The organism is Ochrobactrum sp. PL_is501, assembly GCF_055816895.1.
On sequence record NZ_JBVPGR010000040.1, the window covers coordinates 113,237 to 170,060 of the forward strand.

53 protein-coding genes, 1 other RNA gene and 1 riboswitch (2 of these 55 cut by a window edge) are annotated in these 56,824 nt (G+C 56.3%); of the genes, 17 read left to right on the top strand and 37 right to left on the bottom strand.

Annotated elements, in window-relative coordinates; all coding sequences use genetic code 11:
- The 5 genes from AC0TOF_RS20085 to AC0TOF_RS20105 all read right to left on the bottom strand — a co-directional run.
- A protein-coding gene (locus tag AC0TOF_RS20085) for a TonB-dependent receptor domain-containing protein (RefSeq protein ID WP_473769565.1) crosses the window boundary here: on the bottom strand, positions 1-109 show its beginning. It extends 1,757 nt beyond the left edge of the window; 109 of the gene's 1,866 nt are visible here — the first part of the coding sequence; the start codon lies at positions 107-109; its stop codon lies beyond the left edge, outside the window.
- Positions 110-259: 150 nt separating this feature from the next.
- A riboswitch (cobalamin riboswitch) is annotated at positions 260-482 on the bottom strand.
- Between the two features lie 108 nt (positions 483-590).
- Positions 591-1,703 (bottom strand): ABC transporter permease, encoded by a 1,113-nt coding sequence (locus AC0TOF_RS20090; protein ID WP_122000473.1) that lies wholly within the window; start codon positions 1,701-1,703, stop codon positions 591-593.
- A gap of 1 nt (position 1,704) precedes the next feature.
- Positions 1,705-4,485 (bottom strand): ribosome-associated ATPase/putative transporter RbbA, encoded by a 2,781-nt coding sequence (rbbA, locus tag AC0TOF_RS20095; protein WP_473769566.1) that lies wholly within the window; start codon positions 4,483-4,485, stop codon positions 1,705-1,707.
- Complete coding sequence (locus AC0TOF_RS20100; RefSeq protein WP_473769567.1) at positions 4,482-5,549, bottom strand: HlyD family secretion protein; 1,068 nt, start codon at positions 5,547-5,549, stop codon at positions 4,482-4,484. Before AC0TOF_RS20100 ends, rbbA begins: the two co-directional genes overlap by 4 nt.
- 652 nt (positions 5,550-6,201) lie before the next feature.
- Positions 6,202-7,395, bottom strand: coding sequence for a glycoside hydrolase family 10-like protein (locus AC0TOF_RS20105; protein WP_473769568.1), 1,194 nt, complete (start codon positions 7,393-7,395; stop codon positions 6,202-6,204).
- 94 nt (positions 7,396-7,489) lie between these two features.
- On the opposite strand from AC0TOF_RS20105, the gene AC0TOF_RS20110 reads away from it, so the two are divergent.
- Positions 7,490-7,933 carry a universal stress protein gene (locus tag AC0TOF_RS20110; RefSeq protein ID WP_473769569.1) on the top strand — a complete coding sequence of 148 codons (444 nt, stop codon included), beginning with the start codon at positions 7,490-7,492 and terminating at the stop codon, positions 7,931-7,933.
- Between the two features lie 38 nt (positions 7,934-7,971).
- Here the strand turns inward: AC0TOF_RS20110 and AC0TOF_RS20115 are convergent, their stop codons facing one another.
- From AC0TOF_RS20115 to AC0TOF_RS20130, 4 genes are all read right to left on the bottom strand, one after another.
- Positions 7,972-8,406 carry a pyridoxamine 5'-phosphate oxidase family protein gene (locus tag AC0TOF_RS20115; RefSeq protein ID WP_473769570.1) on the bottom strand — a complete coding sequence of 145 codons (435 nt, stop codon included), beginning with the start codon at positions 8,404-8,406 and terminating at the stop codon, positions 7,972-7,974.
- A 95-nt stretch (positions 8,407-8,501) separates the two neighbouring features.
- Positions 8,502-9,428, bottom strand: a complete 927-nt coding sequence (locus tag AC0TOF_RS20120) for a PhzF family phenazine biosynthesis protein (protein WP_473769571.1) — start codon at positions 9,426-9,428, stop codon at positions 8,502-8,504.
- A gap of 131 nt (positions 9,429-9,559) precedes the next feature.
- The gene (locus tag AC0TOF_RS20125) at positions 9,560-10,270 is read right to left on the bottom strand and encodes an NUDIX hydrolase (protein ID WP_473769572.1); all 711 of its coding nucleotides are present in this window, start codon (positions 10,268-10,270) and stop codon (positions 9,560-9,562) included.
- A gap of 3 nt (positions 10,271-10,273) precedes the next feature.
- Positions 10,274-11,380 (bottom strand): endonuclease/exonuclease/phosphatase family protein, encoded by a 1,107-nt coding sequence (locus tag AC0TOF_RS20130; RefSeq protein WP_473769573.1) that lies wholly within the window; start codon positions 11,378-11,380, stop codon positions 10,274-10,276.
- A gap of 135 nt (positions 11,381-11,515) precedes the next feature.
- Here AC0TOF_RS20130 and AC0TOF_RS20135 point away from each other — a divergent pair, with 135 nt between their 5' ends.
- Entirely contained in the window at positions 11,516-11,935 is a 420-nt protein-coding gene (locus tag AC0TOF_RS20135; RefSeq protein ID WP_473769574.1) for a BA14K family protein, read from the top strand.
- A gap of 39 nt (positions 11,936-11,974) precedes the next feature.
- On the opposite strand, the gene AC0TOF_RS20140 is transcribed toward AC0TOF_RS20135, so the two are convergent.
- The 5 genes from AC0TOF_RS20140 to AC0TOF_RS20160 form a co-directional block, all read right to left on the bottom strand.
- The gene (locus tag AC0TOF_RS20140) at positions 11,975-13,207 is read right to left on the bottom strand and encodes an aminotransferase-like domain-containing protein (RefSeq protein ID WP_473769575.1); all 1,233 of its coding nucleotides are present in this window, start codon (positions 13,205-13,207) and stop codon (positions 11,975-11,977) included.
- A gap of 304 nt (positions 13,208-13,511) precedes the next feature.
- Positions 13,512-14,531 carry a ketol-acid reductoisomerase gene (gene ilvC / locus AC0TOF_RS20145; RefSeq protein WP_104755923.1) on the bottom strand — a complete coding sequence of 340 codons (1,020 nt, stop codon included), beginning with the start codon at positions 14,529-14,531 and terminating at the stop codon, positions 13,512-13,514.
- Positions 14,532-14,587: 56 nt separating this feature from the next.
- Entirely contained in the window at positions 14,588-15,229 is a 642-nt protein-coding gene (locus tag AC0TOF_RS20150; protein ID WP_122000463.1) for a TetR/AcrR family transcriptional regulator, read from the bottom strand.
- A gap of 205 nt (positions 15,230-15,434) precedes the next feature.
- Positions 15,435-17,390 carry a potassium transporter Kup gene (locus AC0TOF_RS20155; protein ID WP_122000462.1) on the bottom strand — a complete coding sequence of 652 codons (1,956 nt, stop codon included), beginning with the start codon at positions 17,388-17,390 and terminating at the stop codon, positions 15,435-15,437.
- Positions 17,391-17,759: 369 nt separating this feature from the next.
- Positions 17,760-18,497, bottom strand: a complete 738-nt coding sequence (locus tag AC0TOF_RS20160) for a pyridoxine 5'-phosphate synthase (RefSeq protein WP_473769576.1) — start codon at positions 18,495-18,497, stop codon at positions 17,760-17,762.
- A gap of 313 nt (positions 18,498-18,810) precedes the next feature.
- Between AC0TOF_RS20160 and AC0TOF_RS20165 the strand changes: the two genes are divergently transcribed.
- Positions 18,811-19,209, top strand: coding sequence for a SpoIIAA family protein (locus AC0TOF_RS20165; RefSeq protein ID WP_122000460.1), 399 nt, complete (start codon positions 18,811-18,813; stop codon positions 19,207-19,209).
- Here the strand turns inward: AC0TOF_RS20165 and AC0TOF_RS20170 are convergent, their stop codons facing one another.
- The 5 genes from AC0TOF_RS20170 to AC0TOF_RS20190 all read right to left on the bottom strand — a co-directional run bounded on the left by AC0TOF_RS20170 (position 19,210) and on the right by AC0TOF_RS20190 (position 24,486).
- Positions 19,210-20,331 (bottom strand): ATP-dependent DNA helicase, encoded by a 1,122-nt coding sequence (locus AC0TOF_RS20170; RefSeq protein ID WP_010659776.1) that lies wholly within the window; start codon positions 20,329-20,331, stop codon positions 19,210-19,212. It lies immediately after the preceding gene.
- A gap of 48 nt (positions 20,332-20,379) precedes the next feature.
- Complete coding sequence (locus AC0TOF_RS20175) at positions 20,380-21,348, bottom strand: threo-3-hydroxy-L-aspartate ammonia-lyase (RefSeq protein ID WP_473769837.1); 969 nt, start codon at positions 21,346-21,348, stop codon at positions 20,380-20,382.
- A gap of 18 nt (positions 21,349-21,366) precedes the next feature.
- Positions 21,367-21,966 (bottom strand): LysE family translocator, encoded by a 600-nt coding sequence (locus AC0TOF_RS20180; protein ID WP_473769577.1) that lies wholly within the window; start codon positions 21,964-21,966, stop codon positions 21,367-21,369.
- Between the two features lie 105 nt (positions 21,967-22,071).
- Complete coding sequence (ilvN, locus tag AC0TOF_RS20185; protein ID WP_122000458.1) at positions 22,072-22,644, bottom strand: acetolactate synthase small subunit; 573 nt, start codon at positions 22,642-22,644, stop codon at positions 22,072-22,074.
- Positions 22,645-22,662: 18 nt separating this feature from the next.
- A complete protein-coding gene (locus AC0TOF_RS20190) occupies positions 22,663-24,486 on the bottom strand; it encodes an acetolactate synthase 3 large subunit (protein ID WP_122000457.1) in 1,824 nt (607 codons plus the stop codon).
- A 311-nt stretch (positions 24,487-24,797) separates the two neighbouring features.
- Between AC0TOF_RS20190 and AC0TOF_RS20195 the strand changes: the two genes are divergently transcribed.
- Positions 24,798-26,675 (top strand): ATP-binding protein, encoded by a 1,878-nt coding sequence (locus tag AC0TOF_RS20195; RefSeq protein ID WP_473769578.1) that lies wholly within the window; start codon positions 24,798-24,800, stop codon positions 26,673-26,675.
- Between the two features lie 8 nt (positions 26,676-26,683).
- On the opposite strand, the gene AC0TOF_RS20200 is transcribed toward AC0TOF_RS20195, so the two are convergent.
- Both AC0TOF_RS20200 and miaA read right to left on the bottom strand, forming a co-directional pair.
- The gene (locus tag AC0TOF_RS20200; RefSeq protein ID WP_473769579.1) at positions 26,684-27,475 is read right to left on the bottom strand and encodes a GGDEF domain-containing protein; all 792 of its coding nucleotides are present in this window, start codon (positions 27,473-27,475) and stop codon (positions 26,684-26,686) included.
- A gap of 59 nt (positions 27,476-27,534) precedes the next feature.
- Positions 27,535-28,443: a tRNA (adenosine(37)-N6)-dimethylallyltransferase MiaA gene (gene miaA, locus AC0TOF_RS20205; RefSeq protein WP_473769580.1), complete on the bottom strand. Its 909-nt coding sequence runs from the start codon at positions 28,441-28,443 to the stop codon at positions 27,535-27,537.
- A gap of 17 nt (positions 28,444-28,460) precedes the next feature.
- Here miaA and serB point away from each other — a divergent pair, with 17 nt between their 5' ends.
- The gene (gene serB, locus AC0TOF_RS20210) at positions 28,461-29,360 is read left to right on the top strand and encodes a phosphoserine phosphatase SerB (protein ID WP_473769581.1); all 900 of its coding nucleotides are present in this window, start codon (positions 28,461-28,463) and stop codon (positions 29,358-29,360) included.
- Positions 29,357-29,899 carry a GNAT family N-acetyltransferase gene (locus AC0TOF_RS20215; protein WP_473769582.1) on the top strand — a complete coding sequence of 181 codons (543 nt, stop codon included), beginning with the start codon at positions 29,357-29,359 and terminating at the stop codon, positions 29,897-29,899. The genes serB and AC0TOF_RS20215 overlap by 4 nt, the downstream gene beginning before the upstream one ends.
- Here the strand turns inward: AC0TOF_RS20215 and AC0TOF_RS20220 are convergent.
- The 8 genes from AC0TOF_RS20220 to AC0TOF_RS20255 all read right to left on the bottom strand — a co-directional run bounded on the left by AC0TOF_RS20220 (position 29,887) and on the right by AC0TOF_RS20255 (position 37,071).
- Entirely contained in the window at positions 29,887-31,065 is a 1,179-nt protein-coding gene (locus AC0TOF_RS20220; protein ID WP_473769583.1) for a BaiN/RdsA family NAD(P)/FAD-dependent oxidoreductase, read from the bottom strand. The genes AC0TOF_RS20215 and AC0TOF_RS20220 overlap by 13 nt on opposite strands.
- A gap of 199 nt (positions 31,066-31,264) precedes the next feature.
- Positions 31,265-32,827 carry a Do family serine endopeptidase gene (locus AC0TOF_RS20225; RefSeq protein WP_473769584.1) on the bottom strand — a complete coding sequence of 521 codons (1,563 nt, stop codon included), beginning with the start codon at positions 32,825-32,827 and terminating at the stop codon, positions 31,265-31,267.
- A gap of 135 nt (positions 32,828-32,962) precedes the next feature.
- The gene (locus AC0TOF_RS20230) at positions 32,963-33,148 is read right to left on the bottom strand and encodes a DUF2065 domain-containing protein (RefSeq protein WP_006467185.1); all 186 of its coding nucleotides are present in this window, start codon (positions 33,146-33,148) and stop codon (positions 32,963-32,965) included.
- 18 nt (positions 33,149-33,166) lie between these two features.
- Positions 33,167-34,069 (bottom strand): protease modulator HflC, encoded by a 903-nt coding sequence (gene hflC, locus AC0TOF_RS20235; RefSeq protein WP_122000448.1) that lies wholly within the window; start codon positions 34,067-34,069, stop codon positions 33,167-33,169.
- Positions 34,069-35,211 (bottom strand): FtsH protease activity modulator HflK, encoded by a 1,143-nt coding sequence (gene hflK, locus AC0TOF_RS20240; RefSeq protein WP_122000447.1) that lies wholly within the window; start codon positions 35,209-35,211, stop codon positions 34,069-34,071. Before hflK ends, hflC begins: the two co-directional genes overlap by 1 nt.
- A gap of 126 nt (positions 35,212-35,337) precedes the next feature.
- Positions 35,338-35,862: a dihydrofolate reductase gene (locus AC0TOF_RS20245; protein WP_473769585.1), complete on the bottom strand. Its 525-nt coding sequence runs from the start codon at positions 35,860-35,862 to the stop codon at positions 35,338-35,340.
- Between the two features lie 9 nt (positions 35,863-35,871).
- Positions 35,872-36,666, bottom strand: a complete 795-nt coding sequence (locus AC0TOF_RS20250) for a thymidylate synthase (protein WP_122000445.1) — start codon at positions 36,664-36,666, stop codon at positions 35,872-35,874.
- 93 nt (positions 36,667-36,759) lie between these two features.
- Positions 36,760-37,071: a DUF2853 family protein gene (locus tag AC0TOF_RS20255; protein WP_473769586.1), complete on the bottom strand. Its 312-nt coding sequence runs from the start codon at positions 37,069-37,071 to the stop codon at positions 36,760-36,762.
- A gap of 185 nt (positions 37,072-37,256) precedes the next feature.
- Between AC0TOF_RS20255 and ssrA the strand changes: the two genes are divergently transcribed.
- Positions 37,257-37,624, top strand: a transfer-messenger RNA (tmRNA) gene (gene ssrA, locus AC0TOF_RS20260).
- Positions 37,625-37,640: 16 nt separating this feature from the next.
- Here the strand turns inward: ssrA and AC0TOF_RS20265 are convergent.
- On the bottom strand, positions 37,641-38,852 hold the full coding sequence (locus tag AC0TOF_RS20265; protein WP_122000443.1) for a multidrug effflux MFS transporter: 1,212 nt from the start codon (positions 38,850-38,852) through the stop codon (positions 37,641-37,643).
- A gap of 294 nt (positions 38,853-39,146) precedes the next feature.
- On the opposite strand from AC0TOF_RS20265, the gene AC0TOF_RS20270 reads away from it, so the two are divergent.
- The 5 genes from AC0TOF_RS20270 to AC0TOF_RS20290 all read left to right on the top strand — a co-directional run bounded on the left by AC0TOF_RS20270 (position 39,147) and on the right by AC0TOF_RS20290 (position 41,538).
- Positions 39,147-39,842 (top strand): TetR/AcrR family transcriptional regulator, encoded by a 696-nt coding sequence (locus AC0TOF_RS20270; RefSeq protein WP_473769587.1) that lies wholly within the window; start codon positions 39,147-39,149, stop codon positions 39,840-39,842.
- A gap of 140 nt (positions 39,843-39,982) precedes the next feature.
- Positions 39,983-40,564: an SspB family protein gene (locus AC0TOF_RS20275; protein WP_473769588.1), complete on the top strand. Its 582-nt coding sequence runs from the start codon at positions 39,983-39,985 to the stop codon at positions 40,562-40,564.
- 134 nt (positions 40,565-40,698) lie between these two features.
- Positions 40,699-40,875 carry a hypothetical protein gene (locus tag AC0TOF_RS20280; protein ID WP_473769589.1) on the top strand — a complete coding sequence of 59 codons (177 nt, stop codon included), beginning with the start codon at positions 40,699-40,701 and terminating at the stop codon, positions 40,873-40,875.
- 229 nt (positions 40,876-41,104) lie between these two features.
- Positions 41,105-41,305, top strand: coding sequence for a DUF4169 family protein (locus tag AC0TOF_RS20285; RefSeq protein ID WP_473769590.1), 201 nt, complete (start codon positions 41,105-41,107; stop codon positions 41,303-41,305).
- Positions 41,302-41,538: a ribbon-helix-helix domain-containing protein gene (locus AC0TOF_RS20290; RefSeq protein WP_473769591.1), complete on the top strand. Its 237-nt coding sequence runs from the start codon at positions 41,302-41,304 to the stop codon at positions 41,536-41,538. Before AC0TOF_RS20285 ends, AC0TOF_RS20290 begins: the two co-directional genes overlap by 4 nt.
- Here AC0TOF_RS20290 and AC0TOF_RS20295 read toward each other — a convergent pair.
- The 3 genes from AC0TOF_RS20295 to AC0TOF_RS20305 all read right to left on the bottom strand — a co-directional run bounded on the left by AC0TOF_RS20295 (position 41,529) and on the right by AC0TOF_RS20305 (position 47,490).
- Positions 41,529-45,362, bottom strand: coding sequence for an AsmA family protein (locus AC0TOF_RS20295; protein ID WP_473769592.1), 3,834 nt, complete (start codon positions 45,360-45,362; stop codon positions 41,529-41,531). The genes AC0TOF_RS20290 and AC0TOF_RS20295 overlap by 10 nt on opposite strands.
- Positions 45,363-45,547: 185 nt before the next feature.
- A complete protein-coding gene (locus tag AC0TOF_RS20300; RefSeq protein ID WP_473769593.1) occupies positions 45,548-46,957 on the bottom strand; it encodes an FAD-binding oxidoreductase in 1,410 nt (469 codons plus the stop codon).
- A gap of 23 nt (positions 46,958-46,980) precedes the next feature.
- Positions 46,981-47,490: a heme-degrading domain-containing protein gene (locus AC0TOF_RS20305; protein WP_473769838.1), complete on the bottom strand. Its 510-nt coding sequence runs from the start codon at positions 47,488-47,490 to the stop codon at positions 46,981-46,983.
- 128 nt (positions 47,491-47,618) lie between these two features.
- On the opposite strand from AC0TOF_RS20305, the gene AC0TOF_RS20310 reads away from it, so the two are divergent.
- Positions 47,619-48,695 (top strand): serine/threonine protein kinase, encoded by a 1,077-nt coding sequence (locus tag AC0TOF_RS20310; protein WP_122000435.1) that lies wholly within the window; start codon positions 47,619-47,621, stop codon positions 48,693-48,695.
- 58 nt (positions 48,696-48,753) lie between these two features.
- Positions 48,754-51,336, top strand: a complete 2,583-nt coding sequence (locus AC0TOF_RS20315) for an ATP-dependent helicase (protein ID WP_473769594.1) — start codon at positions 48,754-48,756, stop codon at positions 51,334-51,336.
- Between the two features lie 33 nt (positions 51,337-51,369).
- Here AC0TOF_RS20315 and AC0TOF_RS20320 read toward each other — a convergent pair whose 3' ends face one another.
- Positions 51,370-51,867: a CreA family protein gene (locus tag AC0TOF_RS20320; protein WP_122000542.1), complete on the bottom strand. Its 498-nt coding sequence runs from the start codon at positions 51,865-51,867 to the stop codon at positions 51,370-51,372.
- 68 nt (positions 51,868-51,935) lie between these two features.
- Positions 51,936-52,568 (bottom strand): DapH/DapD/GlmU-related protein, encoded by a 633-nt coding sequence (locus AC0TOF_RS20325; RefSeq protein WP_473769595.1) that lies wholly within the window; start codon positions 52,566-52,568, stop codon positions 51,936-51,938.
- Between the two features lie 322 nt (positions 52,569-52,890).
- On the opposite strand from AC0TOF_RS20325, the gene AC0TOF_RS20330 reads away from it, so the two are divergent.
- The 3 genes from AC0TOF_RS20330 to AC0TOF_RS20340 are packed head-to-tail and all read left to right on the top strand — an operon-like array spanning position 52,891 to position 56,255.
- Complete coding sequence (locus AC0TOF_RS20330; RefSeq protein WP_122000432.1) at positions 52,891-53,481, top strand: SCO family protein; 591 nt, start codon at positions 52,891-52,893, stop codon at positions 53,479-53,481.
- Between the two features lie 42 nt (positions 53,482-53,523).
- Positions 53,524-54,381, top strand: a complete 858-nt coding sequence (locus tag AC0TOF_RS20335; protein WP_473769596.1) for a 50S ribosomal protein L11 methyltransferase — start codon at positions 53,524-53,526, stop codon at positions 54,379-54,381.
- A 47-nt stretch (positions 54,382-54,428) separates the two neighbouring features.
- Positions 54,429-56,255: an aminopeptidase P family protein gene (locus tag AC0TOF_RS20340; RefSeq protein WP_473769597.1), complete on the top strand. Its 1,827-nt coding sequence runs from the start codon at positions 54,429-54,431 to the stop codon at positions 56,253-56,255.
- A gap of 8 nt (positions 56,256-56,263) precedes the next feature.
- Here AC0TOF_RS20340 and AC0TOF_RS20345 read toward each other — a convergent pair whose 3' ends face one another.
- Both AC0TOF_RS20345 and AC0TOF_RS20350 read right to left on the bottom strand, forming a co-directional pair.
- Positions 56,264-56,560 carry an AzlD family protein gene (locus AC0TOF_RS20345; RefSeq protein WP_473769598.1) on the bottom strand — a complete coding sequence of 99 codons (297 nt, stop codon included), beginning with the start codon at positions 56,558-56,560 and terminating at the stop codon, positions 56,264-56,266.
- Positions 56,561-56,824, bottom strand: partial view of an AzlC family ABC transporter permease gene (locus tag AC0TOF_RS20350; protein WP_122000429.1) — the 3' end only. Its footprint extends 459 nt past the window's final position; the window shows 264 of its 723 coding nt (coding positions 460-723); its start codon lies beyond the right edge, outside the window; it ends in the stop codon at positions 56,561-56,563.

A 56,824-nucleotide genomic window follows, 5' to 3' on the forward strand; every position in this document is an offset into this window, starting at 1 on the left:
CGAGAACCACAACGTCATCGCCGTCCGGCAGATTTTGTGCCGATGCCGTGGATGACAGCGCAAGAATACTGGCCGATGCCAGCAGAACTGATGATTTCAAAAGGTGCATTTTTCCTCAACCCGCCGAACCGGAGATCCGGCTTTTCCTCGCACCGCAGGTTGAAGTGATCGTGGCGCAAAACGCCCTTCTTCCCGACGGCAACATTTCAACAATGTCACCGCCACGGACAGCCGCGCCTGGACACACCCCGTATCCATGCATGGGTGACAGGATACGGCAGGTCTCCTGACTTCCGGGTCATCGCCTTACCTCCGCCTTCCCGATCGCACGCTTGCTTTCAGTGGCTTTCACCGCTTGCGCGGCTGTGGAGGATAGCTCTCCGGTTACAGTTGCGGGGGCAGTCGCGGCATCGGCCAGAATGGCTTCACCGTGTTCCCTTTTCATCCGCCTGAACAGCGGAACCGTTTCCTGAGAACTGCGATAGCAACATGGTTAAGGATTCGCAACTCAACTAAAGCGCAATCCGGCACAGAAAACTGAATCACATTCGCAAGGAATGGACTCAGCCTCCTGTTTTCAAAGAATTTTCCTATCGCAGAAATGCGCGAAAACGCTGGAGCGCGAAATAGAACAGCACACAACCAATGACGATGAGAGCCAGAAATTGCGGCCAGACGACGCCCAGTCCCGCTCCGCGAAACAGGATCGATTGCGCCAGAATGACGAAATGCGTGTTCGGCGCGGCCAGCATGATTGTCTGGATGATCTCGGGCATGCTCTCGCGGGGTGTTGTCCCTCCCGAAAGCACCTGCAGCGGCAAAAGCACCAGCATCAGCAGCATACCGAACTGCGGCATGGAACCAGCCGCCGTTGCCAGAAAAATGCCAAGGCTGGTCGTCGCAAAAAGCTGTAGTGCCGCGCCAACGAGAAACAGCGATATCGACCCATAGATCGGAACGGCAAGCAGGCCCTGCACCACAAAGACCAGTGCAAAAGCAGAAGCAACCAGCACGACCAGCCCCATAGACCATATCTTGCTGACCATGATTTCAACGGGCGTCACCGGCATCACCAATAGATGCTCGATGGTTCCGTGTTCGCGTTCTCGGATAAGGGCAGCACCTGTCAGGATGATCGAGAGCATCGTTACGGATGAAATCACGTTGTTGATCGCGCCGAACCAACCCTTGTTCAAATCCTGATTGAATCGCGCCCTAAGATTGAGTTCCACCGGCGCTTGCGCGCTACCGCGATAACGATTGAGAAACTCGCTCACCTCACTCGATACAATCGACTGCACATAGCCGCCACCGGTAAAGGCCTGGCTCATCCGGGTCGCATCGACATTGAGCTGGATTGTCGGCGAACGGCCAGCCAAAAGATCGCGCTGGAAATTCGGCGGTATGTTCAGTGCAAATGTATCAAGCCCTTCATCCATCCGGGCATCCATTTCATAGGACGAAATCAGCTTCGGGGGCACGAAATACGGCGGGTAAAAAGCCGTTGTTATCCGGCTCGACACCGGTGACTGATCTTCATCAACAATCGCTATCGCCGCATTGTTGAGGGTTTCAGGCATCGCCTTGGACGCTGTGTAGATGGCAAGTGTAAAGGCATAAACGATCAGGATCAGCAACATCGGATCGCGCGCAAGACCGCGCAGTTCCTTCACGCCAAGCTGGAATATGTTGGATATCCGCATCTTAGCTCGCCTGTTTCTTGAGGAGAACAATGGCGAGCGCCATAAGTACCGGCACCGCTATCACTAGGGGCAACAACGAACCCGCGAGATCAGCAAACCCCAGTGCCTTGGAGAAAACGCCGCGCGAGATGGTTACAAAATAGGTCGCCGGATAGATTTTGCCGATAAACGCACCCGCGCCTTGCAGCGACGATACGGGATCAATGATACCAGAATACTGTACAGCCGGAATGAGGGTCAGAAGCGCGGTTCCGAAGATCGCGGCTATCTGGCTGTTCATGAAGGTGGACAGAACCAGCCCCATGCCGGTTGCGACCATGACGTAGAGCAGCGCGGCCAACGCATAAGTAGGGAAGCTCCCAGTAAACGGCACCCGAAAAATAAAGACCGCAAAGGCTGTCAGCATCAGGAAATTGAGAAACGCCAATCCGATGTAAGGCAATTGCTTGCCAAACAGAAACTCGAATTTCGTCACCGGCGTCACGTAAAAATTGATGATCGAACCCAATTCCTTTTCGCGAACGACACTCAGCACTGCCAGCATCGCGGGGATCATGAGAAGCAGCAGCGGAATGACCGCCGGGACCATGGCCACGAGGCTTTGCACATCGGGGTTATACCGGTAGCGTATCTCCAGATTGAAACTGCCGCTGCTCGCCGCGCTGCCATAAAGCTCGCGGGCCTTCTGTGCCAGCCAGCTGGCATGCATGCCCTGGACATAACCTTTGACTGTCTCGGCCCGCGTTGGCATCGCGCCATCGATCCAGGCCGCGACTTCGACCGGGCGTCCGCGCATGACATCTGCGCCGAAATTCGGCGGTATCTCGATAGCCAAACTGATCTCGCCATCACGCATCCGCCGGTCCAGATCGTCGTAGTCGGTCAAGGGAGGCTGTTCGGAAAAATAGCGCGAACCGGCGATCTGCTGCGTATAATCGCGGCTGATCGTCGTATCGTCACGGTCCAACACCGCAAACTTCAAATCCTCGACATCCAGATTGATCCCATAGCCGATAACGAACATCAGGATAACGCTGCCGAGGATCGCCAGCGTAGCGCGGATCGGATCACGTTTCAGTTCCAGCGCCTCACGACGCGTGTAGGCCAGCATGCGCCGCAAGTCGGGCAACCAGCTTGAAGCTTTCTTTGGAGGCAGTTCATCTATCTCTGCAGTTTGATCCGGCAGTGCTGCTGGCGCTTGCACGGGCTGCTCTGTCTCGCCAATCGCATCCTGAAGATAGGCTACGAAGGCCTCCTCCAAAGTTTCCGCATGGCGACTTTCCGTAATCGCCTTCGGCGTATCGCTGATCAAAACCCTACCAGCATGCATCAGCGAAATCCGGTCGCAAAGTTCTGCTTCATTCATAAAGTGGGTAGAAACGAAGATCGTCACATTGTCCTTGCGCGACAGATCGCCGAGGATTTGCCAGAAAGCATCACGTGCCACCGGGTCCACACCAGATGTGGGCTCATCAAGAATGAGAATGTCGGGCGAGTGGATCAAGGCCACAGCCAATGACAGGCGCTGGCGGATGCCAAGCGGCATAGCATCCGGCAACGCATCCATGACACTGGTTAGGTCCAGACGCTCGCTCAATTCCTTGATACGCTGTTCGGTCAATACCGGCTCCATACCGAAGAGCTTGGCATGAAGTTCCAGATTTTGACGAACCGTCAGTTCCGAATAGAGTGAGAATGCTTGCGTCATATAGCCGACACGGCGACGTATATCGATATCCTTAGGGTCGACTTCGCGCCCGAACAGTTTCGCTGTCCCTTCACTGGCAGGCAGCAACCCGGTCAGCACCTTCATTGTTGTGGTCTTGCCGCAACCATTGGAGCCCAAAAAACCGAAGATTTCACCGCGCGCGATGCGAAAACTTACATCATTCACCGCAGTGAAATTGCCAAAACGAACAGTGACGTGTTCTGCCTCAATGGCGATTTCAGCATTGGCACCGAAATCACGGTGCGGGATTTCGATCTCCTGATGACCTTTTCGCAATTCTTCCGGCAGAAGCCCGATAAAGGCAGCATCCAGATTCGGCGTGCCGGTGCGCCGCAGTAATTCCTGCGGCGTACCCGCCGCCAGAATCTGCCCGTCATTCATAGCTACAAGCCAGTCGAAGCGCTCGGCCTCTTCCATATAGGCCGTCGCGACGATGACGCTCATTCCCGGACGATCCTTGCGAATATCGTCAATCAGCTCCCAGAACTGGCGTCGGGACAATGGGTCAACGCCGGTTGTCGGTTCATCTAGAATAAGCAGGTCAGGATCGTGGATGAGCGAGCAACAGAGACTTGTCTTCTGTTTCATGCCGCCTGAAAGCTTGCCAGCCGGACGATCTGCGAAGGGCGACATGCCCGTGCGCCCCAGAAGATCGGCGATACGCCGCTCGCGCTCCTTTCGATTATGCCCGAACAACCGTCCAAAAAAATCGATATTCTCGAAGACCGAAAGCGTGGGGTAGAGGTTCTTCCCGAGCCCTTGTGGCATATAGGCGATGCGCGGATAAGCGAACTGAAGATGCCGCTTGTCCGAAATATCCCCGCCAAGGACTTCTATGCGGCCCTGTTGCATCGTTCGCGCCCCGGCGATCAACGATAACAGGCTCGATTTTCCCACCCCGTCAGGCCCGATCAGGCCGACCATGCAGCCGGCAGGAATATCAAGATTGACCTCGCGCAGTGCACGCGTTTTTCCGTAGGACAGTCCTACGCCTTGCGCCCGGACGACAAAGCTGTGGTCATTGGCGCCAGCTTTGACGGGATCATCCTTCATTGCACGGTTTCCGCAAGATTCTTCGGCCAAACGGCATCGGGATCAAGCTTGACATAGGCCATGCCCGGCAAACCCGTTTTCACCTGCTGTATATATTTTTGGAGAAGTTCTTGCGGAATCTTCGCCTTCACGCGGAACATCAGCTTCTGGCGCTCTTCCTCCGTCTCAACGGTCTTCGGCGTAAACTGGGCCACATCGGCGACAAAGCTGATCTTTGCGGGAATGACATATTGTGGTGCGGCATCGAGAACGATCCGGGCATCTGCGCCCATGGCCACCCGCCCTGCCTGCGCCGTCGGCAGGAAGAAAGTCATATAAACGTCGCTCACGTCTACAAGATTAAGCACCCTGCCCCCCGCAGAAAGCACCTCCCCCGGTTGGGCGACGCGGTACTGGACACGTCCCGGCTTCGGCGCTCTCAAAGTGGCGTCGTTGATATCTGCTTCGATGCTTGCGATTGCCGCCTTGGCGGCTTCGACCGATGCCTCGGCATCAACGACCTGTGCCTTTGCAGCACCTATGGCTGCCTCAGTGGCGGCAAGCTGCGCTCTGGCTGCGCCGACAGCCGCTTCTGCGCCCTGCGCGGTCGCGCGGTCATCGTCGAGAACCTGTTGAGATACCGTGCGTGATTGCGTCAACTGCTGAGATCGAACCAGGCGGCGTTGAGCAGCATCCAGTTGCGCTTCGCGCTGTGCCACGGTTGCTTCGGCAGCCGTGTGCTCGGCCTCGCGCTGCGTGACAAGGCTGCGCGCCGTTTCGATACCGATCTCGGCCCGGCGCAACTGTGCTTCCGCCTGCTTGCGCTGGCTTTCCAGCTGATCTGTATCCATGCGTGCAAGAATGTCGTTTTCCTGCACAAAATCACCTTCATCCGCGAGAATTTCGCGAATGCGGCCCGGGCTCTTTGTCGAAATGTCGATTTCAACCGCCTCTATACGCCCATTGCCCTTGGCGATATCGTCCGGCAATCCATCGCCATTAAATGCTTTCCAGGCATAATATCCGCCTGCAGCAAGGACGATAATCGCTCCAGCCAGTATCAATTGCTTGCGGTTGAATGCCATATGAACCACCCTTTACCAACGTCGCGTCACAACACCGTCTTCGAACGAAGCATCGGCGAGCGGTCGCTGTCTGCAAGGGTTCATTGTTCCCACCGCCCCGCCTCCGGCATCCGCCGGAACCTTCTGGGAAAATATGGAACTACCTTTTCATTTAGCAACCGGTGAAATTGGGGGAAGCGATTGTGAATCGCAAACTCCCGGCTGAGCTTGTTCTAACCACGGTTACGGTTGCCAGCCTTGATCAAGATCAAGACTACCAATGCATGTCTCCCAAAAAATGGGAACCGGTTTTGGGAAAAAGACATGCATGAAAACAAAAACTTAAAGCGTGTCATATGACTACGATAAAACGCGACACGCTTTAAAATACTTATTTTCAAAGATTGGGCGCGGGTGCTGGTTTGATGAAACAGAGGGGAGCAACGCCGACAGCACCCGCTGGCTGTCGACAGGCGACGTTGCAGAAAGATCGCGCTCATGCGCTCGACAGATTGATATAGCCGGGGTGCCATTCGAGTAGGGCCTCGGCACCCCGGGTCACCAGCTCTGGTGGAAACCGGCAACGATGGCTGGTTAGCACCCGCTCAAACGAGGCTCTTTGATTTCAATCAAACAAGCGGCAATTCCTGCGGATAATTGTCCGTTGCTTCCGTCATTTTCGGCGATCACACTTGCCCCATGTCTTTTTCAGATAGTCCGAAACACCTTTGACTTTGGGATCGGAAAGGAAACCCTGACGAAATAGAATGCTCCCTTTCACTTCCGGCAGGGAATCATTGAGTTCAAGCTGACGTTTGATTTCTGTCACGCCATCGCCAGCCTGCCATCCGGGCTCGAGCGTCGTCCCCGAACCGGCCCGATAAAGTGCCAGGCCGATATAAAGATCGGTCTTTGCCCCCCGAACCGTCTCTGCCCACCATTTGGCGATAGTCCCGTAGGACACCTCCTTGCGGCCAAAAGACCAGTAAATCTGAGGCGCGATATAGTCGATTAGTCCTTCCTTGACCCATCGCCGCGTGTCGGCAAAGTCCCCGTCATAATTGGTTTTGCCGGCCTTCGTCGCAGAACCACGCGGATCGTCTGCAACGTTGCGCCAAACACCGCTCGGGCTGATGCCAAAACGAACGTTTGGTTTGATAGACTTTATCTTGTCGGAAATTTCCCGCACCAACGTATGAGTGTTGTAGCGACGCCATTCGTATTTACTCGAAAAACGTGTGCCAAACTGCGCATATGATTTGGCGTCATCAAGTTGCGACGATGCCGTTTCATAGTAGAAATAATCATCGAACTGGATGCCATCGACATCATATTTCTGCACGACCTCCGCCGTTACATTCGTCACCCACGCGCGAACCGCCGGAATGCCGGGATCGAGAACATAACGATCTGCCGATACGCCAACCCAATCAGGGTGGGTTTTATAAACACTGGCTGGCGACTCCTTTGACGAATTTCGCAACTCCTTGCGCGTTGACGGCTTTGTATCCATCGAAACGCGATAGGGGTTCAGCCATGCATGCAATTCTATGCCGCGCTTGTGCGCTTCCTGAATAGCAAATTTCAGCGGATCAAAGCCCGGATTCTTGCCGAGGGTTCCAGTCAGATAGGAAGACCATGGCAAATAGGATGACTGGTAAAGCGCATCGGCAGTCGGTGACACCTGAAAGATGACAGCGTTGATGCCATGCTCTGACGCTTCATCGAAAAGCCGCACCAACTCCTGTTTCTGACGCTTTATACGCTCGGAGTCGTCCTCAATGCGGGCTGAACTTCGCGACGGCCAATCGAGGTTGAGAACCGTCGCTATCCAGCTAGCGTGAAATGCGTCACAGTCGAGGGGCATGAAATCGTTCCATCCAAATAACCTGTCCAGCAAGGGTTTGATATGGCGCTTTAACGCACTAGCTTAAAGATGAAAAACCAACAGCGAGGGCAGCATGTACAAGAATATTCTCGTCACGACCGATGGATCGGAGTTTGCGGAGCGTGGTCTCGCCCATGCATTTAAACTGGCGCATAGTGTCGGCGCGAAGGTGACGGTGCTGACCGTCACTGCCCCCTATTCCGTTTCCGGCCTTCCCGGCGGCTGGACCGACAGCCCGGCCTTCATCGAGCGCTTCGAACAGGAATGGAACGAATACGCCGATAAATCTCTCGCCCGCGCACGCGAATTGGCGAAGGATGCGGAGCTCGAGATTCATACGCTGCATGTGGTCGCCCCGCACCCGGCGACATCCATCATCGAGACCTCCAAAGAATTGCGCAACGATCTCATCGTCATGGCTTCCCATGGACGCCGCGGCCTCAAAGGAATGCTGCTAGGCAGCCAGACCTATGAAGTCCTGACCCGGAGCAACACACCGGTTCTGGTGGTAAAGTAATTCAAAATCGAAACGGCTTGAAATGTCGGCTTATCATTTCAGCCGGTTTGGTGCCCTGTCGCGCTTTCGATATCAACGCGAAAAAAGACGGGTGCAAGTTTGCGTTCGTGCCCGTCTTTCGCAACCGTTTTTGTGTATGCGGGTTCCCACCAGGTCGGCTCCGAAGCCATGAGCGCGACGATCGAGTTCTTCTCGTCTTCGCGTTCGATCTCCCGATATCGACCGTTCAGCACCACGGTGCGCCAGTTGGTCCGGGATTCAATATGATCGAAAAGAATGCAAACGGCATCGTTCTTGCGCAAAGCCTCGGTCTTCTGGCCATCCGTTGTGAAGGAATAGAGCGAGCCGCCGCTGAACCGGAAACTGAGCGGCACGATAAACGGACGATTGTCGAGAACGTAAGCCAGCCGTCCCAGTTGGGTGTGCTGTATCATGTTCCGGATATCGTATTCCGACATTTCCCTGATCATCATGGCTCACCTCCGCCGTTCGCTTGTCTGCCGACAGGTTAACATAGGGCGGAGTTCCAGCCTTGACCGTAGTCAAATCGCAAGGGGCGGTAATTTTATCAGACGAACATGCGCCCTTCCGCGATCTTGACCGCTGTGCCTCCGATCCGGGCGCCGGTGAGCTGCTGTTTGGCAACGTCCAGTTCAAGACGAATCCGTGAAGGTCGCCCCATTTCCATACCCTGCTCGATCCACCACTGAGAGCTGCCATCAACGGGCTTGTCGTTCTTCTGAATCATACCTGCAAAGGCTGCGGCGGCAGAACCGGTAGCGGGATCTTCATAGACATTGGCACCCGTTACAAACATGCGTGCATGAAAATTGCTGTCGAACAGGATCGTTTCCCGACAATAGACATAAATTGGCAAGGGTCGGCCATCGACATGCGGCAGGCTCTCGTTGACATAGACCGGATCAATGGACACTTTCGCCGCTGCAATCAGATTGTGCACTGGCACAAGCAGATAAGGCGTGCCCGCGCTCCATACAGCTGGCACGTGGTTCTCAAATCCGATCTCATGCGTACCCAGACCGATCGCAGCCGCCGCTTCCTCCTTTTCGATCTTGACGTCGAGGCGCTCTGGCAAACGAGGCAGATCGAATTCGGCAAAAGCGCTATTTTCGCCAAGTATGACACCGCAGCGAACAATACCGACTTTCTCTTCCAGAGCGACGAGCCTGTCCGTTTCGTCGCCCGTTGCGCGACGACGGGCCAGCGACACGGCCGCCCCTACCGTCGGATGCCCGGCAAAGGGAAGCTCATAATCAGGCGTGAAGATACGCACCGCTGCTTCATGCGCCGGATTGCTCGGCGGAAAAATGAACACCGTTTCAGAAAGATTGAACTCGCGTGCGATAGCCTGCATGCTCGTATCGTTCAGACCTTCGCTGTCATGAACGACAGCCAGCGGATTTCCAGCCAGAGCCTTGTCGGCGAAAACGTCGAAAACCTCGTAAAATCTGCCGGAAACTGCGGCGTCACTCATCCCTCATTCTCCCCTCGAACATGCTCATGAGACAGACTGCGAAGATTGTGTCACTTCAATGCTTCGTGCTTCGCATTATTTGCGAGCATAGCCAATTTCGCCGCGCTGTCATCTGCAAGTCTGACCAAGCTTTAGAGATTGTTAAAATGCCAGTCTGCAAAGGCTCGCACATAAGTCGGCGTGGCCTCGCCCATCGCCCCTGCAGTCGTCACCGGCATGATCTCCGACAATTCCGGTTCTGCCTCTGCGGAAAGATGTTGTTCAATCTGCGATACAAGCTCTGCTGACGGCGCATCGAAATAATAACGGCGGAAAAGAGCTACGCTACGGTTGCCAGTCACAAGATTGATTTGCTGCTCTGCTCTGGCATCACGAAGATCGAGACCGGTTTCCTCCCGCACTTCGCGCCACCGGTTGGCGTCGTAATCGACATATCCATCGACAATGTCATTATCATCCACCGAACCAGCTGGGAAATAGACCCTTCCCGCTCCCGCGTTTTGTGCGCTCATACGTCCGGCGATCAAATGTCCTTCACTGGAGACAATCACACCGACCCCGAAAATATGCCACGGTCGCACCTGCGATGCATCGTGCCGCCAGTGCATCAGGGTCTTGAAGCTGGTGCGCTGAAAACCGGCTTGAAATAGGCCCCCGGCCAATTCAGCTTGCGGAGCAAGATAGAACTCGCCATCGAACAATGTTGGTTTCGCAGCCTGCTCGCGTGACCAATTCAGTGCAATCGCTTCGCTATTTTGCTCGGCATACGACAAACGACCGGGCAGCACCCGGACATTGGCACTGTCGATGACGTAGACGGTATTTTCCAGAACCTGTTCCATCACTCAAACCATATTCAGCGTCACCGCGACTGGACAATGATCGCTTGCTTTCGGGCGATCCCATCCGGTTCGCGGATAACGGTCGACCTGTTGGCCGGGCGGAAAGATCGTCCGCCAAGGCTGCCCGCGCCGGATAATGTTCGGAACCGCCTTTTCGTTCTTCTGCGCCAATGAAGGCGATGCCATGATGTAATCGAGCTGGCAAAGATGGCGCTCCTGTGGCCCGCGTGTGTGATAAAGCGTCCAGCGGTCCATCAGGGGCCTGCGATCAACCAGATTGACCGCAAACCCATCTCCTAAAAGCACATCAAGCGCACTTTCTTCTTCAACTGTCGGCGTGAACTGATAGCCGTTCCATTCATCGCCGCCGATGATGATCCGCTCGCGATAATCATTAAAATCGCCGCAGATCAACCAGCGGCGCTCAGCAACATTGGGCCCGAACTTGTCTTCGATGATACGGCGTATCGCTCGCGCTTCCGCGCGGCGCACCGGCAGAGATGCTGTCCGTCCGTCAAAACCGTTGCGGGCACCCGTCATCGATTTCAGATGTGTCACAAAAAGCGATATGGGCTTTCCTGCAATGCGAATATCCACATTCAGGCAATCACGCTTGAAAATGCGGTCATGGGGTTCAAGGCCCAGCTCACCAATGGCAGGTTCATAAAGACCAAAATCATTATAGGTTACATAAGCGTAGCTTGTAACTTCATCGACCTCGATGGGTTGTCCATCCCGTGTCGTGTCACGCATCATAACGGCAACATCGATGCCACGGCTGTCGTTTCCGTCGATCAGATATTTATGCCGGAAGCCATGGCCTATCATCTTGAAAAGATAGCCATACTCGAACGCATTGAGCGCAGCGAGATTGTCCACCTCCTGCAAGCAAAGAATGTCGGCCCGCGTTTCGGCTATAGCAAGGGCCGTCATCTGTCGCGTATCGTCGGCATGCGCGATGGCACGTGCCTGTTCGAGAAGGCGATACTGCGCCTCATCGCTGATTTCGAACAATTGCAAGGTGCGATCCTGATGCAATTCATTGCGAAAGCCGGAAAAATCGAACCGGCGCATCAGATTTTCGACATTGAAAGTGGCTATGGTAAACATCTTTTCGCAATCTCTCCGCTTGCCGGGCGATTGGCAAGAGCATGAATTCCGAAACCAATAAATTTCTGCTGAAACCGTGATTTGGGCATGGAAAATACCCATATATGCGAAACACAGGAATTGAAGCGAGCCGAGATGATAGGAAAAATTCTGCGCCTGACGATACTGACGGGACTTTTTGTTGCCGGTATTGCGAGTGCGGCTTCAGCCGTCGAGCTGCGCAACAGCCAGTATCTTCCCTCATTGAAGCCAAGCGGTCCGTTGATTATCGGCGGCCAGGCGGGAGCCAATCGTACCGATCCGAGCGCCCGCAATTGCTATGGCTCAACGCTTTGCCGGGAAAGCGGAACTTATATTACCGAGCACGGCGTATTGAATTACAAGAACGGCGACGCTTTGCAATATCGTCGTACAATGCAGCCGCCGACTGCAGGTGCGAGCCCGAGCAGCAACCATATCCAGTGGTGTTCGAACCGCTATCGCAGCTACCGAACATCCGACAATACATACCAGCCACTGGCCGGTCCAAGGACAGGCTGCAATTCGCCTTTCTAGAAAAGGAAAAGCCGGGTCACAGCCCGGCTTTTATGCTGATCAGGCAGCGGCAGATTTTGTGTGGGCGCGTATCAGGCGACCCAGTCGCTTTATGCCTTCATCGATCATCTCGTCATTGGCGCAGGAATAGCTGAGACGCAGCGTGTTGGCTCCGCTGCCATCGGCGAAGAACGCCCTGCCCGGAACGAATGCAACTTTCTCGCTATCGATAGATGCCGCAAGAAGTGCAGCACCATCCATGCCTTCCGGCAACGTAACCCAGACGAACATGCCGCCCTCTGGCTTCGTCCAGCTTGCGGTCTCCGGCATATACTTCGCCAGCGCCTCGAGCATCTTGTCGCGACGATGCTTGTAGACCCTGTGCAGCTTCGCCACCTGGGCATCAAATCCCCCACTCGCTACGCGCTGAATGGCGATCTGGTTGATGGTGGATGAATGAAGGTCCGCTGCCTGCTTCATCAGAACAAGCTTGCGAATGACCGGCTTTGACGCCACCACATAGCCGACACGCAGACCCGGCGCCAGTGTCTTGGAGAAGGAACCGCAGTAGATGGTGCGGGTTTTCTCGATATCGCCGCCGTTACGCGCAATGTCGAGCGCCAGGATCGGCGAAATCGCATCGCCATTGTAGCGAAGATACTGGTAGGCTGCATCTTCGATCACCGGAATGTCGAGTTCGTCCGCCTGCGCGAGCAATTTCTCGCGGCCAGCAAGATCGACGGTTTCGCCGGTCGGATTGCTGAAATCAGCAGACAGGTAAGCGAACTTCACCTGACCGCCAGCTTTTTCCGCTGCCTGCGCATAGGATTCTGGCGTGCGATTGCCCTTGATCGCCAGTATATCGTAATTCGGCTCATATGCGTTGAAAGCCTGAAGCGCACCCAGATAGGTCGGGGCGGTCACGAGCGCCGTATCGGCGGGCGACAGGAACAGCTTGCCGAGATAATCGAGAGCCTGCTGCGAACCCGATGTGATGAACACATTGTCTTCCGTGCAGGGAATGCCGATCTTGGAAAGCTCACCGACCAGCCAGGTACGCAGCGGCTTGTAGCCTTCCGAAATGGAATATTGCAGCGCTGCATTGGCTTCAGGGCCGGTAAGAATGTCCTTATAGGCCGCCTGGAATTCTTCGTGCGGGAAAAGCGCCGGATCAGGAATTCCGCCCGCAAACGAAATAATATCGGGACGTTCCAGAAGCTTCAGCAGTTCGCGGATTTCCGATGCGCGCATACGTTTCGAGCGCGTTGCAAATACATTTTCCCAGTCCAACACGGGAAATCTCCTCAATTAGACTATCCGTACATTTTACGGAACTTGTAACAGCAAAGTCTCCTCAAAACTTGGCTATTGGATATGAAGCTCTAGCGCACTTTTGGGCAGACGAGAACAGCTTTCCCCATGCTTCTATGGAATAAAGATATTCGGAATTGTTTTGGCTCCCAAAGTGCATGAAACGAAAAAGCTGGCGCAGATTTTGAGTTCTTTTCGTTCGCGAGGAACACGCAAGCCTTCCTCCGCACCAAGCAATAAGGGGGCGCATGAAACGCCCCCTTACTCGAATTGTGGAAGCCGGAGCTTAGTTGCGAGCCTTGTCGACCAGCTTGTTCTTTTCGATCCACGGCATCATGGCGCGCAGCTTGCCGCCAACTTCTTCGATCTGGTGAGCGTCGTTGAGACGACGGATACCCTTGAAGCGTGCGCCGCCGGCCTTCCACTCCTGCATCCAGTCCGAGGTGAACTTGCCGGTCTGGATGTCCTTCAGAACGCGCTTCATTTCAGCCTTGGTTTCGGCGGTAATGATGCGCGGACCAGTGACGTATTCGCCCCACTCGGCGGTGTTCGAGATCGAGTAGTTCATGTTGGCGATGCCGCCTTCGTAGATCAGGTCCACGATCAGCTTCATTTCGTGCAGGCACTCGAAGTAAGCCATTTCCGGCGCATAGCCGGCTTCAACCAGAACTTCGAAACCGGTGCGGATCAGCTCGACAACACCGCCGCAGAGAACAGCCTGTTCGCCGAACAAGTCGGTTTCGCACTCTTCCTTGAAGGTGGTTTCGATGACGCCAGAACGGCCGCCGCCGACGCCTGACGCGTAAGAAAGCGCCAGATCATGAGCATTGCCCGAAGCATCCTGATGAATGGCGATAAGGCACGGAACGCCGCCGCCCTTCTGGTATTCGCCGCGAACCGTATGGCCCGGGCCTTTCGGCGCGATCATGACGACGTCAACCGACTTCTTTGGCTCGATGAGGCCGAAATGAACGTTGAGGCCATGGGCGAACGCGATGGCGGCACCATCACGAAGATTGTCGTGAATGTGTTCCTTGTAGATGTCAGCCTGCAGTTCGTCAGGCGTTGCCATCATCATGAGATCGGCCCACTTGGCAGCATCGGCAACGTTCATGACTTCGAAGCCGTCAGCCTGCGCCTTCTTTGCCGTCGCGGAACCTTCACGAAGGGCCACACGCACGTTAGCCGCACCGGAATCCTTGAGGTTGAGCGCATGGGCGCGGCCCTGGCTGCCATAACCGACGATAACCACCTTCTTCGACTTGATCAGGTTAACGTCTGCATCCCGATCGTAGTAAACGCGCATTTCCTTATTCCCTTCGTTCAGATTGTTCTTCGGCTTTCTTGCGTCCGCCGATGTGATTAGGCCCCATAGAGGGCAAAAAACTGCTTGGTGGCCCGCCGGGCGTCCCGGATAACCACGTCGTCAGTCAACTCCAGACGGTCGCCAAGCAGCAACCGTATCTGCATGTCCCGGACGACGAGCCCGAAGAACGTGCGAAACGCTTCGTCAACATCGTCGAAAGCAAGCAATCCCGCCTCCTGCCCCATATGAAGAATGGGATTGAGGCGCTTGGCCATGGCCACAGGACCATTCGCCAGCACGATATCGCCAAGCGCCGATTTACCGGATGCCGCATGGCTCACTGCCAGCCGGTTCAGTGCAATCGAGGTCTTTCCCGACAACACCAGCAGCCAGTCGCGCGCGAAATGTTCCAGACTGGAAAACAGGGACTCCGCGTCGAGTTTCTCCCGTGTCAGCGGCACGACGCGGACCTTCGATGCCTGCCATCGAACCATCGCCGTCAGCAGACCGTCACGATCGCCAAACCACTTGTAGAGGCTTTCCTTCGAGCAGTTGGCGGCACGTGCAATACTTGCCGTCGTCAAAGCGCGATCCCCGCCTTCCACCAGAAGGCGCAACGCCTGCTCCAGAACATCGTTCTGACGCGGCGAAAGAGCCTGCTGCTTCTGAGCCTGCAATTCGTCGCCTGTATCAGTCACGGAACCTTTTCCTCCAACTTGTACCGTACGGTACGGTTCTTGATTTCATAATTATTGTTCCGCCACAGGTCAAGCATGTTTTCACAAATTGCGGAAACTCGCACTCCCAATTTCGGTCCGCTGAACGCACTAAAAAACGCCCTCCAGATATTGGGGTCTGGAAAGCGTTTTTTAGACTTTCGGGGCCGACGTAAATTGTCCCAGGCTAAAGGTTTACCTGCGTTCCAATCTCGACGACACGACCGGTGGGAATCTGGAAATATTCCGTTGCGTCCGATGCCGTTCGAGCGAGCAGGATGAACAGCTTGTCCTGCCAGAGCGGCAGACCGGAGTGAGCGGACGCCTTGAGCGACCGGCGCGACAGGAAGAAGGACGTCGTCATGATATCGAATTTCCAGCCGAGCTTGCGACAGATACCCAATGCTCGTGGAATATTCGGCTGTTGCATATAACCGAAGGTGAGCGTTACCTGCATGAAGCGCTCATTGTATTGGGACACGCGTGCCCGATCGGCACTTGAAACCCATGGTTTCGAGGCCGTCACAACCGTCAATATGACGTTGTTTTCATGCAGAACCTTATAGTGCTTCAGGCTATGCATGAGTGCGGTCGGAGCGCTTTTCGGATCGCCCGTCAGAAACACGGCCGTACCCGGCACGATGGTCGGCGGACGCTTGGTCATCTGCTGAACGATGAGATCAAGCGGAACTTCGGCCTTGCGGGTCTTGTGAAAGAGGTGACGCGTTCCGCGTACCCAGGTCCACATGATGAGGACGAGCACCACTGCGATACCGATCGACGCCCACCCGCCTTCGTGAACCTTGATGATGTTCGCACTGAAGAACATTATATCGATGATGAGAAAACCCAGAATAATCGGCAAGGCGCGGCTAACCCGCCAATTCCAGATACGGGTCATCACGATATAGAGCAGAACCGTCGTGACCAGCATGTTGCCGGTGACGGCAATGCCATAAGCTGCCGCCAGATTGCTGGATTTTTCGAAGCCGAGCACCAGAATGACCACCGCCAGTCCCAGAAGCAGATTGACGCGCGGAATATAAATCTGGCCGTGCAGTTTTTCCGAGGTGTGCTGGATTTCGAGGCGCGGAAGAATGTTGAGCTGAACGGCCTGACGCGCCACGGAATACGCGCCTGTAATCACCGCCTGACTCGCGATTACAGTTGCAGCTGTTGCCAGCAAAACCATGGGCAAAAGCGCGAAACTTGGCATCATCTGGAAGAACGGCAGCGCAGCCGCTTCACCGTGAGAAAGAATGAACGCAGCCTGCCCGAAATAATTGAGAAGCAGGCTTGGAAACACAACCCATAACCATGCCCGCACGATCGGCTTGCGCCCAAAATGCCCGAGATCGGCATAAAGGGCTTCTGCACCGGTCATAGCGAGGAAGACAGCCCCCACCGTAATGAATGCGATGCCCGGACTAACCACCAGAAAGCGTACCGCGTAATAGGGATTAAGCGCCACCATTACCGTAGGGTCGTCGAAAATATGCCAAAGGCCGGACGCGGCCAGCGCCAGAAACCATAAGGCCATGATCGGTCCGAAAACGATGGCCACCTTGCCGGTGCCCAGTTTCTGGACCGAAAACAGTGTCACGAGAATAACGACAGTGATGGGAACCACGAACGGCGTGAGATCGGGTGCGACAATCTCAAGACCTTCCATCGCCGAAAGAACCGAAATTGCAGGCGTGATGACCGCGTCGCCGAAAAACAGCGCCGCTCCGCAAATGCCTGCGCCAAGGATCAGGTCGGGCCTGCCTTTCAGTGCACTTCTGACAAGAGCCATCAGCGAAAGAATTCCGCCTTCGCCATTATTATCGGCGCGCAGCACGAACAGGACATACTTGATCGTAACGATCAGCGTCAGCGCCCAGAAAATCAGCGAAACAACACCCAGAATGTCGCTACGGGCAAGAATACCGTCACTTGCCGCCGCATGGAGTGCCTCGCGAAAAGCGTAGATAGGGCTGGTGCCGATGTCACCATAGACGACGCCCAGCGCTCCGAGCACCAGCGTCTTCATGCCCTCGTTGTGATGCTCTGCGTCTTCAGCAAAAGCCGCGCTTTCAGGAACACCAACAGCAGGCATGGCGGCCTGTACCGGCGTGTCATTGCCATTTAGCTCACCGCTCATGCGCAGGCACCTCGCAACTTTCTGAAACGGTTTCGGCTGGCGTTAATGGGGGTAGATTTGAGATAATGAAGGTCTTCGCAAAAAGTTGCGGATTGCAGCATCGTGGCCGCATCTTTGCCCAAATCGCTTTTAATCATGGACGTTATGCCGATTGAGCGTAGCAATCTGCCCGAATGCAATAGTTGTAGAATTGCCTCGGCGCGGAAAGCGGACGTCGGAAAACTGCTTCAATGCTTCCCTCATACAATCCTGCGCGCCCCCAACGCATATAAATAGTGGCGGACGCCTAAAGCTTGTCTCGTCCGAATGCAAATGCGCTTTTTGCAAAGCTCCAATCCGAGCCATGCATTAAGCGCATTGACTGATGCATTATGCCAAGGCTGCGATGTAGCGGCTCACCGTCATCGGCATCCCATACATTAGTGCATCAGCTGTCAATCCATGCCCGATGGAAACTTCGCTCAACTGCGGGATACGTTTCACCAGCGCAGGCAGGTTGTCTACTGTCAGATCATGCCCCGCATTGATAGCTAGTCCCAACGTCGTAGCAACACTTGCAGCTTTTTCCAAACGATCCAGTTCACGCGCTGCAGCCGACGGGTCATCATAAGTTGCGCCATAGGGGCCGGTGTAGAGTTCCACGCGGTCCGCACCAATGGCCTTTGCCTGTTCGTAACCCAGAGGATCGGGATCGGCGAACAATGACACCCGCATTCCACCGGCTTTCAGGCGGGTCACGATCGGCGCCAGAAAATCAGCTTTCGACACGAAATCCCAGCCATGATCCGACGTCGCCTGTGTCGGGTCATCAGGCACAAGTGTCACCTGTTCCGGTTGGTGTTTCTCCACCAGATCAAGGAAGGCCTCGCTCGGAAAGCCTTCAATATTGAACTCGGCTTGCGGGAACTCGTCATCGATCAAAGCCCGTATATCACCGAGATCGGAAAACCGGATGTGCCGCTGATCGGGGCGCGGATGAACGGTCAATCCTGCCGCACCGGCAACCAGAGCGGCGCGCCCCAGACCGGTAACGCTTGGCCACGGCAGATCGCGCCGGTTTCGCAGCATTGCTATGGCATTGAGATTGACCGATAATTTCGCAGGCATTGGAGACTCCCGGATGAATATTCCGCTTTATAACGCCTGCTACGAAAAAATGTGAGTGTTTTGCCGTCGCACCGCAGCCACAATCCCCAATAGTGCAATTGCTTGTAACAAATTGGGTTTGCAGAGTTTTTCCAGTTCACATCAATTTGCGACGTGACGCAACCTTTGCTGTTGCTTTGGCGTTTAGAGCGCATCCCGAAAAGTGTGAAACGGTTTTCGGATAAGATGCGCGCCAACAACAATGGGTTAGTGCGCCGATCTGATTCATCAGATCGAAACGCGCTCTAAGTCTGATCAATGATGGAGGTCCATAATGCGAAACGAAGACATACCCGTCATTCGCCGCATTCCAACAAACCGGGACGACGTTTTCGCTTTTGCTATCGAAGGCCATCTTGACGATGCCTCGCTGGAGAACCTTTACGGGCTTCTTGATGCTGCTTACGAAACACACGACGAAATCGATCTGCTGATCCGCCTCACTGGCTATGAAGGATTCGACTGGACCGCTGCGTTCTCGGAGAGCATGTTGTCCATGCGTGCCAAATCGCTCAAAAAGCTTCGCCGCTATGCTATCGTCGGCGGCCCCCTGTGGATACAGGCCAGCATAACTCTCATGCAGCCGTTCCTCTCGATAGAACTCCGGGCGTTTGAAGCGGACGAAGAAGAAGAGGCTTGGATATGGCTCGGTGCGAGACCAACCGAAGAATGACTATTTTACGATGGTCAGACGTTCGGCGGCGCGCGTAATGGCCGTATAAAGCCAGCGCTCACGCGTATCGCGAAACGCAAAACTCTCATCAAAAAGCACCACTTCGTCCCATTGGGAACCCTGCGCTTTATGAACGGTCAGGGCGTAGCCATAATCGAAATCGTCATAGCGCTTTTTGGTCTGCCACGGAATTTCGCTGTCGGGATCTTCGAACTGCGCCTTCAACAGCTTGATCTTCGCAACCCCGCGGTCATCGTCCTCGGGCGTTACGAGCAGATTGATGCCGGGTTTCACGGTTTCCTTGGATGATGTCATCACCTTCCAGAGCGATCCGTTCAGAAGCCCCTTGGCAGGATCGTTGCGGAGGCACACCAGCTTGTCGCCAGCCTGCGGATAATCCGCGGTAAAGCCCTTCAACTCCCGCAGGCGCTGATTGTAGCGACGCCGGGTCCGATTGGTCCCGACCAGCACCTGATCGGCAGCCAGCACCATTTCCTGATTGACATCACCCTTGCCGATAACCTTCGCAGCGCCGTGGTCGCCATAGGGAAGCTCACGACCTTCGCGCACGTCAAGCGCCATGCGGATGATCGGATTGTCCTGTGCCTGACGATGAATCTCGGTCAGGAGATAATCCGGCTCGTGTTCCGTGAAAAACCCGCCACCGGAAATTGGAGGCAACTGTCCCGGATCGCCAAGGACAAGGATAGGCGTTCCGAAACTCATCAGGTCCCGCCCAAGCGCCTCATCGACCATGGAACATTCGTCCACCACGATCATAGCTGCTTTGGCGACCGGACTCTGCCGGTTAAGCGAGAAGGTCGGCGCGATGGAAGTCTTGCCGGTCGTTTCGTCCTCAATCGCTTCTTCGCCACGCGGGCGATAGATCAGTGAATGAAGCGTGCGGGCATTGCTGGCGCCTTTCGAGCGCAGCACCTGTGCTGCCTTGCCGGTAAAGGCAGCAAACTGCACGTCGCCATCCACATGCTCGGCAAAATAGCGGGCGAGCGTCGTCTTGCCCGTACCCGCATAGCCGAACAATCTGAAAATGGGGCTGCGGCCGTCTTTGAGCCATTGCCCGACCGCTTTCAGCGCCTGATCCTGTTCCGGTGAAAACTGCATGGCTCCTTCAGACAGGATTCGCCGCCTGAAAACAAGATCAAACCGTGATCAAACGCCTTTGCTCACCAAAGTTGCAAACCTGTCGAGATCGACATTGCCGCCGCTGACGATTACGCCCACCCGCTTGCCTTGCAGCCCCGACGCCATCTGCCGCGCCCCGGCAAAGGCGAGACAGCCGGTTGGCTCCACGACCATTTTCATCCGGCTGGCGAAGAATTTCATGCCTTGCACGAGTTCATCATCGCTGACGGCCACGATATCGCGAACAGTGTCGCGAATGATGGCAAAGGTCATGTCCCCCAGCGCCTGCGTCTGAGCACCATCCGCCAGCGTCTTTGGCACATTGATGTGGACTATCTTGCCGGAGCGCAAAGATTGCTGACCGTCATTTCCAGCCTCCGGTTCTACGCCGTAAACATCGCAAGCAGGCGATAGGGCTTTCGCGGCCAGTGCCGAACCTGCAAGCAGGCCACCGCCGCCCAGGCAGACAAACAATGCGTCGAGAGGACCGGTTTCTTCGATCAATTCCTTGGCAGCAGTCCCCTGACCGGCGATGATATCAGGATGATTGAACGGCGGAATGAGGGTCAGCCCGCCCTCCTCCGCCAGTCGGTTTGAAATCGCATCGCGATCTTCTTCATAACGGTTATAGGTCACGACCTTCGCGCCATAGCCTCGCGTCGCTTCAAGCTTGGCGCGCGGTGCATCCTCGGGCATGATGATGGTCGCGCCGATGCCAAGTAATTTCGCTGCAAGCGCTATTGCCTGGGCGTGATTGCCGGACGAAAAAGCCAACACGCCCCGCGCCTTCTGCTCGTCCGTAAACCGCGACAGAGCATTGAAAGCGCCGCGAAACTTGAACGCGCCGATGCGCTGAAAATTCTCGCATTTGAAGAAGAACTGCGCACCGGTTTCACGGTCGATGGTTGACGATGTGAACACCGGCGTATGGTGTGCGTAGCCTTCGATCTGCTTTGCAGCCGAAACCACGTCATCGTAAGTTGGAAGCTTGTTCATCATTCGCCTCTTCATTCTTTATTTCAGCATCGGCCAAAGGCTCAAGACGAGCAGCAAGGCCATGATTAGATTGAACCATTTCAACCGAACGGGATCGGAAAGCCAGTTCCGCAACAATGTGCCAAATCCCGCCCAGACCGAAACGCTCGGCAAATTCACAATCGCGAAGGCAGCGCTGACCAGAAGTACCGCGACATAATAGTTGTCATGATTGGCGTAGGTGGCAATTCCTGTGATCGCCATCACCCAGGCTTTTGGATTGACCCATTGAAACGCCGCTGCCTGCAAGAACGTCATGGGTTCAGCCTTGTCCCGATGTTTTGCCTCCCCAATGGAACGCGACATGGCAATTTTCCATGCGAGGTAAAGCATATAGGCGCCACCGGCGAATTTCAGTGCGGTATAGAATGACGGTACCGTTTCGATCAAAGCGCCAAGGCCGAAACCAACGGCCAGCAGCAATACAAAAAAGCCGACACCGATCCCCAGCATATGCGGAATGGTGCGGCGGAAGCCGAAATTCACGCCCGACGCCAGAAGCATCAGATTGTTTGGTCCCGGTGTAACGGATGAGACGAAGGCGAAGACGAGAAGCGCCAGAAAAATTTCGATAGACATAAGATGGCCCCGATTTATAGGGACAAATTAGCTCAATAAAAAACCGGCACAATCGAAACATTGTGCCGGTTTTCGTCGATATTGTATCGATTTTGATCGGAAGCCTTACATGCCTTCCGGGCCGCGGTTCATGGCCGCAACACCCGTGCGACAGGTCTCAACCAGACCCAGCGGTTTCATGATCGAGATGAACTGATCGATCTTGGCGGGCTTCCCGGTAATCTCCAGGATGAAATGATCGGTCGTCGCATCGACCACCTTTGCCTTGAACGCATCGGCAAGACGAAGCGTCTCGGCCCTCGCCTCACCTTTGCCGGCGACTTTCACCAGAGCGAGTTCACGCTCGACAGGACGGTCGTGACCGAGTTCGAAAGCACGATGGCTGAGATCGACAACACGATGCACCGGCACAATGCGGGCCAACTGGTGGCGTATCTGATCCAGCACATGCGGGGTGCCGCGCGTTACGATCGTAATGCGCGACAGGTGCTTTTCATGCTCGGTTTCCGAAACCGTCAGGCTTTCGATATTGTAACCACGCCCGGAAAAAAGGCCGATCACGCGGGCAAGGACACCCGGTTCGTTGTCGACAAGAACGGCGAGTGTATGCGTTTCCGGGGTCTGGGTTTCGGCTGCAATGAAATAGGCCGATCCGGAAGCTAGGTTCTGTGCATTCATGATTGTCTTTCCTCCGGATCAGACGAGCGCGCGGCCCTTGGCATCAATAGCATTGGCAACGGCTTCATCCGTTGCTTCATCAGGCAACAGCATTTCATTATGCGCCTTGCCCGACGGGATCATCGGGAAGCAGTTGGCGAGATTTGCCACCCGGCAGTCGAAGATGACCGGCTTGTCGATATCGATCATTTCCTGAATGGCGGCGTCGAGATCACCCGGCTTTTCGCAGCGGATACCATGCGCGCCATAGGCTTCGGCCAGCTTCACGAAATCCGGCATCGCCTCTGTATAGGAGTGCGACAGACGGTTGCCATGCAGAAGCTGCTGCCACTGGCGCACCATACCCATATATTGATTGTTCAGGATGAAGATTTTGATCGGCGCATTATGCTGGATGGCTGCCGACATTTCCTGAATGCACATCTGGATCGAGGCATCGCCCGCAATATCGATAACCAGCGCATCAGGGTGCGCAATCTGTACGCCGAGCGCCGCCGGCAGACCATAACCCATAGTGCCAAGACCGCCCGAGGTCAGCCAGCGGTTCGGTTCCTCAAAACCATAGAACTGCGCAGCCCACATCTGATGCTGCCCAACTTCCGTAGTGATGTAGGTCTTGCGATCCTTGGTCAGTTCATAAAGCCGCTGAATGGCATATTGCGGCATGATGACGTCCTTGTTCGGCGCATAGGCGAGCGAATTGCGGGCGCGCCAGCGATCGATCTGCTCCCACCAGGCACCGATTGCCTGCTTTTCCGGCTTCCTTTCAGAAGCACGGAACTGACGAACGATGTCTTCCAGAACATGGGCAACGTCGCCGATGATCGGCACGTCCACGCGAACATTCTTGTTGATCGAAGATGGATCGATATCGATGTGGATCTTCTTCGAGTTGGGCGAAAATGCATTCAGTCGCCCGGTGATACGGTCGTCGAAACGAGCGCCGACGCACAGCATGACATCGCAATCATGCATGGTCATGTTGGCTTCATAGGTGCCGTGCATACCGAGCATGCCGAGCCAGTTCTTACCCGATGCCGGATAAGCGCCCAGTCCCATCAGCGTGGACGTGATAGGGAAATTGCCGATCTCGACCAGCTCGCGCAGCAGACGGGAAGCTGCCGGGCCGGAATTGATCACGCCGCCGCCGGAATAGATGACGGGCTTCTTCGCATTGACGAGCAGACGAACGGCATCCGAAATTGCCTGCGCATTGCCGTCGAGAACCGGACGGTAGCTGGTGCGCGGCGCAGTTTCCGGCGGCGTATAAATGCCCTTGGCGAACTGGATATCCTTCGGAATGTCAACGACGACGGGACCGGGACGACCGGTGGATGCGACATGGAAGGCTTCGTGAAGGATGCGCGCCAGATCGTTGACGTCCTTTACGAGCCAATTGTGCTTTGTGCAGGGGCGCGTGATGCCGATCGTATCGCATTCCTGAAATGCGTCGGAGCCGATCAGGGTCGTCGGAACCTGACCCGAAATGCAAACCAGGGGAATGGAGTCCATCAGGGCGTCCTGAAGCGGCGTGACCGCGTTGGTCGCACCCGGACCGGATGTGACAAGCATCACCCCAACCTTGCCGGTCGAACGCGCATAGCCTTCCGCCGCATGCCCGGCGCCCTGCTCGTGACGCACCAGAACGTGCTGAACCTTGTCCTGCTGGAAAAGCTCGTCATAGATCGGAAGCACAGCCCCGCCGGGATAACCGAAGATGCTCTCTACGCCCTGATCGATCAGGGCCTGTATGACCATTTCCGCGCCCGTCATTTCGCGCGGATTGCTCGCTTCCTGCGTTTCTGCGGCGTTTGCGTCCGCCTCACGTTTACCTGCAGTCATTGTTCTCTTCCCGTCTGCATTTCATTTCTGATTTGGATAATAAAAAAGGCCCCCGAGGGAGCCTGTCTTTCGCGCATGGGAGCTTTCGCCGGATGGTTACACCATCCTGCCCATGCGCGCCCGTACCACAAGAATAATAATCGTGTTCATGGTGGCGGACACTAATAGCCGGATTTGGCGTCGTCAACGCATAAATACATCGCCTGCGATATTTTCTTAAGATTCACCCGCCTCAACGATAACTTTATTTCAACGGAAGGAACCTATCCTCACCCAAACCGTCTGGTGAAAATTGGGGCAGAGTGGGCGACATGAGCGAAATCGGAGACAATTCCGAACCGCGGGAACAAGGCGCATATGTTCAGCGCAACCGCACGGAAGGCTATGTCATCCAGTGCGATGGCGAAGGCGCCATTGTCTCGGCGCTGTCCGGCCCCTCCTCCGCAGCATCCGATGATTATTGGGCTGTAGGCCAGCTGATATCCATCCGGGCGGGCAAGAACCGTGTCGTGGGGCTTATCCGCAACGTGCTCGTTCCCGGCGATGTATGGATACGCGGCGGTGACAACACGCTCCATGTCCATGTGGAGTTTCTGGGCGAGGTCCGCGTACAGCCGAATGGACAAACCACGTTCAATGGCGGCATCTCACAGTTCCCTCACCCCGGCGCTGTCGCTCACCGCATCCGGGCCACCGATCTTGCTGCCATTTATGCTCAGACCGGACATAGCAGCGTTTCCATCGGCACATTGACACAGGACGCAACTGTTCCGGCTCATATTTCAGTCGACGACCTTATTTCCCGGCATTTCGCCATCGTTGGCACGACGGGCGTCGGCAAATCGAGCGCAGTCATGCTGCTTCTGCGCCGCATTGTCGCCGAAAAGCCCAATCTGCGTGTACTCATCCTTGACCCACACAACGAGTTCGCGAGTGCATTTCCCGATCTCGCAGTAGCTGTCGATCAGACGAATATCGAGCTGCCGTTCTGGATGCTGCGGCTTGATGAATTTGCAGACGTTATCTTCCGTGGACGGGCACCGGACCCGATGGAACTCGACATATTGCGCGATCTGGTCCAGCTTGCGCGTGAAAAAATGCAAGGCGCGGAGACCGTATCCGCGAAAACCTTGCGGCGACAGCTGGCCGATCGGCAGAGCGTCAGTGCCGATACACCCGTTGCCTATCGCCTCCCCGATCTGATCGCGCTCATCGACCAGCGCATGGGACTTCTCGACAGCAAGGCGGAACGACCCTATCTGCGAAGCCTCAAGGCCCGTCTGGAATCGATTTCCGCCGATCCTCGCTTCCGCTTCATGTTCGCCGTGACTGGCGGACCTGAGACCATGCGGCACGCCATCGGCCGTATTTTTCGCATACCGCAAAACGGCAAGCCCATCTGCACATTCCAGCTTGCGGGATTGCCGTCCGAGGTTGTCAACGCCGTGGCGTCGGTCTTGTGCCGACTGGCATTCGATATCGCTCTTTCAAGCGAGGGCAGCCTGCAGACGCTGGTGATCTGTGAGGAAGCCCACCGTTACATTCCGTCCGACCGCGATGCCGGCTTCTGGCCCACACGGCAGGCGATAGCGCGAATTGCGAAGGAAGGCCGAAAATACGGTTCCTACCTTGGGGTCATCAGCCAACGCCCCGGCGAACTTGACGCGACTATCCTGTCCCAGTGCAACTCCATTTTCGCAATGCGGCTTGGCAATGAACGCGATCAGGAAATTATCAGAGGTGCGATCCGCAGCGGCGCGCAAAGCATGGCTGGTTTCCTGTCATCAATCGCCAATCGCGAGGCCATAGCCTTCGGTGAAGCCTTCTCCACACCGATGCGCCTTACATTTGAGACTATCCCCTCCCATCAGCTTCCAGGACGCAGCAAAAGCGAAAGCGCTCTTTCCAGCTGGCGCAACGACGGCAAGATATCGCTTGATCGTATCGTCGAAAAGCTGCGCGCCTTTGAAAGCAGTTCCCAGCCAGAACCGGCGGACCGGCTCACGGACGAGGACAATCTGTGGGGTAGCCCTGTTTCGACCACTCATCGCGACCACACATCGATTGATGATGAATTTCACCGGCCATCGCCTTTGAAGCCGCAAATTCCCCTCAGTCTCGACACGAAGCAAAGCATTGAAAAGATGGGAGAACTGGTGCGCAGTTTTCGTAAGGACCGGGAGCGCTAGCCAGAACCTCAGGCGCACACGCGGTTGCGTCCCATGTTCTTTGCTGCATAGAGCATCTTGTCTGCGCGACGATAGAGATCCTTCGAGGTCTCACGCCGATCCCATATCGCAAGTCCGATACTGACGGTAATTTGGAGCTTTTCATCGCCAAGGTCGATCTCAAGCGTCGATATGGCCTTGCGAATTCGATTGGCAAGTTTGATCATCAATTCCGCGTCCATGTTCGGCGCAAGGACTGCGAATTCTTCGCCGCCAAGCCGGGCTACAACATCGTGATACCGGGTATAATCCCTAAGACACCGCGCCACCTCCTGCAGCACGATGTCACCAATGTCATGCCCGTAAGTATCATTCACGGTCTTGAAGTGATCGAGATCGATAATCATCAATCCGACAGGACGCTGTATACGGTCGAACTGGACCAGATATTCCTTTAGTGCTTCATCGAAGTAACGTCGGTTCTGCATGCCCGTCAGGCTGTCCGTCAACGCGGCATGTTCAAGGGTCTGAGACCGCGCGGAAAGATCCTGCGTGATGACCTGCAGCTTGCCGCGATCCAGCGCATCGCTTCTTATTTGAGGATAGATCAGCAACAGCCCGCAGGCGAGGGTCGCAACCAGCACCCAGATCGTAACGTAGTTCAGCTGGTCAAGCCTTGAAACCAGATCAAAGCCATTCGCATCAAGAGACAGTGCCTGCAATTGTCCGATCTCGACACGGGCTTGATAAAGCAACAACCCGATACCGAACATCAAGACAATCAAAATGAAAAATGCCCGCTCCGATCTGTTAAACCGCATAGTCCGCGCCCGCCTCTCCTGTTTCAGAGAGTGCCAGCGAGTTATTTCGTTGTCGTTAATTAAGCGGGAACATCGTTAGAATTTGCATATACAGACCAGCGTTCATCCAGCTGATTTCGAAACCAGGTCGATTGACGCTTTGCGTATTGCCGGGTCGCAATGACCGAACGTTCAATAGCGTCTTCCCGCGACATCGTACCTTGCAGGAATGCAGTGATTTCACGCACACCGATTGCCTTCATGGCAGGCAAAGCAGGGTCAAGATCAAGCGCCAGCAACGCCTTTACCTCGTCAATCGCACCATTGTCCCACATCAGGGCAAATCGCTTCGCGATGCGTTCGGAAAGCCACGCCCGATCGGGCGCTAATACGATTTTGCGCGCAGTGTCGTCATCCAACAGCGCCTGCCCCTTTTCCTGCTGCCATGCGAGTAGAGACTTTCCAGTGCCTTCGAACACCTCCAGCGCCCGAACAATCCGCTGGCTATCCGAAGACTGAAGGCTCGCAGCCATATCTGGATCGCGCTCGCTGAGAATCCGGTGAAGGGCATTCGCCCCATCCGCCTCCATCCGGCCTCGCCAATAGGCGCGAACTTCGCCCGGCACCCCCGGCATTTGCGACAATCCACCGAGCAGTGCCCGGAAATAAAGCCCCGTGCCGCCGACAAAGATCGGAGTCCGCCCCTTCATCTGGGGCTGCGATAGCAGGCTGGCTACATCGTCCAGCCATCGTCCGGTTGAATAGCTGATCGACGGCGCAACATGTCCATAGAGATGGTGTTCGGCTGCATCCAGATCAGCCTTGCCCGGCCGGGCAGTCAAAAGATCGAGTACATCGTAGACCTGCATGGAATCGGTGTTCACGATGAAGCCGCCGGTTTCCTGCGCCATGCGAACCGCAAGTGCCGACTTGCCGCTGGCCGTCGGGCCAGCTATCAGGATTGCATTCGTGACCGCATCCTCACTCATCGCCGGAATTGCTCTCCATGTCCCAACAGGTTTCTCTCGTCGCCACCTTGATTGCCAATCCGGTCAAGGCTTCGCTCGCATCAGCGCTTGGGATTAAAGCCTCAACCGCGGTGAATGCAACCGGGCTATACTGGCTGGCCGATGACATCGCCTGCGACATTCCGCTTCCATCGGGAATCAGCAGTGAAGAAGCCGAAGCCCTTCTGCGTGATACGCTGGATGGCGCGCCAGTCGATGTGGTGGTGCAGGAACAGGAGCGTCGGCGCAAGAAGATTCTCATTGCCGACATGGATTCCACAATGATCCAGCAGGAATGCATCGACGAACTGGCGGAAGAAGCCGGTCTGCGCGAACATGTGGCAGCGATTACCGCGCGCGCCATGAATGGCGAAATTGCATTCGAACCGGCCTTGCGCGAACGGGTAGCCCTCTTGAAAGGCCTGCCGCTTTCCGTCATCGACAAGGTCATTTCGACCCGTATCACGCTGATGCCCGGCGGGCCGGAACTCGTGCGCACCATGCGCAAACACGGCGCTTACACGGCGCTTGTGTCTGGCGGCTTTACCTCTTTCACCCAGCGCATTGCCGAAATGATCGGCTTCAACGAAGAGCGCGCAAACAGGCTGGTCGATGATGGCGTACATCTGACCGGCCTGGTTACGGAACCCATTCTCGGTCGCGAGGCCAAGGTGGAGAAGCTCGTGGAAATCGCTGATCGTCTGGGCCTTACACCGGACGATGCGATTGCGGTGGGTGACGGTGCGAACGATCTCGGCATGATCCAGCTTGCGGGAACCGGCGTTGCACTTCATGCAAAACCAGCCGTGGCAGCGCAGGCCCGGATGCGGGTTGACCATGGCGACCTGACCGCCCTCCTCTATATTCAGGGCTACCGAAAAACGGACTTCGTTCAATGATCATTCTGGAAACGCCACGCCTCATCATCCGAAACTGGGAAGATCGCGACCGTAACCTGTTCCATGTCATCAATTCCGACGAAGAGGTGATGCGCTTCTTTCCATTTCGGAGGAACCGCACGCAATCGGATGAATTGTTCGACCGCCTCCAGAAGATGATTTCTGAAACGGGTCTCGGCTTCTATGCGCTGGAAGAAAAGGAAAGCGGTCAGTGCATCGGCTTTGCCGGTCTTGCTCGTACCGATCTTGAACCTCATTTACCGAACGGCACCGTAGAAATCGGCTGGCGGCTGGCCACTCCCTTTTGGGGCAAGGGCTATGTAACCGAAGCGGGCAGAGCGCTGATCGACTACGCTTTCGGAACCCTCGGCCTGCCGGAAGTCGTTTCCTTCGCCGTCCATAATAACGAGCGGTCTACCGCCGTTATGCAGCGCATCGGCATGACCCGTGATCCGGCAAGCGATTTTGATCATCCTCGCGTGCCGGATGAAACTCCGAATTTAAAACGCCATGTGGTCTATCGCATTCAAGCGGCTTGACCGGCAACCCAGCCGGAAGACCAGGCCCACTGGAAGTTATAACCGCCCAGCCAGCCGGTAACATCCACCACCTCGCCAATGAAAAACAGGCCGGGAACGGATTTGGCTTCCATGGTCTTGGAGTCGAGTTCACGCGTATCGACCCCTCCGAGCGTAACTTCTGCGGTGCGATAACCTTCGGAACCGGCAGGCTTGATGCGCCAGTCGTTTATTCCTGCCTCGACACGGCGGAACATCTTGTCGGACATATCGGCCAGATGGCCTGTTGCGCCCATATCCTCAGCAATGGTTTGCGCCAGTTTTCTTGGAAGATAAATGGCCAGCGCAGTCTGTAATGCCTGCTTGCCGTTTTGCTTGCGCTGCTCGCGCAGTGCTTCGAAAATGTCCGTTTCCGGCAGCATCGTAATGCGGATTTCATCCCCTTCGCGCCAATAGGAAGAAATCTGCAGGATAGAAGGGCCACTGATGCCCCGATGCGTGAACAGCATAGCCTCGGCGAATTTCGTTTTCCCGCAGGCGACAACCGCATCGACGGCAACACCGGCGAGCGGTTTCAGCCGTTCCAGCGTGTTGGGCTCGAACGTCAGCGGCACCAGTGCCGGTCGCGTTTCGACAATCCGCAATCCGAACTGGTTTGCGATATCGTAACCAAAGCCTGTCGCCCCCATCTTCGGGATGGATTTTCCGCCACAGGCCACAACCAGCGAACGGCAACGAACCGGCCCGTCCGCAAGCTGGAGAGTAAAACCATGTGCAGTCTTCTCAATCGAACTGACGCTGCAACCAAGCTTAAGTCGCGCACCATGGCGCTTCATTTCCCCCAGCAGCATTTCAATTATCTGCAATGCCGAACCATCGCAGAAGAGTTGTCCCAGCGTCTTTTCGTGATAGGCGATGCGATAGCGCTCAACCAGTGCAATGAAATCGCGCTGTGTATAGCGGCTCAGGGCCGAGATACAGAAATGCGGGTTCTGCGAAAGATAATTCTTCGGACTTGCATGAAGATTGGTGAAATTGCAGCGTCCACCACCCGATATGCGGATTTTCTCACCGGCTGCTTTTGCATGGTCAACGACCAGCACGGAACGCCCGCGTTTTGCAGCTTCGATGGCACACATCATGCCCGCTGCACCAGCGCCTATGACCACGATATCGATTGTTTCCAATTCACCCTACTCCGAATGGCGCCGGTCCATAGCACACCGGAGACTGATGAAACAGAAGGCTTTGCCATTTCGAACAGCGAATGAGAATTACCGGAATCTCTTTGTGCGGTTCCGGTGCCAAGTGATTCAAGCCGCAAAACAAAACGGCATCGCAGCTTTCCCTGCAATGCCGTTTCCGCGATGCGCGTAAAACTCGGGATCAATTGATCCGGACGGTTACAAAACGCAGTTCGCCCGAACGGGAGGCCAGCATCAGAAGGGCATTCTTGCGCCCTTCGCGGCGCAGTGCATCAATGCGCTTTTTCACGTCGTCCGGCGTCTTCACCGTAACCTGACCGATATCGACAATGACATCACCGGTTTCGATACGCTTTTCACCCGCAGCGGAACCGGGAGAAACATAAAGAACCGCAACTCCCTCCACATCTTCGGCAATACCGAACTCACCGCGAACATCGTCGTTCAGTTCGCTGAGTTTCATTCCGAGCACACTTGGGCCAGCCTCGCTCTTCTGTTCCTTTTTCGGGGTATCCGGCGTTTCCACGCCTTCATCACCGCCCTCACCTTCAGGAAGCGGAGCCTGATCTTCCGTTGCAGCTTCGGTGCTCTTGTCGTCCTCGACCAGACGCCCGAGCTTGACCTTCACCGTCTTTTCCTCGCCCTGGCGAACCACGACGATCTCGACTTCCCTGCCGACCGGGGTTTCTGCAACCAGTCGCGGCAGATCGCGGGCGGTATTGACCGGCTTGCCTTCATACCGGATTACGACGTCGCCCGCTTCAATGGCCTTGTTGTCGACGCCGGAGTTTTCGATCAATCCGGCGATCAGCGCGCCTTTTGCTTCCTTCAGCCCCAGGCTCTGGGCAATATCCTCGGTAACGGGCTGGATGCGCACACCGAGCCAGCCGCGGCGAACCTCGCCGAACTCCTTCAGCTGATCGATAACGCCGACCGCCATTTCCGCCGGGATGGCAAAGCCGATACCGATGGAACCTCCCGATGGCGAGATAATCGCCGTGTTGATGCCGATCACCTTGCCGTCCATATCGAACAGCGGACCACCGGAATTGCCCCGGTTGATTGCCGCGTCGGTCTGGATGAAATCATCGTAGGGACCCGAATTGATGTCGCGCTTGCGGGCGGAGATAATACCAGCCGTCACCGTTCCACCGAGACCAAAGGGATTGCCAATCGCGAGCACCCAGTCGCCAATCCGCGCCTTTTCCGAATTGCCGAATTGAACAGCCTTCAACTTGTGCTTGGTTGGGTCAACCTTGAGGATCGCCAGATCGGTCTTGATATCTTTTCCAACCAGTTCCGCTTTCAGCTTGGAACCGTCGTTGAAATTGACTTCAATTTCGTCCGCATCTGCAATGACGTGATTATTGGTGACGACGAAGCCCTTTTCGGCATCGATGACAAAGCCGGAACCCAACGACTGCACTTTGCGCGATTCGTCGCCCTGCACGCCGCCCTTGTCACCGAAGAAATCCTTGAAATATTCCTGGAACGGGGAACCTTCAGGCACCTGGGGCATCGGAACCGCGCCGTCGCCTTCACCATCTTCCTTGACGGTCTGCGAAGTTGAAATGTTCACGACCGCATCAAGCAGCCCTTCGGCGAGATCAGCGACGGAAGCAGGCCCTTGAGCCGCGATTGCCGGAGGCATCCCCATCGAAAGAGTGCCGCCGACTGTCATCGCCCCCAATGCCACGGTTGCGAAAAGGGTGCGAGCAAATCCCGCCTTTGGTGCAATTGCCATGAAGCCCTGCTCCGTTCCTGTCTGCTTGCAGTCGATTAATTAGCGATAGATGTACTAAAGCTTGATCGCTGCAAAATACGGCCTGTTTACGGCCTCGCATAGACTGCGGACAATAAATAACGGAGGGAAAGCGGCTTATCCCCTGACAAGCCAGACAATGCCGACCCCGATTGCAAGTGCTGCAATCCCGGCAATACGCAACATGTTTTCCGGCGTCTCGCTTGCCTCACGGGCAAGCTTCTTCGCCAGAGAAGGAAAGCCGCCGTAGAGCAGCCCTTCGAGAACGAAGAGAAGACCTACGGCGGCTAAAAAATCGCTCATGAGCGTTTGCCCCGGTTGTTACTGGGCAGGCGTTGCCAGCCTGCCGCCAGCGTCCCGGAAGAACTTGAAGAACTCCGAGTCCGGTGAGAGAACCAGCGTTGTATCCGGCGTCTCAAGCGCCTCACGATAGGCAGACATCGAACGGTAGAAGGCGAAGAAGCCCGGGTCCTTGCCTGCGGAGCGTGCGAAGATTTCGCTGCGCTGAGCATCGCCTTCACCGCGCAGGATTTCCGATTCCTTGCGCGCTTCGGCGATCGTTTCGACGACCTGACGGTCGGCCACGGCGCGGATGCGCTGGGCGGCCTCACGGCCACGGGCGCGCAGGCGCTCCGCCTCGGCCAGACGTTCCGCCTTCATGCGATCATAGGTCTGCTGCGAGACTTCCGCCGTCAGATCGGTACGACGGATACGCACATCGGCAATGGTCAGGCCAAGCGACGTCGCATCAGGACGCAGCTGGTCGCGCACTTCGCGCATCATGTCGCCACGCTCTTCCGAAAGTGCTGCTTCAAAGCCGCGCTGGCCGTAAACGCCGCGCAATGCAGCATCGAGACGCGTGCGCAGACGCTGCTCGGCAAGGAGCGTGCTGCCCGAAACGGTCTCACGGAACTTGCGGGCATCGGTGATGCGGTAGACGAGGAACGCATCGACGTCATAGAACTTGCCGCCCGAAACCTGGACGCGAATATCGTCCAGATCGAAGCGCAGCAGACGATCATCGATCAGCTGCACAGTGTCAGCGTCCAGGAAGCCGAAAGGCAGCTTGAAGTAGATACCCGGTTCTGTCTTCACATCAACGATCTGACCGAAACGAAGCACGATAGCCTGTTGGCGCTCGGATACGATGAACGTGGCGGAATAGAGCAGGAAAGCGATGACGGCGATGATTCCGCCAATGATTGGGAGCCTGTTCTGGGCCATTACTGGTTACCTCCGCTCGGGGTCGTCGTAGTCGCATTCACACCGGGGCGTGGCTGGCGCATGAGCTCATTCAGCGGCAGATAAGGCACGACATCCTTTCCGGGTTCGACAATAACTTTCTTGGTACTCTTCAGCACCTGTTCCATGGTTTCGAGGAACAGACGATTGCGCGTGACTTCAGGCGCCTTCTGGTATTCACCCAGAACCGAGCTGAAACGCTGCGCCTCACCTTCGGCGTCCTGAACGACGCGGTTCTTGTATGCGGCGGCTTCTTCGCGAAGCTGCGCTGCTTCACCGCGAGCCTGACCGAGCTTCTGGTTCGAATACTGGTTCGACTCTTCGACGAAACGATCTTCGTCCTGTTCGGCGCGCTGCACTTCATCGAAAGCATCGGCCACTTCACGCGGCGGCGCAGCATCTTCGATCGATACGGCATTGATCTGGATACCGGCCTTGTAGGCGTCGAGCGTCTGCTGGACAATGTCGCGAACGCTTGATGCGATAGCCGAGCGGTTATCACGGAAAACATCCTGAGCCGGACGGCGACCGACGATTTCGCGGATCGCGCTTTCAGAAACCTGCTGCACCATCGCATCGGGATTATCGACGTTGAACAGATATGCCTGCGGGTCGGAGACGCGGTAAAGAACCGAGAACTGAACATTGACGATGTTCTGGTCACCCGTCAGCATCAGGCCCTGCGTTGCGCCCCGGTTCCCTTGTCCGCCAATGTTGATCTGCTTCTCGACGATCTGCGCCTTTTCATAGGTTTCGATCGGCCACCAATGGAAATGCAGGCCCGGTTCGGACACTTCTTCCTTCGGCTTGCCAAAGCGCAACTCGACGGCGAGTTCGTCCGGCTGCACGGTATAGATCGACTGGAAAAGCCAGAAGCCGACAACGGCCGCACCGATCAGGAACAGAACGCCCCGATTGCTACCGCCTTTGCCACCGCCGCCGGGAAAGACCTGCTTCAGACGGTCTTGGCCCTTGCGCAGAATATCCTCGAGATCAGGTGGAGTGTTCTGGCCGCCGCCACGAGGACCTTTCGGTCCTTGTCCCCATGGGCCACCATTGTTGTTGTTATTATCGCCGCCGCCGCCCCACGGGCCGCCGCCACCATTCTGGTTACTCCAGGGCATTCTCACCTCTCGTCCAGGCGACGGGAAAGCGAGCTGCCCACTCCCGTCATCAACTAATGTTTCCGTTTTATAGGCATCGGGAGATCCGCTTTCAACGCGAAGACGACAAAATTCGTGAACTATGCTTTACACAGCACGTTTTTCGTACACGAAATAGCGCGTTGGGTGGCTGTCCTTGTCTCCAGCGGGCACGTCCTCCTGTGAAACGACCTGCCAGACTTGCGGATCGATTTCCGGAAAATGTGTATCTCCATCAATGTTGGCGAGAACACGCGTCAGATGAATTCTGTCCGCGAGCGGAAAAGCCTGCGCATAAATGTTTCCGCCACCTATGATGCAAACTTCCCCGTCCCCCATGTCAGCAGCCTGTCTTTGTCCAAGCGCTATCGCCTCATCAAGAGAACCGACAGTGCTCGCACCTTCAACCTGAAATTCGTTGTTCCTCGACACCACGATATTGGGCCGTCCCGGCAAGGGCCGGCCAATAGATTCCCATGTCCGCCGCCCCATGATGACAGGCTTGCCGAGCGTCAGCGCCTTGAAGCGCTTGAGATCGGTCGACAGCCGCCACGGCATATCATTATCACGTCCAATGACGCCATTTTCAGCGGCAGCAACAATGATCGATACAATCGGCTTGTGTGCGGACATGATGGACCCTCAAACCGCAATCGGAGCTTTGATCGTCGGATCAGCCTCGTAGCCTTCAAGCCGGAAATCCTCGAACCGGAAGGCAAAAAGATCCTTCACCTCGGGATTGATCCACATTGTCGGCAGTTTCTTTGGCGTGCGAGTGAGCTGCAGGCGCGCCTGATCGAAATGATTGGCGTAAATATGCGCATCACCCAGCGTGTGCACGAATTCGCCCGGTTTCAGACCTGCCACCTGCGCGATCATCATCGTCAGCAACGCATAGGACGCGATGTTAAACGGCACGCCCAGGAAAATATCAGCCGAGCGCTGATAAAGCTGGCAGGAGAGTTTTCCGTCAGCGACATAGAACTGGAAGAGACAGTGGCATGGCGGCAATGCCATTTCATCGACCAGCGCCGGGTTCCACGCCGATACGATCAGGCGCCGCGAATTGGGATTTCCATGCAGCATCTTCAGAAGGTTCGCGATCTGATCGATGTGACGACCGTCCGGCGCAGGCCAGGAGCGCCATTGATAACCATAAACCGGCCCGAGATCGCCGTTCTCGTCTGCCCATTCATCCCAGATCGAGACGCCATTTTCCTTCAGATAGGCGATGTTCGTGTCGCCTTTCAGAAACCAGAGCAGCTCATGGATGATCGACCGGAGATGAAGCTTCTTGGTGGTGAGAACCGGAAACCCCTCTTCCAGATTGAAGCGCATCTGATATCCGAAAACCGACCGCGTGCCCGTCCCTGTGCGGTCGCCACGGTCGACACCGTTATCGAGCACATGTTTTAAAAGATCGAGATAGGTGCGCATGGGGATATCCAGAATCCGATTCGGTTGAGCCCACTATAAAGAAAAACCCCGGCGTCGGGCACCGGGGCTTTGAATTCACCAGATCGCTGTGGATCAAAGGCTGCCGAGTTTTCCGAGCTGCTTGGCAACCAGGTAATAGAAGGTGACGCGATTCTTGTTGCGGTCGTCCTTCATGACTTCAGCAACATGGGCCACGACCTCGTCGCCCTTGGCTTCATCGTCAACGCCAAGTTTCTTGGCGACCCAATTGGTGCGGACGCGCTTCATTTCTTCCGGGTCGGTTGCCGAAACGAGCGAGGAATCGCGATTGCGCAGCGCAATACCAAGGTGCTTGACGATCTTGTCGACAACAGCCTCATCGGCAGCGGCATCATAACGACGGACATCCGCGAGATATTCACTCATATATCCACTCTCCTTCGATTGGGGTCAGTCCCCGTTTCAGCTCACGGAAATCGGCTCAGTCGAAATCTCGCTTACCGCCCCCGATATCTTGTGAGGATTGACCAGCAAATGCGGGCTGTCAATGAAAAATGAACAGGGAATAGGAAGGACGAGAATATCAGCAATACCCGTTAAAAACTGCGCCCCCTCTTCCAATCCCGATCAACCGCGCCTATATACGGCATGTCGGCGCAAGCCGACTATGGTGATAAACGGACGGTGTAATAAACCTATTGGACCCGGGGGCGGTACCCGGCGCCTCCACCAGAATACAGATCAGCCTATCGGTTTGTATTGTGGCGGGGGCGAAACAGGATCGACAAGGGTGTAAAGATCGCTCTTTTACTCGGCATGATACCACCGTTATCGGGTCAATTGAGTAGTTGCAAATGACAACAAAGCTCAGGGTTATGCTCTCGCTGCCTAATGGCGGTGCGGGAAACCCACTCTAAAGTCCTTAGGGTTAGCCCCTTAAGGCGGGGTTCGGAGGCACCTGGCAACAGAAGCCTCCACTTTCCCTTTCATACCATTTATGCAGCCGCAGCTTCCGTATCGAGGTCGTTCGCCTTGCGCGATAGAACGATCTGCGTCAGCACGAAGGCCGTCAGTGCACAACCGGCAATTCCTCCGACCATCGGCAGAGCCGTTCCATCGAAAAACGAACCGGTTACGCCAATCGCCGTGCCGCCAATCACGAAATGCAGTGTTCCCATCAGCGCGGATGCAGTCCCTGCAATTTCACCGTGATCCTCAAGTGCCAGAACCGCTGTTGTCGGGATGACAAGCCCGAGGAAGCCATATCCCACGAACAGGAAACCGGCGATCAGCCAAAGCGACTGGTGCCCCATGAGGGCGGCGGCGAACATGGCGAGCATCGCCGCTGCAAATCCGGAAACCGCAAATCGCATGACACGGCGAAGGCCGAAGCGCGATCCCAGCCAGCCGTTCAATTGCGAAACGCCGAAGAAAGATACGGCATTGGCCGAGAAAGCGATGGCGTACTGCGTCGGCGTCAGGCCGTAATGGTCGATAAGCACGAAGGACGAATTGGCGAGATAGACGAAGAAGGACGCAATCCCGAAACCGCCGACAAAAACCAGCCCGAGAAAGTAACGATCTTTCAGCAGGCGGCCATAGCCGCGCAAGGCGCTGCCCAGATTGCTTTCAAGGCGTGCTTCTGCGGTTCTTGTCTCCTTCTGCGCGGTCGCCACCAGAACGATACCGATAGCCGCCGCCACCAGAACAGCCCAGAAGACACCCCGCCAGCCGAAGAAGCTGATGATGACCGAGCCGGTCAATGGTGCCAGAATCGGCGAAATGGAGAATACCAGCATCAGAAGCGACATGAGACGCGCCGCCTCGATGCCGGTGTGAAGGTCACGCACCACCGCACGCGGAATGACCATGCCCGCAGCAGCGCCCAGCCCCTGCACAAAACGGAAAAGCACGAGCACATCTATATCGGTCGCGACAGCGGAACCGATGCTGCCGATACCGAACAGCACCAAGCCGCCATAGAGCGGGAGCTTACGTCCGACCATGTCGGACAGCGGCCCACAGAACAACTGCGCTATGGCGAGCGCAATGAAAAAGGCGAGAAGGCTCATCTGAACCGCCCCTGTTTCCGCATGCAAGTCGGCGGCAATGGTGGGCAAAGCGGGCAGATACATATCGATCGCAAATGGGCCAATGGCGGAAAGAAGGCCAAGAACAATGGCATTGCGCACAAGACTGGAAGCCATGGGGGACGCGCTTTCATCAATGTTTCGTGAGTTTCCCGCACCGATTTCGGATCTCCGGTTTTGCTTGGGAGGATGGCGCCATCGGGCTCGCAAAACCGGCACAGGACAGGTAAGTACTTGTATTCGCTTCGAGGTTTCGCTTTCTCTGTATGAAGCAAGCCCATTTTGGGTTGTGGGCCACATTCGAAAACTCGGCAGCGAAAGGCATTCTATACGGAAGGTCAAAACAGTTTTGACACTGTTGTCAAATTAGACACCATTGTCCAAAACGTCAAGCTATCTTATGTTGGAGTTATGAAACCTACTGACATTATCGACATCGCCGTCCTGCCCGAGAAGCGCGCCGTATCCGAAAAGGGCCTGAACTCCACGGCAATCAAGCCTGGACAGTGCATGAAGCGCGACTGCATTTTGTGTTCCGCAGCGCGCGTTTTCAATCGCGACGGGTTTCAAGGCGCGAGCATAGACCTCATTGCCACCGAAGCGGGGGTGTCGCGCCAGACCATCTATAATCACTACCGCGACAAGGAAGCGCTGCTAGCCGCCGTCATCGAGGACGCGCTGGCGCGCATGAATGCGAGCCTGTTCGCGGTTCTGGCCACATTTCCCCAGACCGGCGACAATCTGGAGCATGATCTGGTGGCATTCTCCATTCGCATGAGCCGGAACTGCATCTACGATTCGTCCGGCGCGTTTCTGCGCAAGTTAATGCAGGCAAATGAGACCAACCTGCCGATTGCCACCAGTATTTGCAATACGAAAGGCCCGGCACAGGCTATCCCCGCGATAGCGGCGCGTCTGGCCCGCCTTGCAATGGATGGCCATCTTCACGTTGACGACCCCGACTTGGCAGCGCGCCATTTCCTGGCTCTGATCAATGCCGACACGCACTGTCACATGCTGACCGGCCAGAGCATCGATGATGCAATCATCGAGAAAAGTGCGGTCAACGGGGTGCGCACATTCCTGATGGCTTTTGGGCGGCGATAGTTTTTCGCCGCCTTTCGTGTTCAAAAATTGCACATCTTTCTGCCAAGGGCATCAACCTGTCGCATTTTCGGGTCATATATCATCGCATCCCGCGAGAACGAACTTGACATCGACCTCCGAATCCGTGGGATAAGCAAACCATGGTACAGGACCTAATCCGTTACGATATTCTCGCTCAGGAAGCCCTACGCGGCGTCATTCGCAAGGTTCTTGCGGAGGTGGCCAAGGCTGGACTGCCGGGCAATCACCATTTCTTCATCACGTTCCTCACCGGAGCGCCCGGCGTGCGCATTTCCACGCGCCTGAAGGAGAAATATCCAGAGCAGATGACAATCGTATTGCAGCATCAGTTCTGGGACATGCATGTGACGGATCAATTATTCGAAGTTGGCCTGTCCTTCGGCGATATTCCGGAAAAGTTGACTGTTCCGTTTTCGGCGGTCCGCGGCTTTTATGATCCGTCCGTCAATTTCGAACTCGAATTTGATGTCGCGGTCGCGCAGCCCGAAAGCGACAACGACGAAGGCAGCAACATTGCTCCTATAGACATCGTTCCGACGGAAGTACCTGTAGAGAAGGCAGAGAAGCCCAAATCGAAGTCGCGCAAGACCGCAGCAGAAAAAGAAGCCTCCGCATCCAAAGACAGCAATGCAGATGAGGCCGACAAGGAAGCCAAGCCTTCTGCCGACGTGGTTTCGCTGGATGCGTTCCGGAAGAAGTAACCGGGCTTCGCGCATATCCCTCTGAAGAATCTGACGACGGTCCGGCTGCTATTCTGTTGACTACAATCAATGGTGAAAACCAGGCAGGCGTTTTATACTCTGGTCTGACGGCAACCAGTTCAGGATCAAGCTCGATGATTCGTATGATCGCTCAGGCAGTCTTGTGGATAAGCGGCATCGTTGCAGCCTTCTTTGTGGCGAAGGACGAACCGAATTTTCCTCTTCTGCAAATGACCGTGGGGCTTATACTTCTTGTCCTGGTCTCCCTCGCGATCTGGTGGTTCACCAATCCGAGGAATCCGCAGAAATAGTGCCAGCCTAATGCATGTCTCCCGAAAGTGGGAACCGCCTTCGCGGGGAAATCCGTCCACTGGGCTGATTTCTGATCCCCCTACGATGAGATAAAGACATGCATGAAAACAAAAACTTAAAGCGTGTCATATGACGACGATAAAACGCGACACGCTTTAATACGCACTTGCGGAACTTGACCGAAACACGGTAATTTTCGGAAGATCTTCAACGTCTCCGCATGGTTCCATGAGCGATATTGTCAACCTACGGCAGTTCAAAAAGCAGAAAGCCCGCGCTGAAAAAGAGAAGCAGGCCGACCAGAACCGCGTTCTTTTCGGCCGTACGAAATCTGAAAAGAGTTTCGCACAGGCAGAGATGACAAAAGCGCAGCGTTTTCTGGATCAGAACCGTCTGGAAAAAAGCGACACGCCGGACGAAACGAAGTGAACCCGTCAGGACGTCTACGCAAGCATTCCGTCAGCATTCGCGGCCACGCGACCAGCTATACGCTTGAAGACCCCTTCTTTGAGTTGATCGAGCAAATTGCAGCCACCCGGAAGCTTTCTGTTGCAGCCTTGATTGCCGAAATCGATAGCAGCCGTGACAGGTCGATCAACCTGTCTTCCGCACTCAGACTTCATGTCCTCGACTGGCTGAAATCCAGAATAGCTCAAGGCTGAGGTGCCGGAGCAACCGGTGCTGGCTCCAGACTTTTCAGAAATTCGTTCAGAGATTGTCCACCCTCAGGCGATGTGAGGGGAGCATTCGTCCCTCCCGCGGGAGCGGCTTGCGGCTTCTGCGCCTCAAGTTGTTTCGCTTCCTCGGCTGCCTGCCGAGCCACTTCACGCCCCTTTGCTTCAGAGCGGCGCCTTGCCTCTTCCTCGCGCTGCAAGCGGTCGCGTTCCGCTTGGTTTGCCTCAAAAAGCCCGAGCTGGCGGCGAAGACGCTGCTTCTCCATAAGGCTGGCCTGCATGGATTCAACACGCTCCTGCTCGCGTTCAAGCGCACGCTGGGTCAGGAACTGGATCAGGGGCTGCTTGTCGAATGTCGCCTCCGGCGCGCTATAGGTGCCACCGAGGGAAAAGGCCAGCTGCGGTGCGATGCCGGTTTCGGCGCCCTCATCGCTTTTGAACGTCAATGTACCGTTTCCGCCGATTGCGAGCGTCGACAGGTCGAATTGCAGATCGCTGAGAAGCGCTGCATTGCCATCGCTCAGATTGGCTGCTGCCATACGCGCGACACCGCCACTGACTGTAAAGTCAAATCGTGAATTACCCGGCGCGAACGTACCCTGCCCTGTGGCCCTGTCGGCAATACCGACAAATTGCCTGGAAGCGAGCTTGTCAGGATCAGAGGACTGATCGCCCGTCGCATCAGCTGCCGCGATCATGGGGGGCAATGCCGTTCCGTCCAGGCCATTGACGACAAAATTCTCCACGTCGAAACTTGCGGTTCCTGCCAGCGATCCGACCAGCGTGGCAACGCTCTCGCCACTGCCATTCAGATTGACGGTGGCCTTTACGACACCACCAAGCGGAACAACGCCGTTCTCCGGTCGATAAAAATCCTTAAGGTCAGCGCCGCTCCACTTCAATTCTGTCGAGAGAAGCGCATTCTTGTCGCTGTTGCTCAAAGAGACATTGCCGACGAGATACCCGCCTGCCCAATTGCCCGTCAGTTCGTTCAACTGAAGGCCGTCCATGGTCTTCACGAGCCGTGTTGAAAAATCCGTTGCAGTCCCGAAACCGTCCATATGCGCCTGGGCAACGTTGAGCTTCACATCCAGCAGCAATGGCAGGGACGAACGAACCGCAAATGCACCACGCGGCCAGATCGTCTTTGCGGTGGGCTTTGACGGCTCGAATGCATCCTGTCCGAGCATGATCGCGGCAAGACTGTCGACCTCAAGCGTGGCGAGCTTTGCTTCGCCTTTGAGCTGCGGCAGACCGCTATCGGCAAAATTAGCTTCCAGTCGCGCCGACACCTCTTCTCCGTCAAGCTTTCCTGCCAGATTGGGAAACCGCAAGATACCTTTCGCAAACTGGAAGTCGCTGGCAAGGTCCGCCGAAAGCCCCTCGCCAAATCCAGGCAGCGCAAAACCTGCCGTCGCGATAAAAGGTTGCAGATCAGCCGACCTCAGTTGAACCTTGCCGCTGGCGGCAATGTCCCCGCCAACCAGCGAAATCACACCGTCAGCCATGGCTGAACCGTCAGGCGCCGTCAGTTTGAGGAGTGTCCGCATACCTGCGCTCGGTGCGCCTTGCATGCTCAGATCTGCCGTAAGTTCACCCGCAAGCCCCAGCGGCAGGGCAGGTAAACCAATCAATGCAAGCACCGCTTCGCCTTGTTCCGATGTCGCGGTACCGTTCAATTGCATCTGTAGTGGTTCGCTCTCACCTTCGCCACCGCTCGCCGTCCCCGACAGGTCCAGCTTCATCCCGCCTGTTTTGCCCGTCACGCTGAATGAAAATTCGCCGACACCGGGAGGATTTTTGACTTTCGCCTCGGCGGGACGGTCGCTCTTGCCCTTGGATGCAGGATTTTTTGCAGACCCCTTGGCCACTGGCACGGAAGGCGAAACCGCGTTGGCGATTACATTAATTTCGCTATCTTCGAACAATCCGGGGAAATTGGCTGCACGCATCGAAAGTGCGTGGAATAGCGGCAGTTGCGGATAGCGATTGGCCATCACCGAGAGGAACCGCGAAAGGTCAGCAGACAGAATGGTCGCGTCGAGCGAACCGGACGGCGTATTGGCAAAAGGCTCGTAAGTGCCGGTTGCAGTCAGTGTCGTACTCGCCACATCACCAATCATCAGCCGGTCGAAATCGAAGCGTCCGTCATGCAGCCTGAGCGCCATGTCGACATTGCCAGCCTCCATGTCCTGATACCAGACTGGCCCCGCCTTGAATGCCAGGTTCAGCGACTGACCATCAAGCAGACCGAGGCCGTCATCGCTGGAGAAAAACCCTGTAAAGGCTTGCAGCGCTTCGCTTTCCACCGTGCCGCCATTGAGGGCGAGCGTGATCGCAGGCTGTGCTAGCCCCTTCACTTCGCGAACGAAAGAGCCTTTGAGCGTTGTCTTCCCCAAGGCGATTTCGAGATTATCGATCCGCTGCATCCCGTCGCGAAGCTCGACCTGTCCGGAGAAGCCCGCGCCGTCCAACTTGCGCACGGAATCATCAACAGTCTCGTTGAGCCAGCTTGCAAGGCCCGAAGGTTGGCGCGAGGCCACAAGCATATCGCCCTTGAAACCAAAATCCTTGCCAACAGAAAGCGTCCCTTTGGCTTCAACTTTGGTCCGCCCCGGAAGGTCGGCAGCAAACTGACGAATATTCCAGTTCTTTCCATCAGGTTCCGCACTCACCGTCACCGAGCGTATCGTTGTTCCGCCCGCAATAACCGCTGGCAGGCGCAAATCCACATTGCCGGGTATGGTTGGAATGGGCAGCTGCTCGAGAACCCTCTGCGCGATTGCAATACGGTCGGCTACCGGCATGGCAGAAGCGGCTTGATCTTCACTGACGGCTTCGTTCGGTCCCCAGAACAGCTGCTGCCCGTCGGCGCTGATTTCGAAACGCGGCTTGTCGCCGTAATCGATGAATGCCTTACCATTCACCACATAAGGATTGTCAGTGGGGCCCTGCTCCATGCGGAATTCGCTGGCATCGAAGCGGCTGCGATCCGCCTTGAATTTTCCGGTCACACGAAGGCCGCTGAAAAAGGGCGTTTCCGCCGGGGCTTTCTGATCCTTGCCTGTTCTGGCAACCACGTCGGAAGAGCGGAGCGAAAAGTCACCAGCATAATCGAGCCGACCTTCCGTCACGCTCACATCGCCATCGGTCTCAAACGAGGCCGGGATTGTCTCCGGCGAAATGCGCGCGCGCAGGCGCAGCGCCCCGTCCGGCTTCGCCTCGCCGCTCGAAAGGTCGATTGCCAGTTTTTCGCCTTGCAGAACGAGACTTCCATTTGCCTGCCAAGGGCCTGCAAGACTGTTTGCGGAGATCACGGCGTTGAGTTCGGTGGCAGTGTGAGTGCGGCCGCTTGCCTCTTCACGGAGCGCAATGGTTCCATCCTTGACGGAAAGCCGCTCCAGCTTGATTTTCGTTGGATCGAGCGGTGTCGACGGACGAATTGCCCAATCCACCTTACCGCTTTTGTCGAGCGAAATCGTCGCCTTCGGACGATCAACTCGCATATCGAAAATCAGAAGCTGGCCGCGCAGGAACGGCATCAGCTCGGCATCCATCGAAAACGTATCGACGGTCATCACCGGATGAGCCGCATCAGCCCCGACACGCACGTCCGAGAATGCAACCGAGGGAAACGGCAGAAGGCGTGCGCTAACGTCACCGGCGACCTTGACGGGACGTCCAAGAACCCGGCTAGCCTCCCGTTCGAAATCGGCTCGATAGCCGCTCCAGTCAACAAAAGGCGGCACGACAAGTGCTGCCGTCAACAGCAGCACGAAAAGCCCGCCGACGATGACGAATATGCGGCCCAAGAACCAGCTCCGATCAAACAGATTGCAAGTTAGCGTGAAACAAAGGGTGAATCACGCTGTCTTTATCTGCGCAACATAACGGCATCGATCCGGCGACAACAAGGCAAATTGCATCCCGGCCACGCCGATATGCACGCCTGCCTGAATCAAACTCTCGGCAAAGCCTCCCAAGCGGCTGATTTGAATCACGAAATCAGTATTTTGCTGGGGTTCATGATGTTGTCGGGATCGAGCGCTTTTTTGATGGCGCGCATGTAGTCCGTCGCCTCGCCAAGCTCCATGACAAGATACTTCATCTTGCCCTGCCCGATGCCGTGCTCGCCGGTGCAGGTGCCCTCCATTGCAATGGCGCGCTTGGCGAGCCGATCCATGAAGGCTTCCGCCCGCTCCATTTCCGACGCATCGTCCGTATCGAGCAGCAAAAGAAGATGGAAATTACCATCCCCCACATGCCCGACGATCGGTGCAATAAGACCGGCCTCGGCAAGGTCCTTTTCCGTCTCGCCGATGCAGTCGGCAAGGCGCGAAATCGGCACACATACATCGGTCGAAACGCCCTTGCAGCCCGGCCTCAGCAGGAAGGATGCAAGATAGGCGTCGTGACGCGCGCGCCAGAGCCTGTCGCGCTCCTCTGCATCATGCGTCCACCGGAAATCGCCGCCGCCATTGCCCGCGGTGATTTCCCCGAACAGTTCCGCCTGCTCGGCAACGCCGCTTTCCGTGCCGTGGAATTCCACGAACAGATAGGGTTGCGCCTCGTAAGGCAGTTTGGAATGGAGGATCAGCGCCTGCATCTGAAGCGTGTTCACAAGCTCGATGCGTGCAACGGGAATGCCCATCTGGATTGTTTCGATCACCGTTCGGCACGCCGAATCCACATCCGGGAAAGGACAGATACCGCCGGAAATCGCCTGCGGGATTCCCTGCAATTTCAATGTCAGTTCGGTGATGATGCCAAGCGTTCCCTCTGCCCCAACCAGCAGTCTCGTGAGATCGTAGCCCGCAGCCGTCTTCTTCACGCGCTTGGAGGTCTCGATCAGGCGTCCGTCCGGCATCACGGCTTTCAACGCCAGCACGTTTTCGCGCATGGTCCCATAGCGCACCGCATTCGTACCGGAGGCACGCGTGGAAGCCATGCCGCCCAGCGTTGCATTGGCGCCCGGATCGATAGGGAAAAACAGCCCGGTATCGCGCAGATATTCATTCAGTTCCCGACGCGTAACGCCTGGCTCCACCACGCAATCGAGATCTTCCGCATGCACGGCAATCACCCTGTTCATGCGCGTGAGATCAAGAGACACGCCGCCAGCGGGCGCGTTCACCTGCCCTTCGAGCGACGATCCCGCGCCAAAGGCGATAACCGGAACACGGTGCTCGGCACAAATGCGGACGACATCCTGCACTTCCTGCGCGGTCTCGGCGAAGATGACGATGTCGGGCGCCTGCGTCGGCACATAGGTGGTCGTGTGACCGTGCTGCTCGCGGATAGCCTGACCGGTTTGCGCACGTTCACCGAAACGCTGCTTGAGAATATTTACCGCTGCTGCAATACCGTTCTCATTGCGGGCGAGCGCAACAACATTTTCAAGCGACATCGTTCATTCTCCGAAATTCTTATTCAAACGGCAGGCAGCGCCAATGCGACAGGGTCTTGTCCAAGGTGTTCGGCGACAGCCCGGACAACCAGATTATGGTCCTCGCGCTGCGGCAGGCCGGACACAATAACGGCGCCGATCACGCCCGCTCCGCCGACGCGGATTGGAAATCCGCCGCCCGCCAGCGCGTAATCTTCCACATTCAATGCTTTATGGGGCGCGAACATGCGATCATCGCGATTCTGTTCCAGAACAAGGCGATAGGTCGAAGCGTGAAAGCGGCGCACGACATTGAACTTGCGGCGCAACCATTCCTGATTATCCACAGTGCTGCCAGCAGTCGTCGCATAAAACAATTGCCGGTCCCACAGGGAAATTTCAATGGCGATGCCGAGCTTTTCCTTCACGGCGATATCGCGAATGCGCGCGCCCAGCGCGAATGCTTCATTCTCGTCAAACGACGGAAAAATCAGCGCCTGCTCCTGTCGGATGATTTGCCCGATTGCCTGCTTGCTATCGTCGCTTTGCGCCATTTTCTGCTTTTCCCTGATGAGCTGCACGAAATTTGTGTGTTCCTTGTGCGCTTTCGATCACGGGATTGCAATAAGGGTTGTCCGCCATCAAACTTGATTGATCGGACGCAAGCGGCTAGTGGAGCCTTATGGTTCAGAACCCCAATATAGATGTGCCTCTGAAAGGCGACCAAATACCGGAATTTGTGGAAACCGCCGTATTCAAGCGCGACGTGTTTTCCGAAACGCATGCCGGCTATTTCGCAGGCGATCCCGATACCCGCATTATCCGTCGCGTCGTGAGCGCTGCTCCGTGGTGGTCGAGGCCGCTCGCCTGGATACTGGCACGGCGCGAAATTCGCGGTCTCAAGACCGTGCGCGGCATCGAAGGCGTCCCGCAGCTCCTCGCCACTGACAAGGACGGGCTTTATCGATCCTGGACGGAGGGAACGCCGCTGCACCTTGCACGCCCGTCCGATCCGAAATGGTATCGCACCGCGCATCGCATCCTCCGCGACATGCGTCGCCTCGGTGTGACGCATAACGATCTCGCCAAGCCGCAGAACTGGCTGATGACGCCTGAAGGCGAAGCGGCGGTGATCGATTTCCAGCTGGCGAGCGTTCATCGTCGTCGCGGCGCGCTCTATCGCCTGATGGCATATGAAGACTTCCGTCATCTGCTCAAGCAGAAGCGCGCCTTTGCAAAGGACCGGATGACGCCGACGGAAAAACGTATTCTGGCGCGCCGTTCCCTGCCGTCACGCATCTGGCTGGCGACAGGCAAGAAAGTCTACAACTTCATCACCCGTGGCATTTTCAGCTGGTCGGACGGTGAAGGTACGGGCGACAGGATCGACAATGAAGGGCCTGCAATTCAGGCAGCACTCAAATCCGATCCGCGTGTGAGCGATGTGGCGCTTGCGCTCTATTCGCTGCCCGCCAAGGGCGTTGGCATCTATGCTTTCGTGGAAACCCTGAATGCCGACGAAAAGAGCCTGCGTGCCAGATTGAAAGGGCAGAAGGTTGAGCTGATCCAGCCGGTTGCCCATCTGCCCCGGCGCGCTGACGGGACCATCCGGGACGATATTCTGCGGCTGATCGCCATGAACCAGATGACGGAACTGGATGATCTGTTGCAGCGCGAACCCGAACTGCGCGGACTGGTTGAAGCGTTGGCCTCGCATCGCCTGAACTTTACGGATCGTCGCGTTACTCACTTGGAGTAGTCGAATATTTTAACCCTTTCGCTGGTCTTTCAGCCACGAATCATTACATTCGGGTCAAATGTCTGACTTTCCCGACGATATGCCGTTTTTCGGCGATGACGACGCTCCGGCAAGCCGCGCGCCTGCTCCCGGCAGCATTGCTGCACGTGCCATGGCTGCACGCAACCAGCAGCGTGGCGAACCCGATTACCTGAAAGGGCTGAACCCGGAACAGCGTCAGGCCGTGCTAACGACAGAGGGCCCGGTGCTGGTGCTGGCAGGTGCGGGCACGGGCAAGACACGCGTGCTCACCACGCGTATCGCGCACATTCTGTCCACCGGCCTTGCCTATCCAAGCCAGATTCTCGCCGTGACCTTCACCAACAAGGCCGCGCGTGAAATGAAGGAGCGTATCGGTCATCTGGTCGGCGGTGCAGTGGAAGGCATGCCGTGGCTCGGCACGTTCCACTCGATCGGTGTCAAGCTTTTGCGGCGCCATGCGGAACTGGCAAATCTGACATCGGATTTCACGATCCTCGACACCGACGATGTGATCCGGCTCATCAAGCAGCTCATCCAGGCCGAAGGGCTGGATGACAAGCGGTGGCCTGCCCGCACCTTCGCCAATATGATCGACGGGTGGAAGAACAAGGGATTCGGGCCATCGGATATTCCCGAAGGTGACGCGCGCTCATTCGGCAATGGTCGGGGGCGTGAACTGTATCAGGCCTATCAGGAACGCCTGCGCACATTGAACGCCTGCGATTTCGGCGATCTTCTGCTGCACCCGATCCGTATCTTCCGCAACCATCCCGATATCCTGCGCGAATATCACGCGAAGTTCCGCTACATTCTGGTGGACGAATATCAGGATACCAACACGGCGCAATATCTCTGGCTGCGCCTGCTGGCACAAAGGCCGCGGCCAAGAAACACCGCACCTGATACCACCCAAGGCGGAAATGCGCCCATACAGCCCGCTAAGGCGTCCGAAGGCCCCCGCGGAGCCGGTGAGCGCAGCGAACTCGGCGTGAGCGAAAACAAAGTCAATCTGTGCTGCGTCGGCGATGACGACCAGTCGATCTACGGCTGGCGCGGAGCGGAAGTGGATAACATCCTTCGCTTCGAGAAGGATTTTCCCGGCGCAGTCGTCATCAAGCTGGAGCGCAACTACCGCTCCACGGCCCATATCCTCGGCGCTGCAGCGCACCTGATCGCGCACAATGAGGGCCGCCTTGGCAAAACGCTGTTTACCGAGGCGCCCAATCCCAACGATCCGAAGGTAAAAGTTCACGCTGCATGGGATTCCGAGGAGGAAGCCCGTGCTGTCGGCGAAGCCATCGAACAGGCCCAGCGTCAGGGGCATCTCCTCAACAACATGGCGATCCTCGTTCGCGCCTCCTTCCAGATGCGCGAGTTCGAAGACCGTTTCGTCACGCTTGGCCTCAATTACCGCGTCATTGGCGGTCCGCGCTTCTATGAACGCCTCGAAATCCGCGATGCGATGGCCTATTTGCGCGTCGTCGCGCAACCGGCCGACGATCTGGCGTTGGAGCGCATCATCAACACGCCGAAGCGCGGTCTGGGCGAAGCCGCTATCCGGCAGGTGCATGATTATGCTCGCGCACGCGATATTTCCATGTTCGCCGCCGCCTGCGACCTCATCGAAACCGAGGAACTGAAGCCGAAGCCTCGCTCCGCGCTGCGCGAAGTGGTGGAGAATTTCCTGCGCTGGCAGTCGATTATCGACAACACGCCGCATACGGAGCTGGCCGAAACCATTCTGGATGAATCCGGCTATACGGCCATGTGGCAGAACGACAAATCGGCGGAAGCACCGGGCCGGCTTGAAAACCTCAAGGAACTCATCCGTTCCATGGAGGAATATGAAAGCCTGCGCGGTTTCCTGGAACACGTCGCCCTTGTCATGGATGCCGAACAGAACGAGGATCTGGATGCCGTAAACATCATGACGCTGCATTCTGCCAAGGGCTTGGAGTTTGAAACGGTCTTCCTTCCCGGCTGGGAAGAAGGCCTGTTTCCGCACCAGCGCGCGCTCGATGAAGGCGGACGTTCGGGCCTTGAGGAAGAGCGCCGCCTTGCCTATGTCGGCGTGACGCGCGCCAAGAAGAACCTGCATATCTGGTTCGTTTCCAACCGGCGCATCCATGGCATGTGGCAATCGACCATCCCCTCCCGTTTTCTGGAGGAACTGCCGGAAGCGCATGTGGAAGTGGCCGAACTGGAAGGTAATTACGGCGGTTATGGCGGTGGCTATGGACAGTCCCGCTTCGACAAGGCCGATCCGTTCCAGAACTCCTATTCGACCCCCGGCTGGCAGCGCGCGCAGCAGAACCGTTCCGATGCCACACGCAACAACTGGGGCTCACGCTCCGGCAGCCGCGTCGAGCGGATCGGCTATGGCGAGACAGACTCCGGTTTCGGTGCCGGGCGCGGTTCTGTGAAGGGCCGCACGATAGACGGGGAACTGGTGGCCAAGTCAGTGGCTGACAAGCCATCGGCCTTCAAGCTTGGCGACCGCGTGTTCCATATCAAGTTCGGCAATGGAACGATCTCGCTTATCGACGGCAACAAGCTGACTATCGATTTCGACAAGGCCGGACAGAAGCGCGTTCTCGATAGTTTCGTCCAGCCGATCTAAATTCCATCTTGATCAGAGATTGGGCAAGCCGGACTATTCCGGCTTGCCTTTTGCCCACGTGACATCACCCTTGTAAAGCGGCACGGTTGAAAGCGACGTCTTCGCGGAACCGTCCTGAACCTGTGTCGCATGGGCGAGATAAAGCAGCGTATTGTTTGTCTTGTCGTAAATGCGCGTGATGACAAGCTTCTTCCAGATCAGACTGGTGCGTTCGGAAAAAACCCGCTCTCCGCCCTTGCCCAGATCGATGTCACCGATGGTGATCGGCCCTGTCTGTTCGCACGAAATCGAAGCATTGGACGGGTCCTCAAACCAATTGCCCTTTTGCAGCCGGTCGATCATGCCGCGCGAAAACGACGCCAGATGGCAGGTTACGCCCTGCACTTTCGGGTCCTGCACCGCATCAATGACGATATCGTTTCCAAGCCAGTCGACGCCGACCTTGCCGACTTCCTCGGCGGGAGCCGCCGAAGCAGCAACGATCATCATGGGAGCAAGCATCAATCCGGCAAAACGCTTCAGTACGACCATCATCCAGCCTCCAGAACTGTTGTGGCACGAAGGTGGGTGAACAATTACGGCTTTGCAAGGGCGGGAATTCAGCCGCCCCACTTTTCGAGAAAAGCTTCGATTTCAAGCGTCTGAATGTCCGGCACCGCTTCATAGAGCTTTTCCACCGGCCAGTTCCACCATTCCAGTGCAAGCAGCCGGTTTATGACTGCATTGTCGAACCTTTTGCGGATAAAATGGGCGGGAACACCACCGACCACATGATAAGGTGGCACATCCTTCGTTACCACCGCATTCGCGCCAATCACAGCGCCATGGCCAATCTGGATGCCCGGTGTAATGACTGCACCGTGGCCGATCCATACATCATTGCCGATGATCACGCGTCGCTCCTGACGCCTTGCGCGGAACTCACCATCGACGCCAAGATAACGAAAATATTCATTTGGCCGGTAGCTGACCTTATGCGTCGTCAGCCGCTCCATCGGGTGTTCAAGCGCGTTGATGCGAACATTCGCGGCAATGGAACAGAATTTGCCGATCTGCGCATAAATCCCCTCGCCGTTCCGCTCGAAATAGGTGAAATCACCGACCGTGACCTCACGCAGAATCACGCGTTCACCGATATCCGCATACCGCCCCAGCTTGACGGACTTCAACTGAGCCGTGGAATGTATGCGGGGTTCGCTGTTCTGGAAACGAAGATCATCCGACGATGTCATGAAAATTCACCCGAAGCACCGCAAAAAACAACCAAATCCTCAAAATAACGACTTGTGCCGCTGCCATTTTATGACAGGCATATATCAGTTCTGACACCCGCGAAAGACAAGGCGACATTCTGCCAGTCTGATTTCCGTTGCTACGCGACAAATAGTCAAAAGTTTCAGAAATTATTGAAAACTGGGCAAATGACCGTACACTGCCGCCAACTCTTCATGATGGCAGGATGCGGCTATATCGACGGTTCTGCAATGCATAAAGAAAAGATAGGTTGTTGAGCGGCGCAACAAGGCGCGTTCGGAAATTCAAGGCTGACTGGACATGAAAAAATTCCTGCCCATCTTCATCATCGCCTTTATCGTCGTCATTGTCGGCGCGGCGGGGCTCAATCTTTTCCGCGACAAGCAGGCGGCGAAAGAACCGTTTGGCGGTCCGCTCAACCTTGTCACCATGGACGGAAAGCCTTTCACAGAGAACGACCTGCGCGCCGCGCCGGCGGCTATCTTCTTCGGGTTCACTCACTGCCCGGATGTCTGCCCCACCACGCTCTATGAGCTGGATGGCTGGCTGAAGCAGCTTGGACCGGAAGCCGGGGATATCAAGGCTTATTTCATCACCGTCGACCCGGAGCGTGACACGCAGGAGGTCATGAAGACCTATGTCGGCAATGTTTCCGACCGCATTATCGGCGTCACTGGCACGCCGCAGAATATCGCCGATGTAGTCAAGTCCTACCATGTCTACGCCAAGAAGGTTCCGGGCGAGGATGGCGAATATACGATGGATCATACTGCATCGGTATTCCTGCTCGACAAGGGAGGCCGCTTCCGCAGCACAATCGCCTATCAGGAAAACCCGGATACGGCTCTGGAAAAGTTGAAGAATCTGGCCAAAGGCGCTGCAAAGAGCTAAGGAGAAGCTCAAGAACGTTTCCAGCAGAGAGCTTTTTACTTCATGGCCCAGTCACGACTTTTCTTTTCGGCGGATAAGGCGGAAGCCGAGCGCGTCTACAACATTCTCGAACAGGCTTTCGAGGAAGACGGCTTCCCCATCGCAATTACCGAGATTGATGAAGACCGCCAGATTTTCGAGGTCTCTGTCTATGTCGAGGATGACGCCGAAGAGCTCGCCACGCGGATCGACGGGCTTGTTGGACCGGGTCTTTTCGCCACGGAGGAACTGCCTGATATCGACTGGGTCACACACTCTCTCGAAGGCCTGAAGCCGGTGCGGGCCGGACATTTCTTCGTCCATGGCTCGCACGACCGCGACAAGATTGAGGCGGGCGACATCCCCATCGAAATCGATGCGGGCCTTGCTTTCGGCACCGGCCACCACGGAACGACGGCGGGATGCCTCGAACTGATCGAGGAAACCGTCACCAGCGAACATCCGACCAACGCGCTTGACCTCGGCACCGGCAGCGCCGTTCTCGCCATTGCCATCGCCAAGCTCGCTCCCATTCCGGTGTTGGCGACTGATATCGATCCTGTCGCCGTCACCGTCGCCGCAGAAAATGCCGCCAAGAACGGCGTGGCGGAGCATATCGTGACGGCAACGGCGGAAGGCTTCGGTCACGCGATCTTCCGTTCCTATTCGCCATTCGACCTGATCGTCGCCAACATTCTGGCCAATCCGCTGATTGAGCTTGCGCCCTCCCTCAAGCAACATCTGGCTTCGGGCGGTTCCATCATTCTTTCTGGAATACTTGACAGCCAGCACGATGCGGTGCTCGCTGCCTATCAGGCACAGGGACTGACCCACCAGAAAACGCTGCATCGCGAAGGCTGGGTGGCGATTCACCTGAAATAACAGGCCACATAAACCACGGCGCATTCCTGTTTTGAGCGAGTTACACAATGGCTTTTCAGAGTTTCGACGTCACCACAAATCCGGCCAATGGTGGCCCGCGCGTTGCAAAACTGCGCGCAAAAATGGCCGAGCTTGGTCTCGACGGTTTTCTGGTTCCTCGCGCCGACGAGCATCAGGGCGAATATGTTCCGCCCCATGCGCAGCGTCTTGCCTGGCTGACCGGCTTCACTGGATCGGCAGGCGCGGCGCTCATCCTCAAGAACAGCGCCTATGTTTTCGTGGACGGACGCTATGAATTGCAGGTTCGGGTCCAGACAGACCCAAAAGTCTTTTCCTATGAAAGCCTCGTAACCAACCCGCCCGCTTCCTGGCTGGCGGACAACGGCAAGGGCCTCATCATCGGCTTCGATCCCTGGCTCCATACCATTTCCGAAGCGCGCAGCTTGCGCGAAGCGCTTGAAAAGCAAGGGGGCCAACTGGTTCCGGTCGAAATCAATCTGGTCGATGCCGTGTGGGACGATCAGCCGGAAGCGCCGACGGCGGAAGTCACGATCCAGCCAGCCCGTTTCGCAGGCCATGAGGCGGAAGACAAGATCAAGGAAATGCAGGCCGCCGTTGCCGCAAGCGGGGCCAGCGCGACGGTTCTCACCGATCCATCTTCGGTCGCGTGGGTATTCAATATCCGCGGCAAGGACGTTTCCAACACACCGCTTCCGCTAAGCTTTGCCATAATTCCTGCAACGGGTGAGCCAGAGCTTTTCATCGATGAGCGCAAACTCGCCATCGAACCCCGCGCTTATCTGACCCAGCTTGCCAAGCTCTCGGCACCTGCCGATCTGGAAGGGCATCTCAGCGCCCGGGCCGCCAGGAATGAAGCCATTCTTCTCGACCCGATCCTCGCGGCAGAAAAGCTTCGCCTCATTGTCACCAGCGCAGGTGGCAGCGTGATCGAAGGCAAGGACCCTGCCCGCATCCCACGCGCAATCAAGAACAAGGCAGAGCTTGACGGCTCACGCGCAGCCCATGAACGCGATGGCGTGGCGATGGTCAATTTCCTGTCGTGGATCGACGCGCAGAAGCCCGGCTCGGTTGATGAAATCAGCGCAGCGCAGAAACTGGAACAATCACGCGCCGAGGCCGGACGAGATTTCCAGATGCCGCTGGAAGACATATCCTTCGATACAATTTCCGGTGCGGGACCAAATGGCGCGATCATCCATTATCGCGTCAATACCGACACCAACAGAACGCTTGAAGACGGCGAGCTTTATCTGGTCGATTCCGGCGCACAATATCGCGACGGCACGACGGACATCACGCGCACCGTGCCCATCGGCAAGGTAACGCCAGAGACGATCAAGGCATTCACGCTCGTACTGAAAGGCGTGATCGCCATCACGACCGCCCGCTTCCCGAAAGGCACACGCGGGCAGGATATCGACGTTCTGGCGCGTATTGCCCTTTGGAAAAATGGTTTCGACTATGCGCACGGAACCGGCCACGGCGTCGGCTCCTACCTGTCGGTCCATGAAGGTCCGCAGAGCATTTCGAAAAAGGGCGCGCAGGAACTGCTACCGGGCATGATCCTTTCCAATGAACCGGGCTATTACAAGCCGGGTTCTTTCGGCATCCGCATCGAAAACCTCATCATCGTCACCGAACCGGAAGTGCCGGAAGGCGGCGATATTCCGATGATGGGTTTCGAGACGCTGACATTCTGCCCTATCGACCGGCGCCTGATCGACAAATCGCTTCTCAATCAGGAGGAAATCGACTGGCTGAACAACTATCATGCCCGCGTGCGCGAGAAACTGGCAGGTCACCTCAAGGACGCTGAACGCCATTGGCTCGAAGCGGCAACCGCGCCGCTTTGATAATGCCTTTACGCCGTGAAATGGCGTAGCGCGATCAGAAGCGCTACGCCCGCGAAGAACATGGTCATCAAGCTGAACCGCAGCGAAAGCACGATGCAAACCGCGAGCACCAGCAGTTCCCGCCAGCCGTGATCCGAAGCGGGCGCGACCACAATGGCCGTCAGAACCGCTGCTGGCACGGCATTAAGCGCCGCTTCCACCCGATAATGCACGCGGCTGAAGCGTGACAGGACCAGATGCCCGCCAATACGGGTGAGATAAGTGCAGAACGCGCCCGCGAGAATAATCCAGATCGTAGTGGACATTTACGCCTCCCCCTCACGCGGCTTGGCAATAATCGCCGCAAGAACCACACCGCCCAACGCCCCCAATGTTACGTGCCAAGGCGAGCCAACCAGCTTGTAGGCCGCCACCGCGGAAATCGCGCTGACGATGACGACCGGCAGCCAGTTCTGCCGATGGCGAAAACTCATCACCATGCCGAGAAAATAGATGGGCAGCAGGAAGTCGATGCCGAAGGCATAGGGATCGCTAATGAGATTGCCGAACAACCCGCCGATCAGCGCTTC

Excerpts from the sequence above, each read along its gene's own strand:
- AC0TOF_RS20285 (WP_473769590.1), top strand. The coding sequence starts at position 41,105 with ATGAGCGATATTGTCAACCTACGGCAGTTCAAAAAGCAGAAAGCCCGC.
- AC0TOF_RS20275 (WP_473769588.1), top strand. The coding sequence starts at position 39,983 with ATGGTACAGGACCTAATCCGTTACGATATTCTCGCTCAGGAAGCCCTA.
- AC0TOF_RS20170 (WP_010659776.1), bottom strand. The coding sequence starts at position 20,331 with ATGCAGTTTTCACCGGAACAGGATCAGGCGCTGAAAGCGGTCGGGCAA.
- hflC (WP_122000448.1), bottom strand. The coding sequence starts at position 34,069 with ATGGCCCAGAACAGGCTCCCAATCATTGGCGGAATCATCGCCGTCATC.
- AC0TOF_RS20345 (WP_473769598.1), bottom strand. The coding sequence starts at position 56,560 with ATGTCCACTACGATCTGGATTATTCTCGCGGGCGCGTTCTGCACTTAT.
- AC0TOF_RS20120 (WP_473769571.1), bottom strand. The coding sequence starts at position 9,428 with ATGAGTGACGCCGCAGTTTCCGGCAGATTTTACGAGGTTTTCGACGTT.
- AC0TOF_RS20320 (WP_122000542.1), bottom strand. The coding sequence starts at position 51,867 with ATGGTCGTACTGAAGCGTTTTGCCGGATTGATGCTTGCTCCCATGATG.
- AC0TOF_RS20115 (WP_473769570.1), bottom strand. The coding sequence starts at position 8,406 with ATGATGATCAGGGAAATGTCGGAATACGATATCCGGAACATGATACAG.
- AC0TOF_RS20100 (WP_473769567.1), bottom strand. The coding sequence starts at position 5,549 with ATGGCATTCAACCGCAAGCAATTGATACTGGCTGGAGCGATTATCGTC.
- AC0TOF_RS20310 (WP_122000435.1), top strand. The coding sequence starts at position 47,619 with ATGGTTCAGAACCCCAATATAGATGTGCCTCTGAAAGGCGACCAAATA.
- AC0TOF_RS20135 (WP_473769574.1), top strand. The coding sequence starts at position 11,516 with ATGATAGGAAAAATTCTGCGCCTGACGATACTGACGGGACTTTTTGTT.
- AC0TOF_RS20200 (WP_473769579.1), bottom strand. The coding sequence starts at position 27,475 with ATGCGGTTTAACAGATCGGAGCGGGCATTTTTCATTTTGATTGTCTTG.
- AC0TOF_RS20265 (WP_122000443.1), bottom strand. The coding sequence starts at position 38,852 with ATGGCTTCCAGTCTTGTGCGCAATGCCATTGTTCTTGGCCTTCTTTCC.
- AC0TOF_RS20300 (WP_473769593.1), bottom strand. The coding sequence starts at position 46,957 with ATGTCGCTTGAAAATGTTGTTGCGCTCGCCCGCAATGAGAACGGTATT.
- AC0TOF_RS20195 (WP_473769578.1), top strand. The coding sequence starts at position 24,798 with ATGAGCGAAATCGGAGACAATTCCGAACCGCGGGAACAAGGCGCATAT.
- serB (WP_473769581.1), top strand. The coding sequence starts at position 28,461 with ATGTCCCAACAGGTTTCTCTCGTCGCCACCTTGATTGCCAATCCGGTC.
- AC0TOF_RS20130 (WP_473769573.1), bottom strand. The coding sequence starts at position 11,380 with ATGTTTACCATAGCCACTTTCAATGTCGAAAATCTGATGCGCCGGTTC.
- AC0TOF_RS20305 (WP_473769838.1), bottom strand. The coding sequence starts at position 47,490 with ATGGCGCAAAGCGACGATAGCAAGCAGGCAATCGGGCAAATCATCCGA.
- AC0TOF_RS20160 (WP_473769576.1), bottom strand. The coding sequence starts at position 18,497 with ATGCCTGCGAAATTATCGGTCAATCTCAATGCCATAGCAATGCTGCGA.
- AC0TOF_RS20165 (WP_122000460.1), top strand. The coding sequence starts at position 18,811 with ATGCGAAACGAAGACATACCCGTCATTCGCCGCATTCCAACAAACCGG.
- AC0TOF_RS20155 (WP_122000462.1), bottom strand. The coding sequence starts at position 17,390 with ATGAGCGGTGAGCTAAATGGCAATGACACGCCGGTACAGGCCGCCATG.
- AC0TOF_RS20325 (WP_473769595.1), bottom strand. The coding sequence starts at position 52,568 with ATGACATCGTCGGATGATCTTCGTTTCCAGAACAGCGAACCCCGCATA.
- AC0TOF_RS20270 (WP_473769587.1), top strand. The coding sequence starts at position 39,147 with ATGAAACCTACTGACATTATCGACATCGCCGTCCTGCCCGAGAAGCGC.
- AC0TOF_RS20315 (WP_473769594.1), top strand. The coding sequence starts at position 48,754 with ATGTCTGACTTTCCCGACGATATGCCGTTTTTCGGCGATGACGACGCT.
- AC0TOF_RS20125 (WP_473769572.1), bottom strand. The coding sequence starts at position 10,270 with ATGGAACAGGTTCTGGAAAATACCGTCTACGTCATCGACAGTGCCAAT.
- AC0TOF_RS20090 (WP_122000473.1), bottom strand. The coding sequence starts at position 1,703 with ATGCGGATATCCAACATATTCCAGCTTGGCGTGAAGGAACTGCGCGGT.
- AC0TOF_RS20105 (WP_473769568.1), bottom strand. The coding sequence starts at position 7,395 with ATGCCCCTCGACTGTGACGCATTTCACGCTAGCTGGATAGCGACGGTT.
- AC0TOF_RS20180 (WP_473769577.1), bottom strand. The coding sequence starts at position 21,966 with ATGTCTATCGAAATTTTTCTGGCGCTTCTCGTCTTCGCCTTCGTCTCA.
- AC0TOF_RS20335 (WP_473769596.1), top strand. The coding sequence starts at position 53,524 with ATGGCCCAGTCACGACTTTTCTTTTCGGCGGATAAGGCGGAAGCCGAG.
- AC0TOF_RS20175 (WP_473769837.1), bottom strand. The coding sequence starts at position 21,348 with ATGAACAAGCTTCCAACTTACGATGACGTGGTTTCGGCTGCAAAGCAG.
- hflK (WP_122000447.1), bottom strand. The coding sequence starts at position 35,211 with ATGCCCTGGAGTAACCAGAATGGTGGCGGCGGCCCGTGGGGCGGCGGC.
- AC0TOF_RS20230 (WP_006467185.1), bottom strand. The coding sequence starts at position 33,148 with ATGAGCGATTTTTTAGCCGCCGTAGGTCTTCTCTTCGTTCTCGAAGGG.
- AC0TOF_RS20250 (WP_122000445.1), bottom strand. The coding sequence starts at position 36,666 with ATGCGCACCTATCTCGATCTTTTAAAACATGTGCTCGATAACGGTGTC.
- AC0TOF_RS20190 (WP_122000457.1), bottom strand. The coding sequence starts at position 24,486 with ATGACTGCAGGTAAACGTGAGGCGGACGCAAACGCCGCAGAAACGCAG.
- rbbA (WP_473769566.1), bottom strand. The coding sequence starts at position 4,485 with ATGAAGGATGATCCCGTCAAAGCTGGCGCCAATGACCACAGCTTTGTC.
- AC0TOF_RS20255 (WP_473769586.1), bottom strand. The coding sequence starts at position 37,071 with ATGAGTGAATATCTCGCGGATGTCCGTCGTTATGATGCCGCTGCCGAT.
- AC0TOF_RS20245 (WP_473769585.1), bottom strand. The coding sequence starts at position 35,862 with ATGTCCGCACACAAGCCGATTGTATCGATCATTGTTGCTGCCGCTGAA.
- AC0TOF_RS20110 (WP_473769569.1), top strand. The coding sequence starts at position 7,490 with ATGTACAAGAATATTCTCGTCACGACCGATGGATCGGAGTTTGCGGAG.
- ilvN (WP_122000458.1), bottom strand. The coding sequence starts at position 22,644 with ATGAATGCACAGAACCTAGCTTCCGGATCGGCCTATTTCATTGCAGCC.
- AC0TOF_RS20340 (WP_473769597.1), top strand. The coding sequence starts at position 54,429 with ATGGCTTTTCAGAGTTTCGACGTCACCACAAATCCGGCCAATGGTGGC.
- AC0TOF_RS20215 (WP_473769582.1), top strand. The coding sequence starts at position 29,357 with ATGATCATTCTGGAAACGCCACGCCTCATCATCCGAAACTGGGAAGAT.
- ilvC (WP_104755923.1), bottom strand. The coding sequence starts at position 14,531 with ATGCGCGTTTACTACGATCGGGATGCAGACGTTAACCTGATCAAGTCG.
- AC0TOF_RS20330 (WP_122000432.1), top strand. The coding sequence starts at position 52,891 with ATGAAAAAATTCCTGCCCATCTTCATCATCGCCTTTATCGTCGTCATT.
- AC0TOF_RS20280 (WP_473769589.1), top strand. The coding sequence starts at position 40,699 with ATGATTCGTATGATCGCTCAGGCAGTCTTGTGGATAAGCGGCATCGTT.
- AC0TOF_RS20225 (WP_473769584.1), bottom strand. The coding sequence starts at position 32,827 with ATGGCAATTGCACCAAAGGCGGGATTTGCTCGCACCCTTTTCGCAACC.
- miaA (WP_473769580.1), bottom strand. The coding sequence starts at position 28,443 with ATGAGTGAGGATGCGGTCACGAATGCAATCCTGATAGCTGGCCCGACG.